Genomic DNA, 57,509 nt, shown 5'->3' with positions numbered 1-57,509 from the left:
GGTGAATTCGCCGTGCCCTCGCGAGCCCAGAACCACCATCCGTGCCGACTTCGACAACTCGACGAGGGTGTTCGCAACGCGACCCCGGTATCCCTCGGTCGTGACGTTCACTCCGGGGCCCGCAGTCTGTTGTGCAAGCTTCTTGGCATCCGCCAGATGTACCCGCCCCGATTCCTCGAGTTCGTCCCGAAAGCTTTCCGCCAGATACGGTTCGGAGTAGTAGAAGCCGGGGATGTGTACCACCGTCACGATGTTCAGCGGACGGGCCGATGCCTGCGCCGCACGTGCCGCCCACACCACGGCGCCCGACGCAGATTCCGAACCGTCCACGGCCACCACGATCGGCTCGTTACGACTCTCGTGAGTGCCACCCATTTCATCCACTCCTTCCCGATGTGCCTCCATCATGGCGGGTCGGAGCCGATTGTGGGCGGAACTTCTCAGGTCAGGCGTCGCACAGTTTCCGGAACTTCTCGATGAGGGCAACCCGGCCGGCACGATCGGCAGCGAACGGTGTGACGTTCACCGTGGTGACGCCCGATTCGGCGAACGCGGCGAGCCGTTCCTTCACGTGGCTTTCCGGGCCGATCAGCGACACGGCGCGGACCAGGTCGTCCGGGACCGCTGCAGCAGCTTCCTGCTTCTTGCCCGACAGGAAGAGGTCCTGGATCGTCTCTGCTTCCTTCTCGTAGCCGTATCGCACCGCGAGGTCGTTGTAGAAGTTCTTACCTTTGGCGCCCATGCCGCCGATGTACAGCGCCAGGCTCGGGCGAACCCAGTCGAGCATGTGGTCGACGTCGTCGCCGATCGCGAGCGCCGGGGACGCGTACACCTGCAGGTCGCCGAGGTTCGGGTCGCGCTTGGCCTTGCCCTTGGCGAGGGCTTCACCCCACACGCTCTCGGCCTTCTCCGGATGGTAGAAGATCGGCTCCCAGCCCTCGGCGATTTCCGCGGTGAGCGCTACATTCTTGGGTCCGATGGACGCAATGAGTACCGGGATGCGCTCACGCACCGGGTGGTTGATCAGCTTCAGCGGCTTGCCGAGCCCGGTTCCCTTGTCCGCGGGAAGTGGCACCTGGTAGTACTTGCCGTCGTACTGCACCTTCTCGCGCTTCCACACCTGGCGGCAGATGTCGACGACCTCACGGGTGCGGCCCAGCGGAGCATCGTATTTGACGCCGTGGAAACCCTCGACCACCTGCGGTCCGGACGCGCCGATGCCCATGACGAAGCGGCCGTCGGACACGAAGTCGAGCCCCGCTGCCGTCATGGCGGTGAGGCTGGGTGTCCGCGTGAAGATCTGGAAGATGCCCGATGCCAGCTCGATGGTGGACGTCTTGGCGGCAAGGTAACCGAGCTGACTCACCGCGTCGAACGAGTACGCCTCGGGAACGAAAGCAATGTCGAGCCCCGCCTTCTCGAGGTCCCCGACCTCGGCGGCCGTCTCGGCGAAACCGCCGCTGTAGTTCAAGCTCATTCCGATACGCACGCTGTACCTCAATCGTCGACCGACAGTTCTGCTCTGACCCTAGTTCGGCTCGGGCCGCACCACCACGACAGGGCACTCGGCATGGCTGATCAGGTTGTTGCTCGTCGAACCGAGAAGCATGCTCCGGAACCCACCTCGGCCACGGCTTCCGACGACCACGAGCTGCGCTTCCTTCGACCATTCGAGGAGGCGCGCCCGCGGATTGTCGATGTAGATTTTACGTCTCACCTCGACGGTCGGGTACTGCTCCTGCCAGCCGGCCAGCGCCTCCGCGAGCACAGCATGTTCTTCGTCCTCGATGCGGCCCGGAACCAGAGCAGCAGCACGTGGGTCGTCGAAGGTGCGCAGCCCCAGATCGCTCCAGATGTGCACGGCGACCAGAGGCACCTGCCGTAACGATGCTTCCTCGAAAGCGACTGCCACCGCCCGCGCACTGGTGGGGCTGCCGTCGACACCCACGACGACCGGTGCATCGGGCCTGATCTCGCCCCGCACCACCACGACGGGACAGTGCGCATGAGTAGTCACGCTCAGGGTGTTGTTGCCGAGAAGTGCTGTGGTGGCCGCCCCGACCCCCGAGGCTCCGACTACGACCACTCGCGCCGTCTCGGACAGTTCCACCAACCATTGGGAACTGTTGCCGATGGACATCTCGGCTTCGATGTCCAGATCGGAGTTCCGTTCCCTGGCCGCCGTCACGGCGTCCGTCAGAATCGATTTGCCGCTCGCCTCGATCCATTCGAACACGCCGCCCGCGTCGATGTAGGGACCCCCGAATCCGTAGGGGGCGAAGTCGAGTGCGTGAACGATCTTCAGCGACAGACCTCGCTTCGCCGCAACATTCGCTGCCACGCGGAGCGCCTCTTTGGAATGCTCCGACCCGTCCACACCGACAACCACACTGTTTCCGTCGACTGCGCTCATGCCCTCACCATAGACCTCCGGAGACACCTGTCACATAATTCGCATCTGCGATGCGAATTAACCTATCGTGATGTTCATGCAGCTCACACAGTTCACCGACCTCGGACTCCGGGTGGTGATGCGCCTGGCGGTCGACCGATCGGATACCCGCCCGAGCAGCAGGGAGATCGCTCAGCAGCTGTCGATTTCCTACTCACACGTGGCGAAGGTGATCACGCGTCTGTCGGAAATGGGAGTCGTCGATGCTCGTCGTGGACGCGGTGGCGGCCTCGCCATCACCGAACTCGGCCGCACGGCGTCTGTCGGATGGATCACCCGCCGCCTCGAAGGCGAAGGCGAGGTGGTCGAGTGCGAGGGATCGAACCCCTGCCCCCTACGCGCCGCGTGCAGTCTGCGCTCCGTCCTGAAATCTGCACGCGAAGCCTTCTTCGCATCGCTCGACACGGTGACCGTGGCCGACCTGACCGCACCGCCGAGCCGCGGCGTGCTTCTCGCCCTTCCCGGCGTGGGTGCTCCCGAAACCCTCGCCCCTCAAACCGGTACTGGAACAGACAGTTCCGCTCGATGATTGGAGAAATTGCCATGCTCTCGCCCGCATCGCAGGAGACGATTCGCGCCACCCTCCCCGCCGTCGGTGCCGCGATCGGGGACATCACGAAGCTCTTCTACAGCAAGATGTTCGCCGACCATCCGGAACTCGAACGCGACCTGTTCAACCGCGGAAACCAGAAGCAGGGCGACCAGCAGCGGGCGCTCGCCGGCGCCATCGCCGCATTCGCGACCCTGCAACTCGATCCCGACAAGGAGCGCCAGCAGGCGATTCTGTCCCGTATCGCCAACAAGCACGCGTCTCTCGGAATCGAACCCGACCAGTACTGGGTGGTGCACAAGTACCTGTTCGCCGCCATCGTCGAGGTGCTCGGCGACGCGGTGACCCCCGAGGTCGCGCAGGCTTGGGACGAGGTCTACTGGCTGATGGCCAACACCCTCATCGCGATGGAGGCCGGCTTGTACGAAGCCGCAGGCGTCGAGGTCGGCAAGGTGTGGCGCGAGGTCCGTGTCGCGGAGCGCGTTCATCAGTCGACGGACACCGTGTCGTTCGTACTCACCTCCACCGACGGTTCGGACCTGCCGACGTTCGTTCCCGGACAGTACCTTTCGATAGGTGTGAATCTTCCCGACGGTGCGCGGCAGATTCGGCAGTACAGCCTGTCCTCCGCCCCGGCTCATGGTGATTGGCGCATCACCATCAAGCGCATCGCCGAACGCAATCTCGAAGACGGCACGATCCCTGCAGGTGAAGTGTCGAACTTCCTGTACAACAACGTCTTCGAGAACGACACCTTGTCCGTCTCCACACCGTTCGGTGATCTGACACTCGCGGACGACGATGCACCACTTCTCCTGGTGTCCGCGGGTATCGGCTGCACCCCGATGATCGGAATGCTCAACCACCTCGCCGAATGCGAGGACAACCGGAAGGTCAGCGTCGTTCACGCGGACCGCTCACCCAGTTACCATGCCCACCGCCTGGAGCTGACCGAGCTCATCGGTCGTCTGCCGTCGGCTGCCATGCACCGCTGGTACGAGGACCTCGGTGTCCGCAACCCCGAAGCGGACCTGAAAGCGGGCCGAGCCGATCTCGACGAACTCGACATCGCACCCGGCACCCGCGCCTACCTGTGCGGACCGCTGCCCTTCATGCTCGGGATGCGGGAGGCCCTCCTCGCGAAAGACGTTCCCGCAGAGAACATCCATTACGAGGTGTTCGGCCCGGACAGCTGGGCAGGCGCACCCTCGCCGGCCTGACGTGGAGCGCCGTCACACCGGCCAGGTGTGCACGGCCTCTCCGCTTCGCATGTGGGTGACGTAATCACCGAGCATGCCGGCCAGTGCCTGTTCCCGGGACTGGCCGGCATGCTCGCGTTTCGTCACCTGGCCGCGTTGCCACGTGGCCCCGTTCCGCCGAGTGCGGCACCGCCCCTCGATCACACCGAGATAGCGATCGCGCGCCTGCGTATCCAGGCCGTACGACGTCAGGCCCTCGTCCGCAACCGCCAGCAACCTACGAAGAACCAACTCGTCGACGCGCACCTTTCCGACGTCCGGCCAGTAGAGTTGCGCGCCGATCCCGAACCGGGCACCCAAGTAGAGATTCTCCTCGGCGGCATCGAACGACATCGCCGCCCATGGGCGGTGCTCCGCATCGACGAGTCCCCGAACCATTCCGTAGTAGAAGGCAGCGTTGGCCATCGTGTCGAGCACCGTCGGCCCGGCGGGCAATACTCGGTTTTCGATTCGAAGGTGGGGGCTCCCGTCGGCGCAGTCGTAGACCGGGCGATTCCAGCGGTAGATCGTGCCGTTGTGCATCCGCAATTCGTGTAGATCCGGAACACGTCCCCCATCGAGATCATCGAGCGGATCAGCATCGGCGACCTCCGGCAGCAGCGCCGTGAAGTAGCGGGAATTCTCCTCGAACAGATCGAAGACCGACGTAATCCACCGCTCCCCGAACCACACCCGAGGCCGTACGCCCTGATTCTCGAGCTCCAACGGTCTGGTGTCGGTGGCTTGCTCGAAAATGGGAATGCGGGATTCGTGCCACAGCGCCATACCCGCGAAGAACGGTGAGTTCGCGGCGGTGGCCACCTGCACCCCGGCCAGGCACTGCGCCGTGTTCCAATGCGCCGCAAAAGATTCTGGTGCGACCCGCAGATGCAGTTGCAGCGACGTACAGGCAGCCTCCGGAACCACGGAGTTGACGTCGGCACCGAGATGCTCCTTGGCGTGCCCGGAGAGGGCCACACCGCCGAGATCCAGTTCGATGTCCTCGCCGCGAGCCGCGACGATCTGATCGTTCAACAACTCGAAGCGCGGATTCTCCGTGATTCTGTCACGGCCGAGATGCTCGAACTTCAGCGTAGGCAACATACCGATCATCACGAGCTGGGCGTCGTGTCGCGTCATCCGAGCGGTCGCAACGTCCAACGATGCCCGCAGGTTACGTTCCAGTTCCGCCACGCCGTCTCCGGTGAGCGGAGCGGGTGCCACGTTCATCTCGACGTTGAACTGAGCCAACTCCGTCTGGAAAACCGATTCGTCGTCGATGGCGTCGAGAACCTCGAGGTTCGACATCGCCGGCTGCATATTCGAGTGCACAAGATTGAATTCGATCTCCATACCCAGCAGCGGTGGTGGTGGCACCACATTGTCGGTGAAGGCGCCGTCCGACACCATGCGTTCGAGAGCGGCCGAGCACCGGCGCACCTTCTCCCGGAAGGCGCGGCGATCGGCTGGAGTGAATGCGCGCGCCGTCACTTCGGTACCCACGAACGCGCTCCTGTCCCCGAATTCGCGGGCGGTCTGCAACCACCCTAGTCACAGCATATCGACCCATCCCACACGGAGAGCCAATCACCAGTTAATCTCAGAGCAGACAACAGCGAGCGGAAGGATCGAACATGAAGGCGGGAACCGGCCCCAAGAAGAAGGTGGAATTCGCGGTGGGAGCGCGCGTGAAAACGCGGCACTCGACCGATCCCGACGTCCGCGAGAAGAAGCGCCCACTCGAGGCCGGCGAAATTGTCGACGAGTTCGGGGGCGTGGAGAAGATCGACAACGAAAAATACGGACGTGACTGGGCAGTCTCGAAGCGGTGGGCTATTGCGTTGGACGCCGGCCCACTCGTGTTCCGCGACGACGCCGAACTGGAAGCAGAGTAAGCCCGGCAGAAGCCGGGCCTACTCTGGGAAAATCTCGGTTCGGGCGAACCTACACGGCGGAGGCACCCGACCAGGTGACCGCTACGCCGCGCGCCCGCAGCCACTGCGCCGGATCAACCTTCATTCCGCCCTGATCATGAACCTCGAAGTGCAGGTGCGGGCCGGTGGACTGCCCACGGTTGCCCACCGTCGCAATCGTCTGACCTGCTTCGACACGCTGACCGGGATTGACGAAGTAATCGTTGACGTGACCGTAGACAGTGACCGTGCCGTCGTCGTGCAGGACACGCACCCACTGACCGAATCCTGCTGCCGGGCCTGCATCGATGACCTGACCGTCTGCCGCGGCGAGCACCGGCGCTCCGATGGGGGCCGCAACGTCGAGTCCGCCGTGGTGAGCTCCCCAGCGCGAACCGAAGCTCGACGTCAAGGTGCCGGAGACCGGCTGCACCGTGGTGGGCTGCAGCGGGTTCAATGAGTCGAGCCACTGCTGAGCCTGAGCTGCCTGCTGCTGCAGACCGGGGGCAATATCAGCGATATCGGCCGGAATCTCGGGGATCTCGAAGCCCTCGGGAATCATTCCGGCCGGAACCTCGAACGGGAGACCGGCAATCGACTGTCCGACGTGGTTAGCAGCATCACCCGGGGTCGCCTCGAACGACTGCGCCGGCGCCGGGGCCGCTGCCGCAGTGGCAGCTCCGAGCTGCGCACCGCCGGTGACGATGGCCCCCGTCGCGGCGGCAACCGTTGCGGCTTTGAGGCCGAGAGGCGAACCACTCTGGTCGCGGTGACGTCCACGTTCTGCGTTCGGATCGATTGCGAACGGGACGGATGAATTATCCGCGCGGTGGTGAGAACCCACAGTTGCTACCTCGTCAGTCGTCGGAATACAGCTCGCGCTGCGAGCGCGTGCCCCTCTGCCTTCGCGACGTAATGTAACAAATTGATATAGGTGGGCGCTACCGTTACCCGTTCTTGATGTCGACCTGCAGCCCGGCCGCACCTTGCATCACGAGATGCAAATGTCGTGTCGTCGGATTCGCCAACCCACACTCCGGGTACATCTCGACCATGCACACACGACGCGGACCACTGATCGCAGCCATGACCTTGACCGCCCTCGTCGCCGTCGGATGCAGCAGCGACGACGAACCAATGGACGAGCAGACCACTGTACAGACACCTCCGACATCCGCCGAAACGACAACCGCGGACACGTCGGCATCAATCGGCGCACGAGCATTCAAGTTGCCAGGAGACGACACCGACAGCGACACCGCCTTCACCTACGACGAAGCCGCAGTCCCAGTGGGTTCGACCGTAGACGTCGAAACCGAGGAGGAAGACGGCAGCACGACAGTCACGCTCGACGTCGCCGAACTCGCACCGAACCGCGAATTCGGAGCCCACGTGCACACGCGCCCGTGCGGGCCGCAGCCCTCCGACGCAGGACCGCATTACCAGAACAATGTCGACCCCGCGGCCACACCGGAGAATCCGTCGACGGATCCGACCTACGCCAACCCACAGAACGAGATCTGGCTCGACTTCACCACAGACGAGAACGGTAATGCTCAGGTGTCGACGACCGTCGATTGGGAGTTTCGCGACGACGAAGCGAACTCACTCGTGATACATGCCGAGCACACCATGACCGGCCCCGGAGTGGCCGGAGATGCCGGCGAACGTCTGGCATGCATCGACGAGGACTTCTAATCTCCGTTCACCAGGGCCGAATTCGTTCGGGCAAGGCGGACACCAGGACACCCGGACACCAAGGTCAACCGTTCTTGATCTTGTCGTGTGCTTCCAGTTCCGCCTTGAACGCCTGGTAACGGGCAATATGGTCGGGCCTACGCCGGATGATCGCCCATGCCACAGTCAGCACCACGAACCACAACGGGGTAACGAGGAGCGCTCGCAGCGTGTCCTGTTCCTGGGTCAGCGCCCAGATGATGAAGGCGAAGAAGCCCAGCACCACCCAGCACATCACCACTCCGGCGGGCATCTTGAACTTCGACGCCTCGTGCAGATGGGGACGACGACGGCGGTATACCAGGTAGCTCGACAGAATCATGGTCCACACGAAGATGAACAGCAGCGCCGAGATGGTCGTGACCGTAGTGAAGGCCTCGATCACAGATTCACCGGAGAACAGCAGCACGAGCGCCGACAGCAGGAAGATGCACGAGAACATCAAGGCATTCGCCGGCACTTTTCGGCGACTGAGCCGGCCGAGCGCTCGCGGCGCATCGCCTTCCTGAGCCAGTCCGTACACCATCCGCGACGTCGAGTAGATCCCCGAGTTCGCGGACGAAGCTGCCGAGGTGAGCACCACGAAGTTGACGACCGACGCAGCAATGCCGAGACCGGCGAGCGTGAACATCTGCACGAAGGGACTGTTCTCGGCACTGATCTCACGCCACGGCGTCACAGCCATGATCACGAACAGGGCAAGAACGTAGAACAGCAGGATGCGAATGGGGATCGAGTTGATCGCCTTCGGCAGGTTCTTTTCGGGGTCCTTCGCCTCGGCTGCGGTCGTTCCGACCAATTCGATACCCACGAACGCGAACACTGCGATCTGGAAGCCGGCGACGAAGCCCATGACACCGGTCGGGAACATGCCTCCGTCGGACCACAGGTTGCTCAACGCCGCCTCGGTCCCGTTGGGTGCGGTGAAGTTGCCGATGACCATCACGAAGCCGACGACGATCAGCGTGGCGATGGCGATGATCTTGATGAGCGCGAACCAGAACTCGGTCTCACCGAACGCCTTCACAGTGGGCAGATTCAGGGCCAGAAGCAGCAGGATGGCCGCCAATGCGGGCACCCACAACGTCAGGTCCGGCCACCAGTAGGCAACGTAGCCGGAGATCGCGACGATGTCCGCGATACCGGTGACGATCCAACAGAACCAATAGGTCCACCCGGTGAAGAAGCCCGCCCACGGACCGAGTAGATCGGCAGCGAAGTCGGAGAACGACTTGTACCGGATATTGGACAGGAGCAACTCCCCCATCGCCCGCATCACGAAGAAGAGCATGAAGCCGATGATCATGTAGACGAACAGCACCGACGGCCCGGCCAGTGAGATCGTCTTGCCGGAGCCCATGAACAGGCCGGTTCCGATGGCGCCACCGATGGCGATCAACTGGATATGTCGGTTCGACAACTGGCGTTGCAGGTGCGGTTCTCCGGCGGGCTCTTCCGGACTCGCCTGCACGGACACCGTGCTATCGGACATGCGCTCTCCTCGTCATCCTCGAGTTGGGATGTTCGTAAGGTACGCGGCAGTTGCACTGCGCGTGCGCCATCCCCGACTAATGTCCGATTCGACCGAATATTCGCCGGAAAGGCTAAGGGAGCGGCGGAACAAGCACCAGCTTGCGGACGGGTCGGCGGGCCTGCGCAGCGAATTGTTCGACGAACCGCACCAGTGACCGATGCAGGTCCGACAATTCTCGGGCGCCGTATGTTCGGCTGTTACCGAGAAGATCGATATGAAGTGACCCGAGGCCATCGTGGTAGACGTCGACCTGCAGATCGTGCACCGGGCCGGACGTCAGCATCCCCACACCAGCACGATGGCCGGCCAACTCGACTGCCCGTTCGTTCAATCTCAGGTTGACCACCGGCCCGAAGGGTCGCCCGGACGGCGGCACACCACGATCACGCTGCATATCCTCGAACCGATAGCGCTGATGTCGCAGGGCTCCCAAGACGGTGGTCCGAGCCGAGTCGATCAACGTATCGACAGGAGAATCGGATACACCCGGCAGCAACAAGGGCACGATGTTGTCGAAGGACCCGGCCGAATCCCGCATGATCCGGCTGGTCCGTCCCGAGGTGGTGAGCCCCAAGACCACGTCGGATCGGCCGGAACGGTCAGCGAAGAACGAAGCAAGCGCCGCGATCACCACGGCGGCCAAACCGCCGGTCTCCCCCGCCAGAACCTCCAGGTCACGCCGGTGTGCTGCACTCAGCTCGGCGGTGCACTTGCGCGGGACGGTAGCCATGATCCGGCGCTCGTCCTCGACGGTCAGAGACGACAACCGATCCCGCCAGTACCGTCGGTCGTCACCGAATCGGGGCGAGTTGCGGTAGCGCTCCTCCAGGTCGGCGAGACTGCTCGGGTCCTGCGCCCTCGACGGTGGTGCCGGTGTGCCGGCGATGTCCGCGCTGTACAGCTGCGCCGTTCGCCGGACCATGGACATGACCCCGTAACCGTCCAACGCCAGGTGATGTGCCCGCACATAGCAGAAGTAGTGATTACGCCCCACCCGAAGCAAGGCAGAAGTCACCAGCTGGTTCTCGGTGATAGCGACCGGAGTCGCACAATCGGACTGCATCCAGTCATGTGCCGCACCGACGGGGTCGGTGTGACCGGTCAGATCGACGAGCTCGACGCACCGCTCGGGACTCGTGTCCACGAATTGGAAGGGTTCGCCGTCCACCTCGACGATGCGCAACACACCCGAACCGAACTCGATCGCAGCAGCCCTCGCTGCATGCCGCAACGCATCGACGTCGATGTCGTCGAAAATTTCGAGGTACTGCCCGATCACGAACGGTGTTGCCAAATCGCGCAGCTGCTCGGCCCACAGGCCGCGTTGCGCCTTGGTCAGGGGGAACATCTCGCGCCCCCCGGCCTCCATATTCGTCATCGAGCACTCCCCCTGTCCGTTCGAAACGTGCGCCTCGAACCGGCCGACCACCCGCCGTACCGATTCGGGGCCGTCGAACAGTGTAAGCACGTCAGCGTGTCCCAGACCACAGCCTCCTGTGTGTTCGAGATTCATATCGCGGAAAGGCAGAGATTTCGTTACACCTCTTCGGCCGTGGACACCTGCGCGTATTCGCCCGTCGCCGCTCGGGTGTTCGTGCGCGCCGCGTGCGGCACGGTGAACGTCGCGAATACACAGAGCACCGCAACCACGAAGCACGACACCCCGTACCAAAGGTTGCCGATGGGATCGCCGTTGCTCGTCACGCCGTCGACGGCACCGAAATAGTCGGGCAGTGCCGAAGCCCACAGCAAGGCCATCACGAACAGGTAGATCACGCTGTAGATCCGAACGAATCGGTTGTCGTAAGCGGGGCCGTCGAACGTTCTTCGCCGCATCCGGTCCCACTGACGAATCAGGACGACGACGGCGACGATCGCAACCACCGCTAGTTCGGTTGCGTAGAGAATCCCCCGGATCGTGTCGCTTCCCATACCCAGGACGGTTGCCGGGATCGGCAGGACGAAGGTGCCCAGCGATGCAAGAAGCCCGATGACGATTGTGCGCCACACCAACTCCGCCCCGGAGAAGCGGCGGCCCTGATCCACGTGTCGACCGACGAAGAACTGAACACACAGCGCCAACGACATCGGCCACAGCGCGGCGAACACGACGACGCTCGGGAGAGGAACCGAGTCGAACATGGGCTGGTTGATCGGGTTGGACGTCGACCAGGCCCACCAGCGCAGTTGGGGTCCCAGGTGATCGAAGATCTCGTAAAACGCGTGGTGCACGAAGCCCACACACACCGCGCCGACTAGCACACCGTATCGGCGGAACACTCCGAGCATCTTGACGATCTCGAACGCCATGGTTGCCATCAGCGGGTAGATGGCGATTATGTAGAGCGGCAATCGCCCCCACATGAACTCGACTGTGAACACGTTGTGCGCAAACATCGTGTCCACGTGCCCGTCGATTCCGAACGCTGCCGGAAAGTACAGCGGCGGCTCGATGACGAACAGGTATGCGGTGGCCCCGAACCAGAGCACCAGGCTGGTCGGATCGCCCTGGCGGCGCATGCGCACGATCGCGAACACGAGCGCCAGGACGGAGCCCACAACGATGGTGAGTTCGAGCACCGGCAGTGTCCAGTTCTCCAGCGCGAACGGGTTACGGAATTCGACCAGTCCACCGGCCTCCGCGCACGAGAAGCCCAGTGCCGTCGAGAGTTGGTCGAAGGTGGTCGAGCAAAGATCGGCCATCGGTTGCGCTCCCTACGAGGTGATGGTGTCGGCCGTGTACCAGCGGGTGACGTCGTAGCCGGCCTCGTACCGGTCGAACCACACGTCGGCAAGGGCAGGTAGTTTCTCGTGGTCCGGGTTGTGCTTGGGCAGCTGACTGCGAATGATGCCCATCAACGCGACGAGTTGTTCGCGGAGCGGTAGATCGTCGAATGCGCGGGGCATCGTGCCGTTGTCCTCCGCGCTCACAAACGGCAGTCGCCTCTTCAGGTTCTGCTTCCGCCGGTAGGAAGCGAACATGGAGAGTGCGTCGACTCCACGCTCCTCCAGCGGGACATGCTTGTTGAAGCCCTCGCACGCCAACCGGATGACATACAGCACGTGGCGGAAGATCGACGGCGCCACCCGCATCCGGTAGACGTCGCTCCCCACCACCGAATCGAAGATGGTCAGCGCAGAACTTCGATGCTCGACTTCCTCCACGAAATGCCAGATGAACAGGGAAGCGACACGGTCGTCGCCGGGACGAAACAGCGTCGAATCGTTGTCGAGCATCAGCTTGAACACCGGCGTGAACGTTGCTTCCAGGTCTGCGGTGTAGGCGAGTCGGTACTCGACCGAGGTTTCGGCCGTGAGCTTGTCGAATGCACCGATCACCTCGTCGAGTGTCTCTTGAAGCTGCGGGTATGCCCTGATCAGCCCCTTCACGTGTTGGCGATGGGCTGTCGAGTGCTGCCCCTCTTGACGCACGAAGGCGTCGGCCTCTTCGGCGACCGCCGGATCGGGAATCAGCGGCATGGCCTCACGAATCAGGTTCACGATCATCTTCTCGAAGCCGATCGCCAGGAACGACACCGCGTTGGACATGCTCGAGAACGCAGGATTTTCTTCGTTCCACAAGAACGGGACGTCGTACTCGGCGAACGCGAAACGCATCTTTCGAACGATTAGGTCGGTCACTGCCTGACACCTCGTCTTCCGCGAGTCGGTATTTCGATGACACCGGATCGGTGTTACCGAAGTCATAGTGACAGTCACCATACAAAGAGTCAATGGTTTGTATGATTTGCGTACAGATACACGTATCCCCTGGTAGATCGGCCGCACAGGACCGTTGTGGTAGTTTTTCGCGGTGACACGAAGGCGCGGCTGGGGTGGGAGTCCACCTGCGAACGACGAAGAAGCGGCGCGTCGAATCGTTGCCGTCGCAGTCGAACTGATCGCACGATCAGGCTCGGCCATCAGCATCGCGGACGTCGCGGAGACTCTCGGTGTCATCAGACAAACCGTCTACCGATACTTCCCCAGCGCGGACGCGCTCATGCGCGCGGCGGCGATCGCATCCGTCGACGGCTTTCTCGATCGGCTCGCAGAGCGAGTCGCTGGACTGGAAGATCCCGCCGAGGCAATGACCGAGGGGGTCGTGTTCACGCTCGCCGAGGTGCGCCGCATCCCACACCTGGGCATTCTGCTGACCGGCAGCTACTCGAGCGCCCACCCGGACGGCCTGACCTCCAGCGAGGCGCAGGCCCTCGGCATGACGATGATCAGGCGTTTCGACGTCGACTGGGAACAACACGGATACGACGAGCCTTCTCTCGCCGAACTCGTCGAATACATCCTGCGAACCATGCAGTCGTTCTTCGTGTCGCCGGGCAATCCGCCACGTACCGACGAAGAACTACGGCGTTACCTGCGCCGCTGGATGGGATCTGCGATCAGGGCGCAGAGTCACTGAAAGCACACCTGATACTGCAGGTTCCGCAGCGCAACCGCCAGCGGATCCTGCGACAACCCATAGGGATCGATACTCTTCTGGATCAGGTAGATGGGACCGCCGATCACCACACACAGCGGACTCGGTGGTTGTGACGGTGGGTTCGCCTGCGCTATTGCTGCACCGCCCATCGTGAACGACACCACCATCACCAGTACGGCGACGAATCTGCGCATGATCAGACCTCTTTCCTCGGCATGAACGGCCTCGGCACACTCCGCTCTCCGTGTCACCGGACGCTGGCACCCAGTGCAGTACCCCGGCCCAGCCAGAACCTATCACCGCGGTCGGCGACGATGCCGTGAATCGGCACAGTCACCCTCGGAGCAGCGACGACGAGATGGGCGCCGAACCGGAGGAAGGATACTCACGGGCAATCCAACTTCTGGGTGGACGGCTGACTCGATCACTCGACTTTCGTGTCGGAGAACGCCAGGAAGGTGATGGTCGCCGGCGCACATTCCACCGAACCTGCCTCGAAAGGCTCACCGACCATGGACGGCAGAGTGTCGCCGTCGAGGCGCAGCGGCCGATCGTTGAGGTTGACGTCGACACCCTCGAGGTCGGGGGCCGAGAGCGTGTACCGGTCCCCACCTACCGCGGAGGTCACCAGGTGCGACCTGTCGAGGCCGGTGTTGACGAACACCACGGTCACCCTGTTCTCGTTGGGGGCGTCGAACGCGTGGGCGTACACGTACAGACCCGGGCGATGCAGACTACGGGCGTCGAGGACCGCAGTGCCCATCAATTGCCGCCACAGCAGAGCCGCCCAATAGTTGGGGCGGGGGGCGAACGTCTTCTCGTCGAGCAGCCCGTAATCGCTGGAGGCGAGGGTGTTGTGGAACTGCACCTCGACACCGCCGAGAGCGAAGCGTCCGAGCTGGTCGACATAGCGGAAAGTGTCGAGAAAGGTGCCCGCCCACCTATCGCCGCCGCAGGCCGCTTGAGCGGTTTCCGTGCACCACATCGGAGTCCGGCCGCAGAACCGATCCCGCAGGTCCGTGTAGAAGGCCAGCGTGTCGTCAGCGCGGGCGAGCCACTGCGCCGTCACGGCCTCGGCTGCGGACGTGCCCGGCATGCCGACGCCGGCACAGCGCGCAGACGCGGCGCCGTAATGGTGGAAGGTGAACCGGTCGACCTCGACCTGCGAACTCCCCTGGTCCCGGGATGCGGTCAGCAGGTCGTCCGTCGGTAGCACACCTGACGAACCGTAGGTGAGGGCGAGACCGCCGCTCCGCGTTTCGCCTACTGCCCCCGGCCCCAGCACGAGCCAATCCGGTGCCTGATCGCGCACGAACGCGCGAAACGATTCGTAGTCCCTTCCGTATGCGGAGGTGTCGTAGCCGTCCGGGGCACCACCCATGGTGGCCATCGTCGGCTCGTTGAAGAACTCGGCGCCGACGATGCTGCCGCCGAGTTCCGTAGTGAGGTCGAGCAAACGCTGCGCCTGCTGTGGAGTCCACGCATCGTTGTCGTCTCGGCTGCCGTATCCGATGGACATCGACGTGACTATTCCGGCGTCGACCGCATCGGCGAAGGCCACGACACCGGCCCACTCGTCACGGCGCAGCACCGAGGAGAACCCCGACGGCGGCTTCGCCGCGTCCTCACCCTCGGCCGGAAGAAAGACGGTATTGGCCCACGTGCCACTCACTCGGACGTACGCCGGGGCCAAAGCCGCAGCCAGAGCCCGCAACCGCGGGTGCGACAGGTCGATCGGCGGCCGGTACTCGTACAAGCCGGGGTCCATCCCGGCAGGGATCCCCTCGTTGCCCTGGGTGTCGCTTCCACTCGCCTCGACCGAGTCCTCCGAAGCCTGTGTGTAGGGCTTCCAGAATCGTCCGCCAGTGACCTCCACCATCTCCACGTTGTAGGACTGGAACTGTTCGGCGACCGTCCCCACCCGCGGGAGGGCGAATGGATCGATGCGGTCGGTTCCTTCACCGGACACGATGCCTCCAAATCTGATTCGGGCAACCGTGGGACACCGCGACCAGGATGAAAGCCCAAATCATCCGAGTTGTAGTCATCCGAGTTGTAATCGGCGGTTCGCGTAGTCCCCCGCCCTCGTAGATCAGGCGGATGGAGCCACCCTCCCCTAAAGGGTAGGCCGCAGGTTCGAATCCTGCCGAGCACACCGAGACACTGCCGGCCTCCGGCACCGAAACACTGCCGGCCTCCGGCACCGAAACACTGCCGGCCTCCGGCCGGAGTGCGCCGGCGCGCGACTCCTCACTGACCAGTGGCGAGTCTTTTCAACCGACCGGCAGCTGGGCCGCGCCCGCAATTTCCTCGCCGACGCAGGCATCCACGTGGGCTGACTGCCTGCGAGCGTTATGCCGTGCATCGTGCACGTGATACGAGGCAACGATGAGTCAGCCTTGTGCGACCCAGACCGGGCGATCCCGACTGTCGTCGAGCGCCCAGTCGACGGAATCGACGTCCGAATCCGCAGTATCGGTGAGCCAATAGGTTTCGTCCGGAGCCCATCCCGCTATGACGCTTGACGTTTCGGCATCGACCTCGATCGCGGTGCCTGCGGCGGCCAGGTATCCCGTCACCGTCAGATGGACGCCGGTGTACCTTTCGGCGAGCCGCTCCCAGTCGGGGATGACCCATCGCCCCGGTCGCCCGGTGGTTCGGTACCAGTCGTGTCGCTTCTGCGCGGTGACCTCGACCGAGAACCGTCTGCACAGCTCGGCCCACGCCGCTGCGCCGTCGACCTCGTACACCGCGGAGCCGGACGGAATGCGTACGGGCCACGTGACGGCACGTTCGAATCCCATGTCGTCCTCGACGAACCACAGTCCCGCCGGCGTTCCGTCGAACACCGTCCGTGTCGAACACCGAACGGGTGGCTTCGACCACCACTCACCGGACCAGTTCGCCGACGGATCCACCGGGCGTTCCCGTTCGGCCAGAGCCTCCGACTCGACAGTGCGATCACGCCAGCCTCGGAGGTGTTTCGCGGTGGTCGAATCCGAACAGCCCGCGTTGTCGTCATCCCATCCCACCGACCACTGATCAGTGGCGGTCAGACCCGTCGACCACCACTGGGTATGCGGGGATAGTGCAATGTGCTCGGCAACTCGCCGAAGCTCACGCCACACGGCCCCCGTTGCGAGAAGGATGTCTTCACCGTCCGGTGGCTGCCAGTATCGCGCCTCATCGGTCGCATCAGAGAGGGCCGAGCGCAGCGCGACGTCGGTTACCTCGGGAAGCGGGACCCCGGCCAGACGACGGGCAACCTCTTCCGGAGTGACGACGGTCTGCATCGCCTCTTCTGCACCAGGCCCGAACATAACCCGAGAGGTTCCTCGGCCGGCGTCAAGATGATACGAGGCCAGAAAGACCGCATAACCGAATGAGTCGTCATCAGGTTCGGGTCGCAGGGCTCGTTCGGCGTCCAGCGCGTACGCGAGCAGCATTCGACGACCGCGCGGTCCCGCTGACAACGCGTCTGCGGTATTCATGTGCACGCTCCTCGACTTTGTCGAACTACATCTCGGACTTTGTCGATTTCCATCTCGATCATGCCCCCACCCCACGGTGTGCGTGGTCGACAGCGTTGCCGATACACTCACCTAGCGCACGCGCATGCCCTCGTAGCTCAGGGGATAGAGCAACCCTCTCCTAAAGGGTAGGTCGCAGGTTCGAATCCTGCCGAGGGCACCCTTTGACCTGCGGTTATTCCGCAGAATCACCCGGCGTGCACTCGGCGTGCATTTCGCCTCTTCCCTACTGCCGAAATAGAACGGCCCCGCTCGGTGCGGACAACACCTTGCAGGGCCTCGGCACAACGGAAGTCAGGTCCGTCATGAACCGTTCCATCACTGTACCTGCGCACCGGTTCGAGCGTCTGCTCACCTGCGCAATCATCCTCGGCCTGTACGCGGCCACCATCGGTGTCCTGCGCCTATGCGTTGCCCTCGGTTGGTTCGTCAGCTAGTCCGCTCTACGTCGTTTTCTGCGGGCGCCCGACGTTAACCAGCCCCGTCCGGCAGAACCTCAGTCCCGGTGAACGGCACCGGGCACCCAACAGAGTCAGTGCACGGAGTCTGGTGGGTCCAACGAAACCGGCTGTCCTTGCTGACAGTCGGCCAGACGTGTTGGCTCAGATGGACTATGAGGGCATGGTGTTCGGGCAGCTCTGGGGAAGGGGATTCGACACCGGCACCCGTAGGGTTCGATTCGGAATCTGTAGAGGGTGACCCACCGTTCCACATCAGTGCACCAAAGCAACTTGGTTCCTACGAAACAACTGTGCCCCCACATCACACGATGCGGGGGCACAGTCGTTGCCGGGGTCAGCCCACGTCTACGGTCACCAGTTCCACGTCCCGTGCACCAACATGCTCGGCAACCACGATGACTTCGCGTTCCGAACCGTCCGGCAGGGTCACCAGTCCACCGACACCGGGGTTGTTGCCGGGGCGGAAATAGATGGTGGCCGCTGACATCACCTCGGTGGAGTCGGCAGTGCGAACCATGCGGCGTTGAAACTGCACCCGTGCACGGGCGGTCACCGGGTCACCGTAAACGGGACCGTACGGACCATTGCCCTGCAAGGGTTTGTAGGTGATGCTGTGGGGCAACAGACGTGGACGGATCATGCGGCCCGCTTCCTGTAGCTGTTGAGGATCGCCAACTCGGGCAACGTCCACCCTTCGGTGACCTGCCGTGAGATGGAGTAGTCACCGATGGATTCCGAACGAATGTTCTCCGGGTTCGCCACCCCTCGGGCGGTGCTGGCCACGATCACCAACCCCACATCCGAATCGGGTACACCCTCGGTGAAGCCACGGCCTCGGGTGTACGCCTTCACTTGTGCGGTGACGACGGGCAGCCATACCCCGGCGAGGGCGACAACTTCCGTGTCGTCGCCCAAGCCGAGGAGGTTCGCCACGTCAGCGGCGGTAGGTGCAGCCATACTCAGACCGCATCCGTGAGGACGACAACACCCTTGGGGTGCAGCAGACCGAGGTCGTAGCGGGTGACCACACGGATACCCACCTGGTCGAACTCTGCGTACCGTTCGGGGAGGATCGTCACCGAGGGGTCGATATCGCGGACCACGGCGACCTGTGACATGTCCGCGAGGATGGCCTTACCGGTGGCAAGCTTGTTCGTCACCGTGACGGGGATTCCGAACAGGCTGTAGGTGGCATCGGCGTGCACGTTCGATTCGAGCAGGTACTTGGAGCTGCCGGTGGCTTCCTTGAGCTTGCGGAGTGCGATGAAGTCGGCACCGGAGAGGAACCACCGGTTCGGGGTGACTTCCTCGGCGTGTGCGAGGGCGATTGCGTCGAGCAGGCTGTCGGCGTTGGTCACGTCGAGTTCCCCGGTCTGGACGCCGGTCTGGTTCACAAGTCCGGTGATGCTGTTCGCGGTGCCGGCACCTGTGAGCAGGGCGGTGTCGAGGGCGTTGGATACGTCCTTGACCAGTCGGGTCTTGAGGGTGGCGTCGAGGCCGACGACGGACTGACGCAGCATCTCATTGCTGAACTTGGTCAGTGCCTTGATGCTGGTTCGGTCCGAGGGCATGAGGTTGATTTCACCAAACGCCACGTCAGCGGCAGTGATTTCGGCGTTCTCGGCCACGAATCCTGCGGCGGTGCCTGCGGTGACCTTCGGGATGCGCAGCGGCTCCGAGGAGTCGAAGATCTGCGGACCCGAGGCGAGGACGACAGACGCGGCTTCGAGCGGCTGCACGAGGACCGAGGCGACCTGCGACTGAATGAGTGCGGTCGTGGTGGTGGAAAGAGTCATGTGGTGCTCCTGGCACGTGAAGGGATGGGGGAATTGCCTTCGGTGCCAGACCGACAATGGCGGGGCGGCCACCAGGACCACCCCCGCCAGCATACCCCCAAGGGGTTTACGTATCCCGGTTCCCGGTTCCGTATGCAGTACCCCGGAACCGGGAACCGAAAGAAGTAGTACCCACGGTTCCCGGTTCCCGCATGGTTCCTACGGAACCGGGAACCGTGCCTATCCTGCGGCGGAACGCAAAAGGCCGGCCAAGTCCACCCCACCACCGTTGTTGCTGGTGGCACCCTGCCCCACGTCCCCGAACACGCGCCGGGACTTCAGGTGCGGTTTCGCGTCGAGCAACTGGTCAATGGCCTTTGACAAGGCCTCGGGGTCATCGAGGTTGGCGGCATCGAACGGTAGGTCTGTGGGATCGGCCAGCTTCCCCGTTGCCTGCACCAGAGCCACATGCAGGCGTTGCGCCAGGGCGTCCGCATTCTTGGCCCGGTCCCGGTACTTGGCGTTCTCGCTGCGCAGCTCTTGGACGTACGCTCTCGGGAACGTGTCCGGCTCGGTCTCCTGTTCGGGGGCGTCAGTCTCCGGTGCGGTCTGTTCGGGTGCCTCGGGTGCGTCCGTCTCGGTTGCGTCGGTTACGGCCTGCTCGGGTGCTGTTTCCATGTGGTTCTTCTCCTACTGGTTTCTGACTGCAACCGCAGCCCTTGTGGTGATACATCTCCGCGTGACCGGGCAGAACATCCCCGGCCAAGTCTTGGCACAGCTCACAGGCACCCGAGTTGAGTACTCGGGTCCATGCTGTGACCCCTTGTTCCTGCATTCCTTCGTGGTAGGCGTCTTGTGCCCCTGCCAGGGTTTCGGCACGCACGGCCACCCGCACGGCCTCGGTGGTGTCCCCCGGCTCGGTCAGGGCTTCGACAATCACCTGCCGTGCCGTGGCCTTGGTTCGGGTCGTAGACAACCCGACTGTCGGCACCGGGGTTTCGCGTTGCACCGACAGCGCGGTTGCCAGGGCAAGGTCTGCCAGGGCTGCACCCCGTGCGTTCGCCACTTCGAGGGCAGCAGTGCCCAACTCCACGAACTCGGCTTCGGTGATTTCCCCGGCCAGGAACCGCTCGTACAGGGCAACAACCGCAGTCTCGGTGGACGTGGCAAGCATGTTCAGGGTGTCGGTGTAGTCGCTCACGACACCAGTCCGTCGAGGTTCACAGCCTGCGAGTCCAGGGCTTCGGCACGGCGGGCGGCACGAATGGTGTTCACTTCGTCATCGGAATATCCGAGGCGGGACAGGGCAGCCGATGCCGGCAACAGTCCCGCAGTGAACAGTTTCACCACGGCGTCGGCTTCCTGCGCCAACGACCGGGTAGCGGGGTCGGCCCACTGCACCCGCACATCGAACGATTCCGGGGCAGCACCGGTTTCGACGGCCAGCATGAGACGGCCCACCTGCTCCCAGCTGCGACCGAACACGGACTGTCTCGCCTCGGCGCGGGCGGTCAACGATGCCTCGGCAGCACGCAGAGCGTCCGCACTCGGCGGCGTCGAGGCCAGGGCACCCACGTAATGAGCGGGCAGCGCGGATACGGCCATGATCTGCGACAGGATCACCCGCACCGACGCTTCGTAGGCTCCGAGGTCAGCGGCAGGCAGGCTGCCGAACTTGCCCTCGGGGGACTCGTTGACCATCGTCCGGTTGCCCTCGGGAATCGGGTTCTCGGCTTCCCCGGTCTCGGGGTTATCCACCAGTTCCAGTCCGGTTGCCCAACGTCGGGGCCTCGCGTAGTACTCGGACCCCACCAGCATGTCGGCAAGGGACTTGTTCAGCGCGTCCACCAACGGGATGAGGTCTTGCATTTCCGATGCCCCGTCATCGAGTAGGCGGTCACCGTTGCGCAGCGGCACCACCGGGACCACACCGAGGGGGTTGTCGATGGTGCCCGTTGCGGTGAACGCAGCCGTGGTGGTCGAGTTGGACACGTACCGGGTGATCTTGTCGCGCTCGTAGACGACGGCAAACGTCTTGTCGGGCAGCCCGGTTGCCGTGGTGGTCTGCCAACGCTTCACAGCGGCCACGACCTCCCGGCTGCCGGGGTCGGTCAACACGGCGGTCTGCCGTGCCGATTCGATACTCACATTCGGTTTCCCGGTGGCACCTGCCCACACAATCGCGTACGAATTGCCCAACGACAGGGCTTCACGGTGAGCAATCGGCGCCATCTGATCCAAGTCATTGGACAGCCACGAGGACCAAAGTTCGGGCGAATTTTCGCCGGCCACCGTGAACCCGTTCACCCGCAACCGTTCCGCCAACGCGGTGACCGCCAACCGGGGCAGGTTCGACGCCATACGGGTGAACCGGTCACCAAGGGCAGTCTTGGCCTCCGGGGACAGGAACGCCATTGCCTGCTCACCGGCGTAATACCGTTCGAGTTCGGCAAGTTTCGCCTGCCGTCCATCGAGGTCCTGCACAAGTTTCGTCAACAGGTCGTTGGTCATTTGAAGCTCCGAACTCGGCCTCGGGCCGGTGCATTGGTGTGAAATGACGCCCGGTCGAGCGCCACGATTGCCGCAACTGCGGCGTCGATCTTGCGAGGGGAATTGCGTTTGTCCTTGTGCACCAAGTCACCGAGGGCGGTGGACTTGGCAACACAGTTGCCCAGATGGGTTGCCAGGCGAGAATCCCCGTCATGGCTGACGGCCTGGTCTGCAACGGCGGCATAGAAACGGTCGGTAGCCGGTGCCATACGGCGGGCCTCGGCGGTGTTCCACTGCAACACCCGACGTTCCCCGTGCAGCTTCGACCAGCCTTCGATCTCGGACCGCCAACCCCAGGGATCGGCGGCCAGCTCCACCACGTCGTACCGCTCGAACGCGGCGGCAATCGCGGCGTCCACGTCACCGCGAGGGACACGCCACTGCTTGTCCCCTTCGTCCTGCCACAGCCCTTCCACCCAAACGTGTGGATCGGGGCCGATGGTGCAGCCCACCAAGGCCGTGCTGTCACCCGAGGCGGACCCGTCGAACGCCAGGACCACACGGTCACGGTCAGCCACGACACGGGCGGTGTCCGTCAACGCTTCCCACGCACCCCACGGCAGCCAGCGGTCGATCTGCCCCACCCACTGCCCCAACCGGTAACGGCGGAACGCTGGCTCACGAGTCGTCCGCAACGTGGCACGTACAGCATCAACGTGCAGGAAGTCCCCGAGGGCAGGGTTAGCCGCCTTCCATGCCTTCTCGTCATCCAACGCGCACCCCTCGGGGGCCGCGTACTCGAACAACCGAAACGCGGTGTCCTCCGGGTGATCCCTGCCGTACTCCACCAGCCGCCACATAATCGAATCGGTGGACTCACCCGGCGTCGAGATGGCCAGCAACAGGGACCGTTCACGCTTACCCGCAGCCAACAGCATGGAGTCGTACACACCCTCGGTGACGACGTGCAGCTCGTCCACCACCACCAGCGACGGGTCCCACCCCTGCAACGCCCCCGGTTCGGCCGGCAACGGGCGCAGCTCCGAATCGGTGTGCGGCACACGGATACGGTCCTGGAAGATCTGCACCTGTTCTTCCAGCCGCTCGTCCAGTTCGATCATGCGGCGTGCAGCATTGAACACGATTCGGGCCTGACGTTCGTCCGAGGCGACGATGAGGACCTGTGCACCTTCCTCGTCGTCGGCAAACAGGCTGTAGAGGGCCAGGACAGCGGCCAGACCGGACTTGCCGTTACCGCGAGGCAGTGACACCACACCCTGACGTGGCCGGTCACCGCGCATCGGGTACAGCTTGCGCACAATGTCCAACTGCCACGGACGCAACCGAAACGGTGACTTCGCCCCGGTGCCCTTCGGCACCTTCAAGTACTCGGCAGCGAACGCCTCCACCCGCTTCCACCCCGGCTTCCCCAACGCGGTGAAGTCCAACGGATCGGCGGTAATCGCGGCCTTCGGTCCAGCCCTCAACGGGTCACCCCCAACCCATCCCCCTCGGGAGCCGTAAAAGTCGCTCCACGAGGCGCACAGACCCCCACGATGTACCCCCCTGGGGTGTGTGACTGATATTCGGCCTCACCCCCGCGGGTCGAGACCCCCTCGGATGGGGTTATCCCCCCTGGGTTGCGGTGTCCGGGTCCGAGGTTGGGGCCGCGTGCTGCACCTCGGTCGGTGTTGCAGCGGCGACAGACAACGTCTACGTCTTGTAGTCGGATGGGTAGGCCTGCGTCGTGTCGTCGCCATGCTTCGGGTGAGTGGTCACATGTGAGGTCGTCGGGTGATCCGCAGTCCGAGCAGAATGGTTGCATTCGTCGGGCGCGTTCGGAGAGCTTGCGCCAGGTGGTGCCGTAGCCGCGTTGACGGGTGCCTTGGTCCTTGGGGCCTCGGCTGACGTACTCGGGTTTGCAGCGGTCGCAGCGGGTTGCCTCGGTGGGTGTTCCGCATTCGATGCAGGGGTTGTGGAGGGTCATTCGTCCTCTTCTCGTGCGATGCGTGCGAGGCGCGCTTCTTCTTTCAGTTCGAGTCGTTCGGCGCGTGAGCGTCGGTCGAACTCTCCGAGTAGTCGGTCGAGGTGGACGAGTTGAAATTCGGTGAAGTCTTTTGAGCGTGCGGCTAGTCCGTTGAGTCGGGCTTGTGCACTGGATCGTGCGACGTTGAGTAGGCCGTTGTTGTGGTGGGTCATGGTGTGCTCCTGGTCTGTTGGGTGTGCAGTTCCCGGTTCCGCAGTCACGTTCCGGGAACCGGGAACCGCGACTGGTTGGGTTGTTCGCGCCACGCTTTGAGTGCTCGTGCCGTGCGTTGCTTCTGCCAGCGCAGGCGTTCGCGTGCATCGTCAACGCTGGTTGGTTCGGGGTCGAGTGCGGCAATGGCTGCAACATCAGCGGGGGGTGCGGCTTCGTCGGGGTTCCTGTCCCCTTCTGCTGGTGCTGAGATGGACCACGAGAGCAGGTCACCAACACCCTGGTTGTTCCATACGGTCAGCTTGAAGACGCCGGCCAGCGGTTCCCTGTCCCCTGTCGGGCAGTGAGCGCGCAGGCCGCCGTGCCGATCCTTGTTCACGGTCAGGTAGGCGCTGCCGCCTTTGCCGGGTGTGAATGAGTCTTTGACCTTGACGCGCAGGGATACGCCACCGATTGCCCGTTTCTTCGCGGCAGTCCCACCGGGGCCGGCTGCCCTGCTGTCTTGGCCTTTTGCGAGGTGATCGACGGCAAGCACTGCCGCTCCGGACTTGGCTAGTGGTTTCAGTACGCGGGTGTGCACCCCGGTGAACTCGTCGGCTGAGTTGCTGCTGGTGCCGAATAGTGGGAGCAGTTCGCCGATGGAATCGACCACCGCGACATGCGGTTTCCAGGTGGCGGTGTCGGATACAACCACCAGTAGGTCGGTCTGGTCGTCGGGTTCGGTGTAGCGGAATCGTTCACGGTCTCGGAGTACGGCAGGTTTCGCACCGAGTGCGAGGAGTCGGGAGACGGTGGCGTCTGGCCCGTTGTGGTCGAGGTCGATGATGAGGGCTTTTCCGCCTTTGTCCAGGGCTTCGACGGCGGATGCGAGGCACACCCACGTTTTGCCGCCTTCCGGGTCACCGAATACCCAATTGACTTGCCCTGTGTAGAACACAGCGTGCCCGTCGCTGCGTTCCAGCACCTCGGGCCTCGGCGGTTCGGGCAGGGTGCCGTCGAGCATGGACGCTATGTCTGCGTAGGGGTCGGGCAGTTCGTCGGTTCCCGGTTCCCGCATAGGGGTTCCGGAACCGGGAACCGCGTAAACGCCCATGTCGTATGGTTCCGGGTCGGTTCCGGGAACCGTGGAACCGGTGGGGATGGCAACGCTCACAGGGCGGCTCCTGTCTGGTGGATGAGTTCGGCAACCTGCCGGTCGTCGCCCTGGTTGCGACGCCAGAGGGCACGCACTTCGTCTATGGGGTGCAGACCGGTGAACCCGGTCCGTTGGTGCAGGCACCGTGCGGCGCGGCTTCGGTGGGTGAGGTCGAGGTCATGCACGGGCGTCCCCCGATTCGATTTCGTACATGCGTCGAATTGCGCCCAACCGGACCGTGAGGTTGTCGTCAGCCGAACGGCCCGGTTTACCGTGAATGAAGTCGTCCTGCGCGGATAACCAGGCAGGATTGTTGCTGTAGTGCCGTGCACAGGTTCGGCTGTGATTCAGCGGGTCATGGCAACCGCATTCGAGTACGGGCAGTCTCCGCGCTGCACTGCGGCGGCGTCTCATCGCCGCGAGTGGGTCGGCGTCGGGACGTACACTGTGGGGGATCATGTGGTGTGATTCCCGCGATTGAGCCCCGTTTGCGGCGGGGCTTTTTCGTGTCGATTCCATGTCAGCGGCCACCCGCTGACGCCATCGGGTGCAGGAGTGCGTCGATTTCGTCTAGGTCCACGCGGATCATGCGGGGGCCGAATCGGTAGCCGGTTATGCGTCCGGCAGATATCCAGCGGCGCAGCGTCTTTGTGCATACGCCGTATTCGTTGGCGGCTTCCTGAATGCCTGCGAGTCGCTTCTTTTCGGTCATGGTTCATCGCCTTCCGGGCATGAAAAAACCCCGCGGGCATGAGCCAACGGGGTTAAGGGAGGGGTGGGGTTATGTGGGCATGAAAAAAGCCCTGGCACGTGGGCGCGGGGCTTTGGGTTGGTTTGTCACAACCAAGATGGTTGCGAGCAAGCAATCGTGCGAGGGTGCACGATCCACCTAACGGCGTCAGCCTAGCACCACGTGTGTCTACAAGCGTCCACTTGATAGCCGAACTGTCGGCGCGATCACCAAATGCCCTCCACGAGTTCGCGGTTCCGGGTGTGCGTCGAGTGCGTGTAGCGGGCACTCATGGCGGACGAGGTGTGCCCCATCAAGATCATGTGATCGGCCAGCGTTGCCCCCGCTTGCGCGAACAGTGTTGCTGCACTGTGGCGTAGATCGTGGAATCTCAGCTCTGAGTGACCGATGGCCTTTCCTGCGCGCTTGTAGTGCGGCCTGACTGTGTTCTCGTGCGGCACGTCGCCAGTCACGGACGGGAAGACCAGACCGGCTCGGCCAGGTTGGGAGTACTCGGTCATGTGCGCTTCGATCAGCGGGCGCAGCGCAGACGGCAGCGGCACCGTGCGCAGTGCGGCGCGAGACTTCGGCCGGCCGATTTCGAACTCACCAGCACGGCGGGTGACGGCACGCGCAACGGTTACCGAACAATCGTCGGCGGTGAGGGTGAAGTCACTTCGGCGCAAGACTGCCAGTTCGCCCCAACGAAGCCCTGAGAATCCCGCGACGAGGATCAGCGCCTTCCATCGCTCGGGGCGGATTTCGGCAGCGAGAGCGCGAATCTCGGCCGCTGTGAGCGTCGTCGGTTCGACTACCCGGTGTTTCACGGCGGCGCGCTTCACCCGGCACGGGTTCGCCGGGATCAGTTCGTCATCGAGGGCCTGGTTCAAGATCGTGCGGAGCAAGCTGTAGGCGTTCGCGTTGCGGGTGGGGAACGGGTCGAGTCCGGCGAACCATGCACGGACCTGTTGCACGGTCAGCTCTTGAATCGGAATCGCACCCAGTTCGGGAAGGATCACGCGGTCGAGGTAGCTACGGTTCAGGTCTCGTGTTCTCGGCTTGTGCCTGCCCTTGGTCTCCACGAACCATGTTTCGCAGTAGTGCCCGAGGGTTAGTGCTGGGGTTGCATCGGGTTCGGAACCGGGCGGAGTCCACGTACCGAGGTCCAGTCTGCGACGTTCGCCGGCCAACCATGCAACGGCGTCGTCCTTCGCATGGAAAGTGGCGGGGGCTTTGTAGCGCAGGCCATCCGGCCCAACGTAGGACGCCTGCCACCGTCCCGACGGCAGTTTGCGGTTCAATCCCCAACTTCGGCGTGACCTCGCCATGACTCACCCTCTACTCGTGCATCAATCATGCACTCTGAGAGTAGTCGCGTGTCCACTTGTGTGCAGCTATGCCACAAGCTAAAGTCGGCCACTACCAGCCCGAGAACGCTATCGTAGCTGGTCGAGCTAGAAACACGTAATGGCAGTAGGGCAGGTTCGAATCCTGCCGAGGGCACTCAGTTGGTTCTGCCGCGCCGCTAGACGGCCGTTCGAAAGATGTATACGTTTCCCGCACCCACAGGCGGACCAGCGAACCGTCACGAGAATCGGCCCCCGGAGGCGAAGACCAACGACGCCGGGACCATCCATTGCAGGCGTGAGAACTTGCTGACACTCCGCAGCGACTACTCACTGTCCCGTGGTGCTGTCTCCGGTGTTACCGAATGCCCCATGGCGTGGCTCGTCCCGATCAGCCGACGCGATGACCGGCTTGGACAGCCGCAGGCGCGAAACGCCCGTCGGCGCGTCGGGGTCGGCGTGCAGGTCGGGCAAACTGCCCTGTTCGTCAGCGCAGTGTCTCCGCTATCCAGTCGATCGTCTGCATTCCGAACAGGTCGGTGCCCCACCCGTAGGGATCGGTGAACAGTTTCTGAAGCGAGCAGTCGGTGGGCTCGTAGATGACCTCTGTTCCGCCTGCTCGGTACTGCGCCACCAAGTCACGGGCGTTCTGGGCGGTCACCAACGACATCGGTGAGTCGTCGGCGACGCAGGACGTGATCATCACCGGCGCCCGCGGCGCCTGAGTTCCCAGTTGGTTGTCCTCGAACGCGCGCTGGAAGTCGGGAATGTCCGCCGGACTTCGACCGCCGTCGAACAAGGCGGACAACGGCACGAACGGCATCGTGAAGTAGGCGGGGGTCTGGCACTGGTTCCGATACTCGTCGGCGATCGCCTTCCCGGCCGGAGTCAGCTTCTCGTCGACCTTCATGTCCGGATACCAGGGCTCGAGGCCCAGCAGGAGAGCGAAGCCGAATCCCGAGCCGACCGATCCGTCGGTGTTCCGCAGGAAGTCCCGGGTGTTGATCACCATGCCCTCGAGCACCACTGACTTCACGTTCAGCTCCGGCGCGTACGTCGCTTGCTGTTCGGCGGCGAACGCCGCACCCACCCCGCCGCCGGCGATGCCGAACAGCGAAATCGGCGGGGCCGGCGCGAGTCCTGCTTCGCCGAGCGCTATCGCAGCACGCAGCCCATCGAGGTTGGCGTGCCCGGCGAACTTGCCGGCAAAGACGCCGTGCGGATCCGGGTCGCCGTCGTTGCCCACGTCGGTGATCATCACCGCCCAGCCGTTTCCGAACATCTGCGCAAGCGGGCCCAACGCCGACCAGGATGCGCCGTCGATGGGGTCGCCGCCGGTCCACATCGTGCTCGGGTGGCAGTATGCGCCGACGCTGTCGTTGGCCATCTGGTAGCCGATCAGCGGCCGGGACGCGTTGTCGCGGCCGTCCACCGGAATCATCAGAATCCCCGTGCTGATCGTGTGTTCGCCGTCGACCCCGGTGGTGACGTACATCAGTTTGTACGCATCGAGGTTTCCTGGCTTGAATCCGGCGAACATGACGTCGACGGGCTTGGATTTGAGCAAGGTTCCGGGCGGTTCACCACCGGTCAGTTGCGGCTCCTGGTAGAACGGGTCGTTCGGGTTCAGGGCCCGAAAGATCTCGTCCGGGCTGCCGAAGCCGCCGTCGACGAACGTGCCGACAACGTAGGGATTGAACACCTCGTCCAGGGCAGGACTGTCCGGTTGCGGAGGCGGCACCGGTTGGGCGTACGCACCGGGTGCGACGACGAATGTCAACGCGAACGCGGTAGCCACCGCGATCGCACCGCGAACCGATGCCTTCATGAGATGGTGACCTCCGTGTGCTCCAGGGCAGTGGACATGATCTGCGGGATGTTGCGTGTCGGCCGGCCGAGTTCGAGCTGCACTTCGAACGGGACACGCAGCCGCGCTTCGAGTTCGGGCCAATGGTTGTCCACCATGTTCCGATATTTCGGAAGTAGTTCCGCAGTGATGTATGTCCACCGCTTCTCGTACACCGACCAGTTCCAGTCGGGTAATGGCGTTTTCAGTATCGCGGTCCGCCCGTCCGGTAGCGGCTGAGCGATCACGATCGAATCGAAATAGCGGGGGGCTACGACGCCGGCGACGGACGGGGATCCTGCGACGGTGGACAGGTAGGTCACGGCCTCACCGACATCCCCCTTGTAGGCGCGCACCGTGTCCCATTGCTCCCCTATGACTGTGCTCTGCTCCCGGTTGAGGAGTGCCGCGTTACCGGCGGCGATGCGATCGGCACTGCCGGAAGCGATGTCGCGCCAGGCTCCGAGTATTCGGTCACCGAAGAGTCCGGCGGCATGCATCTCGTCGAGTGCGCCGACCCCCTGGGTGACATAGGCGCGGTGCATCGGCATGAGATCGGAGAAGATGTTCTTCTGCATCACCAGAATCCATCCGATGATGTACCGCAGGTCCTCGGCAGTGATCGTGGCACCGGCACGCGCGAGGGCCCGAAGCCCCTCCGGAAGCATGTTCACCGCGTCGGGGCCGAGTTCGTGGAGCGTCCGGCCGACAATCGTGTTGGCGGTCTGGGCGATGCCAGGCAGGTCGTAGATGGTCGTCGTGAGTTCGAAGTCGACGAGGCCGCCACCGAAGTCCGCGCCGACGAGACCTCCCATCCCCGCCCACTGCAGTTCTCGGTGGTGCAGTTGTAGCTGCTCGTAGTAACTGTACGAGCGAACGAGATTTTCCCGGTTGGCGGCGACCCCGGCACGCGGATCCCACGACGCGAGGTCGATGCCGGCTGCTTCGGTCACATCGACGAGCCAGAATTGGTAGAGCAGTGCGGCATACCGCTGGGGCTCTATATCTTCCTGCCGGGCGCAATCGAGCAACTGAGCCAGGGTGGCGCGATCGTACGGAAGCTCCGGATTGACGCCACCCGGACTTGTAGCAGCATCACGATTGACCAGAGGTAGGTCGAGGTAGCGCTCCAGTTGGCCCGTCGGCGTCGCTGCGGCGACCCCACCGGCAGCCGACATGACAAGCACACAGCACAGGAATGCTGCGATGCGGCTGTAGCGCCCCGAACGCCCTGCCGCCCGTCGCCTCGATACATATCGACATCCGGACATCGGTTGACCTGCCTCGAGAGGAATACATGCCCCCTCGTTCGACGCTAGTGCAGCGGTCCGACGTGTGTCAGCGCATCCCGCGAATCCCCTATTCCACCCAGAATGCATGGTAAGCCTTACCAATGCCAGCGACAGTAATCGACGGGAGAACCATGCCTCACACCGCACGCATCCGCGCATTCTGCGGGTTGACCACCGTGCTGCTGACCCTGGCACTCACGGCGTGCGGGACCGGATCGGGGCCGTCCGACGCGGATCCCGCAGCGACGCCGGACGGGTCGTTTCCCGTGACGATCTCGCACACCTACGGCGAGACCACTATCGAAAGCAGACCCGAGCGCATCGTGACGCTCGGAGTGACCGACGCCGACGCGGCGCTCGCGCTCGGCAGCACCCCGGTTGCCGTCACCGGTTACAGCTTCTACCCCGACACCGGACTCGGCCCTTGGACCGAGCCCTACGTCGAGGGTGCGCAGCCGATCCGGCTGGCCTCCGACTCCGACCCGAATCTCGAACAGATCGTCGCACTCGAGCCCGACCTCATCATCGGTGTGACAGCCGGCTTCGACCAGGACATCTACGACCTGCTGTCGCAGATCGCCCCCACCATCGCCCGACCGGACGGCGCGGCCATGTACACCGTCTCCCGTGACGAGGCCACCAGAATGATCGCCACCGCACTCGGCCGTCCCGAGCAGGGTGAGGAACTCATCACCGCAGCCAACGACGCGTTCGCCGAGGCCGCCGCTGCGAACCCGGAATTCGACGGTAGAACGGGAGCCGTTGTCCTGCCCTACGACGGCAGGTACGGCGCGTACTTCCCCGGCGATTCCCGTGGACAGTTCATGACGCAACTCGGGTTCGAACTGCCCGACGAGGTCGCCGCACTCGACACCGGCGACACGTACTTCACCGACATTTCGCGAGAACGGCTCGGGATGCTGGACGGCGACGTCTTGGTGATGCTCGCGGACGACCCAGCACAACGCGAGTTCGTCGAATCCGATCCGATGCTCCAGTCCGTCCCCGTGGTCCAGGACGGCGGAATGGTCGTGCCGGACACCGACACCCGCGGCGCGATGACCTACAACAGCGTGCTGTCGGTGCCCTACGCCATCGACCAGCTCGTCCCGGCCCTGCACACCGCCTTACGCTGACGGTGCTGTCAGGTGCGCACATCTGTGGGCGCAACATCGTCGCGCAGGCCCCGCCAGCTCGGGTGCCGCAGACGACCGGCAGACGACCACTCCATGAAGCGCACTTCGCCGACCAGTCGGGGGGCCACCCATACGGCACCTTTGCGTTCGGTGGGTGAAAGCTCACCCGCGAACGGGCACTCTTCCTGCACGAGGGGCGTCAGTTCAGCTGCCAGGGCAGTCAACGCACGCTCGGTGAAACCCGTACCCACTTTCCCCACATACTGCAGGCCGTCAACTCCCGGGACGCCGAGTAGTAGCGCACCGATAGTCGACGATCGTCGTCCCTGACCGGGCCGCCACCCGCCGATCACCACGTCCTGGGTACGCCAGTTCTTCACTTTGATCCAGCTCGAACCGCGCTTGCCCGGCAGGTACACGGAGTCACGGCGTTTCGCGACGACACCTTCCCAGCTGCGATCGATGCTCTCTGCCAATGCTTCTTCGGCAGTCCCGTCGAGTTGTGGTGGAATTTCGAGCCTCGGAACCTTCGCCCCCAATGCCTCCAGCACCCTGCGACGGTCGCTGTACTTCTTGCGCAGCAGCGACACTCCGTCGAGGTGGAGCACGTCGAATACGAGAAGATGCGGTTCGCCGCCCCGCTGCAGCGCACCGAAACTGCTCGTGCCGTTCGGGTCGAACGCCACGACCTCACCGTCGAGCACCACCTCGTGCCCCGCCAAATCCTCTGCAAGCCACGACAGCGCCGGGTACTGCGCTGTTCTGTCGTTTCCGGCGCGACTCGACAATCGGAAATGATCGCCGGCGACCTCGGCGATCACCCGGATGCCGTCCCACTTGCCTTCGAACGCCCACTCGTCCTCGTTCAACCCGTCGATACTCCCCGGCGACGCCAGCATCGGCGCCAGCCCCTTCGGTAACTCCGCTACTCGGCCCGCACTCCCCTGCTCCTTCATCAAGTGCATCAACCATTGGTCGCCCCTGGTCCGTATCAACGCGAACCGGCCCTGCACGCGCTCTCCGTGGAGTTGCACGATCACTTCGTCGTCGCGCCACTTCTCGGTGACGTAGGTTCCCGAGTCCCAGATCGTCATCGTCCCGCCGCCGTACTCGCCTTTCGGAATGACGCCGGAGAAAGCTGCGTACTCGAGCGGGTGGTCCTCCGTATGTACGGCGAGCCGATTCTCTCCGGTGGACGTCGGCACATTCTTGGGCACCGCCCACGACACCAGAACCCCACCGCGCTCGAGACGCAGATCGTAATGCAGCCGGCGCGCGTGATGTTCCTGGATGACGAAGGTGTCGTCGTTTCCGGTGGTCGGTGACTGCGCGGGGATCGGTTCCGGCGTTCGCGACGCCGATCTCTTCTGCCGGTACATAGCGAGCGAATCGCCGGTACCCGTAACCATCGGCGGATCGAGCCCGGCAAGGACATCGCCGCGGTCCGCCACGCGTTCGAGCACCTCGTCGAACGTCAAGTGCCGCAGGTCCCCGTCGTCCAGTTCTGCCCACGTTCGCGGCGCCGCAACGAACGGGTGAGAGCGGCCGCGCAGCGAATACGGTGCGATGGTCGTTTTCGACGGATTGTTCTGACTCCAGTCCACGAAGACCTTGCCCGCACGCACGGACTTCGCCATCGTGGCCGTCACCAGTTGCGGCATCACCTTTTCGAGACCCGTCGCCACCTGACGAGCAACAGTCGACGCACCGGTTCCGTCCAAACGTCGATCCAAGGGCACGTACACGTGCACACCTTTGCTGCCACTGGTCACCGGGAACGCCGGCCATCCCAGATTCGCCACGAGATCACGAACAGCACGGGCAACTTCGGCGCATTCGGCAAGCGAAACACCTTCTCCGGGATCGAGATCGAACACCAGTCGCGTCGCGGGCCCCCGTTCGGAGCCCTCGAAACGCCACTGCGGAACGTGCAGTTCGAGGGCGGCCTGCTGTCCCGCCCATCCGAGCGCCGCCACCGAATCGAGCAACGGGTACGTGACCGTCCGAGAGGAATGCGGCAACGACCGTCTGGGCAGCCATTCCGGTGCCGAGGCCGCCAGATTCTTCTCGAAGAACGACTGCCCACCCACACCGTTCGGCCACCGTTTCCGGGTCACCGCACGACCGGCCGTGTGCGGCAGCATCATCGGGGCGACCCGAAGGTAGTAGTCGACGACATCTCCCTTGGTGGTTCCCGTTTCGGGGTACAACACTTTGTCGAGGTTGGTCAGCGACAGCCGACGACCGTCCACAGTGATGTGGTCGCCATCACGAACTCGGTCGGGCATCGCGCCTCCGTTGTCGACGTCCCCACATTGTGCGCCGATCAACCGTTCTCCGTTGGCAACACTTGTGTTTCATTGACATAAACGGCACCGCGTTCGATTGGCGCAATTCCGACACCGGGGGCAATATGTCGGGGTGTCCCGCCGACCCAGTACTCGCATGGCAGTCCTCGTGACTGCCGGTGTCCTGGTGCTCGGCGCGTGCTCGTCCGGAAACGGTCCCGACGGGGACGCGGATGTCTCGACAACCGTCGCAGCGACAAGCGGTCCGGACTCGGGTGAGTTCGTGCCCCCTGCCCCGACGGGCGCAGCAGGCGAGTGCGCGCCTGGCAGCGGCAAGACGATGAGCCCGAACGTGCTCACCATCGCCACCGACACCCCTGCCTACGAACCGTGGTTCGTAGGCAACGATCCTGCCAACGGTCAGGGCTTCGAAGGCGCGGTCGCTCGCCGAGTTGCCCACCGACTCGGCTACACACCAGAACAGACCGTCTTCGTGTCCGTGCCCTTCAACGAGGCGCTGGCACCGGGAGACAAGCCATTCGACTTCGACATCAACCAGTTCACAATCCTCGACGAACGGCGTCAGTCCGTCGACTTCAGCTCGCCCTATTACTCGGTGGCACAGACGGTCGTCGCGTTGAAGGACAATCCTGCCGCGGGAGCGCAGAACCTCGCAGACCTGACGTCGTTCCGGCTGGGCGCGCAGGTCGATTCGACAAGTCTCGATGCGATCGTCGACACCATCGACCCCACCGCACCGGTGAAGTCCTACCCGACGAACGACGCGGTGAAGCACGCACTCGCGACAGGCGAGGTGGACGCGATCGTGGTCGACCTTCCTACCGGATTCCAGATCGTCGAGGACCAGGTGGACGGCGCCACTCTCGTAGGACAGTTTCCCCGACCGAACTCGGTCACCGAAAACTTCGGTCTGGTCCTCGAGAAGAACAGCCCACTCACGCCCTGTGTTTCAGCCGCGATCGATTCGCTCTATGCCGACGGTGTACTCGATGCGCTCGTCGGCACATGGCTCACCGACACCGGCGGCGCGCGCATCCTCGACTAGGGCATGTCTCCCATTGGTTTGAGCCATACGACGATGCCCACGAGGAGGAATCCGGCCCGGTAAGTCAGGGCAAGCTTGCCCTACGGGTTGCGCTCGCCACTGCTTCGGCGGCGCTCAACGCCTCCTCAACGCCGAGTCGAGTAGCGCTGGTGGTGTGTCGTTCTTTTCGTTGGCGGCAAGATCGACACCGGGGGCAACAACCGCGTCGATAGCGTCGAGCACATCACTGGGCAGCACCGTGTCCGCAGCCGCCAGTTGGGAGCGCAAGTGATCCATGGTGCGAGGACCGATGATCGCGCTGGTCACCCCTGGGTGTGCTGTGACGAATCCGAGCGCGAGTTGAATCATCGTCAAGCCTGCCTCCTGGGCGATCATGGCCAACTGTTCGACGGCGTCCATCTTGGCCCTGTTGGCCGGAACGTCGGTATCGAAGCGCTGCGGCATGAACTTCGAGCGACTGGTGGTGATTTCCAGACCCTTGCGGATCGCGCCCGACAACCATCCCGATGCCAACGGGCTCCACACCATCACGCCGATCCCGTACTGCTCGGTCACCGGCAGGACATGTCTTTCGATCCCGCGCTGCAGGATCGAATAATTGGGCTGCTCGGTGACGTAACGACTCAGGTGATGCCGGCGGGCGGCCCATTGAGCTTGCACCAGACGGTATGCGGGGAAGGTCGAGGTGCCGAAGTAGCGAATCTTTCCCGCGCGCTGCAGGTCTGTGAGCGTGGACAGCGTCTCCTCGTCGCTGGTATTCGGGTCCCACCGGTGGATTTGGTAGAGGTCGACGTGATCGACGCCGAGCCGCCGAAGACTGTTGTCCAGTTCGGTGATCAACCAGCGGCGTGAGCTGCCCCGATGGTTGGGTTCGTCTCCCATCGGCAGACCGGCCGTGGTGGCAAGGACGATGTCATCCCGTCGACCGGCGATGGCCTGGCCGACCAACTCCTCGGATTCACCCTGGCTGTACATGTCCGCGGTGTTGATGACATTGACGCCGCTTTCGAGGGCCGAGTCCACCAAGGCGGTGACCTCGGCCTGGGTGGTGTTTCCGAGCCTGCCGAAGTTCATGGCCCCCAGCGCGAGAGTGCTGACCTGAACGCCGGTGCGCCCCAAGGTGCGGTACTGCATGTCGTGTTCCTCCGAAGGTGATTGCGCTCGAGCGGCGAGTGGGTTGGTGTCGCTGCTCCTGTTCTGACATCCTGAATAAACGGAACAATGTTCCGCTACCAATATACGGAACACCGTTCCGTTTATCAATCTGTGGAGGTAACAGCAGTGATCGATGCAGACGGTGGGGCGCGACCGGGCCCACGGAAGCGGGCAGATGCCCGACGCAACGAGCAGACGCTGCTGGAGGCGGCTGCCGCCGCATTCGTCACGTCGGGTGTCGAGGCACCAGTACGCGATATCGCGGCAACGGCGGGTGTCGGCGTGGGAACGATCTATCGCCACTTTCCTACCCGGGCCGATCTCATCGTGGCCGTCTACCGACATCAGGTCGAGGCCTGCGCGCAGGCCGGCCCCACCCTCCTCACCGAAAGCACCACGCCGTATGCCGCACTGAGGGAATGGGTCAACCTCTTCGTCGACTTCCTCGTCACCAAACATGGTCTGGCAGAGGCGCTGCAGTCCGACGACGCCACATTCGCGTCTCTGCACACCTACTTCGTCGATCGCCTCGTTCCCGTGTGCGCCCAACTGCTCGATGCCGCTGCCGACGCCGGCGAGATCCGCCGCGGCCAGCGCGCATACGAGTTGATGCGTGGCATCGGCAACCTATGCATCGGCGCGAACAACACCTCCGACTACAACGCGCGACACATGGTCGAACTCCTCATCACCGGACTGCAGACGCACCACGTGAGCCAGCCATGAGCCGCAGCTGACCGCATACGAAAAGGATCTCCTCGGCTGCCATCCGAACGACAATCGGTCCGAGTTCGAGGAACACCATTCAGGTGAGCAGTGCCCACGTCCGGGCAGTCAGTGATTGCCGGATGCCTCGCTGCCGATGCGCAGGAAACCTGCCCCTCGCCGGAGAAGGCGCGGATGAGCAGTGTTCTTCACGGGGTGGCGGTCCGTTCCTCAGTAGGTACACATCTCGGCGCTCCTGTTTTCACGTGTCGTGATGCGGGTGGCCCAGCATTGGCGGTCTGCCCGGGGGGCCATGGTGCGGCGAGGGCACCCATTGACCGAAACGCAACGATTACCTACAGTAACTGTTGTTATAGTCTGTAACTCACGAGATGGGATATCACAATGGTCGTTGCCGCCGATGACGGACTGCGAACTGCACTGCCGGCACGCTCACGGGGCCTGGCCCTGGCGGCGCTGGCCACATCGATGGGCGTGGTGATTCTCGATAGCGCCATGGTCAATCTGGCGCTGCCGTCGCTGCGCACCGCTCTCGGACTGTCGAGCACCGCAGTGTCCTGGGTTGCGACCGGCTATCTGGTGTCTTTCGCCGGATTGTTGCTGCTCGGTGGGCGTCTGGCCGACATCCTCGGTGGTCGCCGCATCTTCTTGGCGGGGCTCGGTGTATACACGGCTGCTTCCGGGGTATGCGCGCTCGCCCCGTCCGCGACGGTATTGATCGTCGCGCGCATCGTGCAGGGGGCTGGTGCGGCGGTCCTCACCCCCGCCGCACTGTCCGTCGTTCTCAGCTTGTATCCGGGCGCGGACGAGCGCCGACGTGCGATCGGCCTATGGGGAGGGGTCGCCGGCCTGGGCAGTTTGCTCGGTGTCGTACTCGGCGGGTTGTTGACCGATGTACTGGGCTGGTCGGCGGTGTTCTGGCTTCCCGTGCCGATCGGTATCGTCGTCGCCGCCGCCGTCACCCGCGTGACCCCGGCCTCGCCGACCAGTCCCGGCCGGTTCGATGTGGCCGGCGCGGCCACCATCACACTGGGAGTCTGCGGGCTGGCGCTCGGCCTGACTACTGGCCCGCACGACGGTTGGGCATCTCCGACCACACTGGCGACACTCGGTATCGGGACCGGAGCACTGGCCGCATTCGTTGCGATCGAGCGACGCTCCCCGCAGCCGCTGGTGCCGCTCACCGTGTTCCGCCGCATCCCGGTCATCTCCGCCAATCTGGTGATGCTGCTGCTCGGCGGTGTCTCGGTGGGATTGTTCTTCTTCCTGCCGCAATACCAACAACACGAATTGGGCATGTCCGCACTGGCCACCGGACTGACGCAGCTACCCATCGCGGTCATGATCGCCGCCGGCGGCTTCGCGGCGCCAAGGCTCGCCCGCCTCCTCGGCCCCCGTGCCGCGGCAGCGGGCGCGGGCGCGCTGCTGCTCGGCGGTCTGACGTGGCTTGCCCTGCCCACCGGTACCAGTTTCGTGCTCGCCCTGCTCGGACCGTTCCTGTTGACCGGCACCGGCCTGGGACTCGGCTTCGTGTATGCCACCACGACCGCGGTGGGCGACGCGGGCGCCGACGAGACCGGGCTGCTCAGCGGGCTGACGAACGCCGCCCGCCAACTCGGCGGCGCCGTCGGCCTTGCCATTCTGGTCGCCGTGGCCACCGTCGGCGGCGGGTTCTCGTTCACCATCGCGTTCGCCGGCACCGCCGCCCTCGCATTGCTCGCGCTGATCCTGTCCGTGATACCGCCGACCCACCGCATCCCGGGCACCGTAGGCACGAGCAGTTCATGAAACCAACCCCGCGCACCTGTTGCCCACCCCGCATCCGTCGATCGACTTCATCCAACTCGAGGAAGGCCATACGATGAGCTCTGACACCATTCTGGTAACCGGCGCGACCGGTCTGATCGGGTCGTCGCTGATACCTGCGCTGACCGACCGCGGCGCCCACGTACGCGTCATGGTCCGCGACCCGGAGCACGCCGCGCGGTTCGGCGGGGACGTCGAGGTGGCCGTTGCCGACTTCGACGACCCGCCCTCGCTGTCCGCCGCACTACGTGGTACGGCGGCCGCGTTCGTGAACACCCCATCTTCGGCGCAGGCAGCTCTGCGCCAGAACCGATTCGTCGACCTCGCCGCCGACGCCGGTCTCGACCAGTTGGTGGTGCTGTCCCAGTACGCCGCACACAGCGACTCTCCGGTGCGGTTCTTGCGCTGGCACGCCCAGGTCGAACAGCACCTGCGCCACGTCGAGATCGCGCACACCGTGCTGCGGCCGAACCTGTTCCTGCAAGGACTTCTCACCCTTGCCGATACCATCGCAAACCACGGCATCCTCGCAGCACCGATCGGCGACGCGGCCGTCAGCGCAGTCGACACCCGCGACATCGCCGCAGTCGCTGCCCTCGTCCTGACCACACCAGGCCACCTCGGCCGCACCTACACCCTGACCGGGCCCGCAGCAGTCACCCATCACGACATCGCACGCGCCCTCTCGGTAGCGACAGGCCGCCCGACCACCTTCACCGATCTGCCCGAAACCGCGTTCGCCGAGTTCCTCTCCACCGTGCTCCCAGACTGGCAAGCAGCCGGGCTCGTCGAGGACTACGCCCACTACCGGCGCGGTGAGGCAGCCGCCATCGACCCTGCGATGCCCCAGCTTCTCGGCCGCCCAGCGCTCGGCGTCGACGACTTCGCACGCGACTACGCCGCCGCCTTCACATCGGCAGCCGCGCAGTGACACCGACACCCAGGGCAGCGCGCGAGCACCGGGGCAGCAGCGACAGAAGATAACGTATCGGACAACGGAGCACGCCGGAAAGGAGGCGGTCGACCATGCCCGCGCCGATGACCAGTTCGCGAGAGCGCTACCGCGCCCAGGTGCGCGAGGAAATCAAGCAGCACGCGTGGGAGCAAATCGCCACGGCCGGCGCTTCCGCGCTCTCACTCAAATCGATCGCAAAACACGTGGGAATGACTGGGCCGGCTCTGTACCGCTACTTCGCAAGTCGCGACGAATTGATCACCGAACTCATCCGCGACGCCTACCTCAGTCTCGCCGACAATATGCAAGCAGCGTTCGAGTCCGGCGCCGACGTCACCGGACTAGCCCACACCCTGCGAGAATGGGCCATGAACGACCCACAACGGTATTTCCTGATCTTCGGCACACCCGTTCCCGGCTACCACGCACCCGGCGAAACCACCGAGATCGCCTCCCGAATCATGACCGTTCTGACCGAGGCATTCGCTGCAATATCCTTCGATGACCCGCGGACGCCGTTCGACGACCACCTCGAACACCATCCCGACAGCAACCCGGTACCCGCCACCACCGTGCACCGCGCCCTGTCCTTCTGGACCCGCATGCATGGGGTCCTGTCCCTCGAACTCGCCGGCCACTTCGCCGGCATGCAGTTCGACCCCGCCCTGCTGTTCGCCGACGAACTCGACACCCTCCTGACCCGCTGACCACTCCCCTGCCGCCATCGTCGAACTGCCGGACCCACCAGATCTGTCGGCGAACAGACGTGCGAAATCCACGGATCCGGATCACTGCTCCCACTGATCAGGTACCCATCCCTGCAACAGTCCCGGATCCCCAGAGGAGTATGAGGGTCGTGGCTGGGGCAGCACTCACAGCTGGAGTGGATTGCCGACTGATTCCCGCCGGCAACTGCCGCTCACGCGTCGTAACGGCGTGTCGACGCCCGCTCGATCAGCTCGACGGGTAGCCGCGTCGGCTCCACCTCGTTGCCGGCGATCAGAGCCAGCAGCCTGCGCACACCCAGCGCTCCGATCCCATGCGCGGGCGAACGGACCGTCGTCAGCGGAACCGGCAGCTGCGAGACAACGGGGATGTCGTTGTAGCCGATGATCGCCAGATCCTCCGGTACCCGCAGGCCCAGGTCACGCGCGACGCCGAGCACACCGATCGCGATGGTGTCGCTGACGGTGAACACCGCGTCGGGACGCGAGTCGCCGCCGAGCAGCGCACCGGCCGCGGCGACGCCGCCCGAGACATCGAAGGTCGAGGGCAGGACGCGATTCGGTCCCAGGCCGATCCCGTCTTCGGCCAGCGCATCAAGGAAGCCGGCGAGTCGGTCGCGGGCCGTGCTCGCGTGCTTGGGGCCGGAAATGACGCCCACGTCACGGAACCCGCGGTCGAGCAGGTGGCGGCCGGCCAGGTAGCCACCGCGCCGATCGTCGCCGGCGACGAACGGCAGGGTGACGTCGGCGCGCCGGTTGAGCAGCATCATCGGCAGCGACCCCACGGCGAGCGACCCCACGAACCGCTGCGCGGGTATGTGCAGGCTACTCAGCAGCAGTCCGTCCACCTGCCGACTGACCAGGAATTCGATTGCGCGGCGCTGCGCCTCGGGCTCGTCGGGCGGGCTCGAGAGCAGAACCGAGTATCCGGCGGCGGTGGCAGCCTCCTCCACGCCCTCGAGCATGGTGGCCACCACCCCGTCGGTGAGGCGTGGCATGACGACGCCGAGGGCGGTGGTCTTGCGGGTCCGCAGGCTGGCGGCCATCAGATTGGGTTGATAGCCGAGTTCGGCCGCGACCTCCCGCACCCGGACGGCGGATGCCGACCAGCCGTCGACCGGCTCGGGCTGCCGCAGGACCCGCGAGGCCGTGGAGGTGTGGACCCCGGCGCGGTCGGCGATCTCGCGCAGGGTCGGCGGACGCCCGGGGGTGCGGGTGAGGCGATCCGGCATGCGCGTTTTCCGTTCTCTGTTTCGGGCGGGTCCGCAGGCCACGATTGACGGCGGCTGCTGCGGGCCCCTACTGTAGTGGATGCAATCGATTGCACAATCGTTCGCGTCAACTTTTGCAGACCAGGAGGAACCTCATGTCCGATCCCCAGAAGCTCGCCCAGCTGTTCGCCCTCGACACCCTGCTCGAGCCCGAGGAGATCGCGATCCGCGACACCGTGCGCAAGTTTGCGGACGAGCGCATTCGCCCCCGGGTTGCGGAATGGTTCGAGGCGGCGCAGTTGCCGGCGCGCGAGCTGGCGAAAGAACTCGGCGGGCTCGGCGTCCTCGGCATGCACCTCGAGGGTTACGGCTGCGCGGGGATGAGCGCGACCACGTACGGGCTGGCTTGCCTCGAACTCGAGGCAGTCGACTCCGGTATCCGCAGCCTGGTATCGGTGCAGGGTTCACTGGCGATGTTCGCGATCCACCACTACGGCAGCGAGGATCACAAGCAGCAGTGGCTGCCGCGGATGGCCGCCGGTGAGGCCATCGGCTGCTTCGGCCTGACCGAGCCCGACTTCGGATCCAACCCCGGCGGTATGCGCACCAACGCCAAGCGTGACGGTGACGACTGGATCCTGAACGGGACCAAGATGTGGATCACCAACGGCTCGATCGCGGATGTGGCCGTGGTGTGGGCACGCACGGACGACGGCGTGCGCGGCTTCGTCGTGCCCACCGATACCCCCGGATTTTCGGCACCGGAGATCAAGAACAAGCTGTCGCTGCGCGCCTCGGTGACCTCGGAGCTGGTGCTCGAGGGTGTGCGGCTGCCCGGCTCGGCGATGCTGCCGGAGGCCAAGGGCCTGTCCGGGCCGCTGGGCTGCCTCAACGAGGCGCGGTTCGGCATCGCATTCGGTGCGATGGGTGCCGCTCGCGATTGCCTCGAGACCGCCATCGACTATGCGCGGGACCGCCAGGTGTTCGACAAGTCGCTCGCCGCGTTCCAGATCACCCAGACCAAGATCGCCGACATGGCGCTCGAACTCGGCAAGGGCCAACTGCTCGCGCTGCACCTCGGCCGACTCAAGGACAAGCACCAGCTGCGCCCCGAACAGATCAGCCTCGGCAAACTCAACAACGTCCGGGAGGCCATCGCCATCGCCCGCGAATGCCGAACGATCCTCGGCGCCAACGGCATCACCCTCGAATACCCGGTGATCCGGCACGCCAACAATCTGGAATCGGTGCTCACCTACGAGGGCACGTCCGAAATGCATCAGCTCGTAATCGGGCAGGCATTGACCGGTGAGGCGGCATTCCGGTGAGTGGAGCCCTCGACGGACTGGTGATCGCCGACTTCGGGCGCGTCCTGGCCGGCCCGTACGCCACCATGCTGCTCGCGGACCTGGGCGCCGAGGTGATCAAGATCGAGCGCCCAGGCAGCGGCGACGACACCCGCACTTGGGGACCGCCGTGGGTCGGTGACGAGTCCAGCTACTTCCTGTCCGTCAACCGAAACAAGCAGTCGGTGGCCCTCGACCTGCGCGACGCCGGCGACCTGGCACAGGCACAGGAGTTGGTCGAGCGGGCGGACGTGCTGGTGGAGAACTTTCTGCCCGGCACCCTGGACCGGCTCGGGCTCGGTTACGACGCGGTGCGGGCGGCCAACCCGGACGTGGTGTACTGCTCGATCACCGGGTTCGGCGGCAACAACAACATGCCGGGGTACGACCTGTTGATCCAGGCCGTCGGCGGACTGATGAGCATCACCGGCCCCGAACCGGGGTCGCCGACCAAGGTGGGCGTCGCGGTAGTGGACGTCATCACCGGCCTGCACGCGGCGCTGGGCATCATGGCGGCGCTGCGGCACCGCGACCGGACCGGCGAGGGACAACGGGTCGAGGTGAACCTGCTCTCGTCGCTGCTGTCTGCGCTGGCCAACCAGTCGTCCGGCTACGTCAGCGCGGGTGTGGTGCCCCAGGCGATGGGCAACCGGCACCCGAGCATCGCGCCGTACGAGGTCTTCCAGACGGCCGACCGGCCGCTGGTGCTGGCAGTGGGCAACGACCGCCAGTTCGGTTCGCTGGTCAACGTGCTGGGCGTCTCCGAGATGGCATCGGACGAGCGGTACGCGACCAACAGCGCGCGGGTGGCGCACCGGGACGAACTGGTGCGGGACCTGACGGCCGCACTCGCGCAGGACGCCGCCGATGCCTGGTTCAAGAATCTGACCGCGGAGGGAGTGCCGTGCGGCCCCCTCAACGACGTAGCCGATGCAGTAGCCCTGGCCGAGCGGCTTGGCCTCGAACCGGTCGTCGAGCTGGATGATCCACGCAGGAAGCAACCGACACGGCAGGTGGCCAACCCGATTCGGCTCAGCGCCACACCGCCGCTCTACCGGTCGGCACCCCCGCGCCTGGACGAGGACGGCTGACGCCGGTCGCCGTCCCATCGCGTGAACGTACCTTTCGTCCGATCCAACAGGACGAAAGGTACGTTCGCGCGTTTGTGCGCGCCGGCCTCGATGCGACCGTCTTAAGGGAAGGTTAGGAACCGACACGAGACCTTCCGAAGCGCTGTGATCACAAGCACAGTGAACTCCAAGACGTGATGCAACGCATCGGAAGGAGTTTGTCAGTGGGCACGAAATCGACAGGTGAACGCCGAGTGATCGGCAACGTATTGAAAGGTTCGGTCGGCAATCTGATCGAATGGTACGACTGGTACGTCTACGCGGCGTTCAGTGTGTACTTCGCCAAGGCGTTCTTCCCCGACGGCGACACCACAGCTCAACTGCTCTCCACCGCGGCGGTATTCGCAGTCGGATTCCTGATGCGGCCGATCGGCGGCTGGATCATGGGCATGTACGCGGACCGCCACGGGCGTCGCTCCGCGCTCACGCTGTCGGTGACGGTCATGGCCGCCGGCTCGCTCGTCATCGCGATGACGCCCACGTACGAGAGCATCGGGATCATCGCACCGGTGCTGCTGGTGCTCGCCCGGCTGCTCCAGGGCCTGTCGGTCGGGGGTGAATACGCCACCAGCGCCACATATCTCGCGGAGGTGGCGTCGAAGGGTCGGCGCGGCTTCTACGCCAGCTTCCAGTACGTCACCCTGGTGGCCGGTCAGCTGATCGCGTTGGGTGTCCAGATCATCCTGCAGCTGACCCTGTCCGCGGAGGCCATGCAGTCCTGGGGTTGGCGAATCCCGTTCGTGATCGGCGCCGCCGGTGCGATCACTGTGATGTGGCTACGCCGCACGATGGACGAATCGGAGTCGTTCACGGCCGAAGCGGCCCGCTCGGGGAGCGATGCGCGCACGACGCAGGGCGGTTCGATCCGGATGCTGCTGCAGTACCCGCGCGAGTGCCTGCTGGTCTGCGCGCTGACCCTGGGCGGTTGCGTGGCGTTCTACACCTACACCACGTACATGCAGAAATACATGATCAACACCTCGGGCATCTCCAAGGACACGGTGGCGTGGATCAACTTCGCGGCGCTGCTGGTGTTCATCGTCCTGCAGCCGATCGGCGGCGCGCTGTCCGACCGCATCGGACGCCGCAAGCTGCTGATGTTCTTCGGCATCGGCGGAACCCTGCTGACGGTGCCGATCATGACCGTCCTCGGCGGCACGTCGAACCCGCTGATCGCCTTCGGTCTGATGATGCTGGGCCTTGTCGTGGTGAGCGGCTACACCTCGGTGAACGCCATCGTCAAGACCGAACTGTTCCCGACCAAGATCCGGGCGCTCGGCGTCGGACTTCCCTACGCGCTGACCGTCGCGATCTTCGGCGGCACGGTCGAGGCGGTGGCGCTGGCCCTCAAAGGGGTCGGTCACGAGTCGCTGTTCTTCTACTATGTAACGGGATGCATCGCGGTGTCGCTGACCGTCTACTTCTTCATGCGGGAGACGTCCCAGGATTCGCCGCTGGACCGCGACCTGGCCGAGGACGACGTGGCCACGGACGACCTGGCCGAGAATGATGTGGCTGAAAACGACGAGCCCGAGCTGGTCGGCGCGCGGAGCTAGACCGAGCGGAAGGAGTTGCTGCCGTGCAGATCGCGGTGGTCGAGGACGACGACGGAGTAGGCGATGCGCTCGTCGACGCGCTTGGTGCCCACGGACACGAGGCCGTCCGGATGCGCCGCGGATCCGATCTCCTCCTCGGCCACCGCGCTATGGACGTGGTGATCCTCGATCTGGGCCTTCCCGACGCCGACGGCCTGCAGGTGCTCCGGCAGCTACGGGCCGTCAGCGACGTTCCGGTGGTCATCCTCACCGCGCGGGACGACGAACGTTCCGTAGTCCGCGGACTGCGCGGCGGCGCGGACGACTACCTGGTGAAGCCGGCACGGCTGGCGGAGCTACTCGCACGCGTCGATGTCGTCACCCAGCGGCGCCGGGTCCAGTCCCCGGAGCCACTGCGGCAGATCGTCTCGGGCGACGTCGTCGTCGATCTGAAAGCACGCCGGGTGGAGGTGGCCGGCGAGCAGATTGGATTGACCGCCAAGGAGTTCGAGTTGCTCGCCGTGCTGGTCGCGAGGCCGGGATCGGCGGTGAGCCGGCAGCAACTGATGGATGCGGTGTGGGGCGACGCCTACGTGGCGATCTCGCGCACGCTGGACGTGCACATGACGGGGCTGCGGACGAAGCTCGGGCGGCCGGGGCTGATCTCGACCATCCGCGGCTACGGATACCGCTGGGGAACCTGACGTGCGACGCCGCGTACTGGCCGTGCTCCTCGTGTTCGCCACCGTCGCCGTGGTGGCCTTCGCGGTACCGTTGGCACTGGCGACCAGTGCGAGCAGGACCCAGTCGCTGCGGCTGGGGCGTCAGGCGGACGCGGCGCATTTCGCCGCATTGGCCGGGCGAGCAGAACTGCCGGGGAGCGATTCATTGATGAATGCCGAGGTGGACCGGTATCACGCATTGTTCGACGAAGGGGTCCTCGTCGTCGATGCGAAGGGCGCCGTCCGCACCGCGGCGGGATTGTCACCGGACGACCCGGGCGTTGGGGATGCCATCGCCGCCGGCTTGCGGAACCAGACGCAGGGCATCGACGGTGCGCTGACCCCGTGGTCGACGGATCGGGTGTTGGTGGCGGCACCGGTCGGTACGGGCGCGCAGGTGCACGGCGCCGTGGTCCTCGACGTGTCGACGGCCGCGGCGCGCGCGGACATTCGAACCGCCTGGTTGCTCATCGCGTTCGGCACGGCGGGGGCCCTCGTGGCCGTGTCCGCGTTGGCGGTCGCGCTGTCCCGATGGACGGTACGACCGCTGGCGGAGCTGACCGCGAAGGCAGTCGACCTCACCGCGCGGGTTCCGATGCCACCGGCGGCATCCGGCGATCACTCACCAGCCCGGCAATACAGTGGTCCGCCCGAGGTGCGGGCTCTCGCGCGAGCCTTCGACACCATGTCCGCTGCGGTGGACAGCTCGACCCTGGCACAGCGCACCCTGATCGCCGACACTGCTCATCAGCTGCGGAACCCGCTGGCGGCGCTGCGCATTCGATTGGACTCACTCGAGCCGCACGTCGCGGGTTCCGCGACCGAGACCTACCGCCGGACGACCGTGGAGGTCGATCGTTTGGGTGGCATCCTGGACGGGCTCCTGGCGCTGGCGGTGGCGGAATCGCCGGACGAACCAGGGCGGGAGAACAGAGCCTGTGATCTGGGCGTTGTAATCGCCGACCGAGTCGATGCGTGGTCGGCGGCACTGGGGGAAGCCGAGATGACCGTCGCCACGGCCCCCTCCGGCGAGGGGCCGGTGTATGTGGATTTCCCACCCGGTCGCCTCACCCAGGTGCTGGACGTGCTGCTCAGCAACGCACAGAAGTACGCCGGCAACGGGTCCCGAGTCCGGATCACCTGGGGTTACGCCGAATCCGGCGCGATTGTCCGCGTTGCGGACGACGGGGTGGGTGTGAATGCCGACGAGCTGAGCCGGCTCTCCGCGCGCTTCTATCGCGGATCGAGCACCGGCGAGGTGGGCACCGGGCTGGGTTTGTCCATTGCACAAGCTCTGGTGGAGAACGAAGGTGGTGCCCTGACGATCACCGGGGCCGAGCCGCGCGGACTCGTGGTGACACTGCGGCTCCCCCCGGCGTCTGATGAGCGCGGGCCGTCGTGATCAGTCGACGCGAATTGCTGTGCGCCGTGGCGGCACTGGGTGCCGCGGCGGTCGGATCCTCGGCATGCTCCGGTGCGGACCACTCTGTCCGACTGCGCCTGGCGGCCGGCGAGGAGGGCGGATTCTTTTGGGAGTTCGCGCAATTGATGGCCCGAGCCGCCGAGCGGTCCGATGCGGGAGTGCGGATCACGCCGATCCCGACGGCCGGGTCGATCGAGAATCTGCAGATGCTGCGTGCGCAGGAGGCCGACATGGCCCTCAGTCTCGCGGATGCGGCGGTGCGGGCGCGCAGCACAGGCGGCAACTTCGCGGCGATCGGCAGGGTGTACGAGAATTACATGCAGCTGGGGGTCCGGGCGGATTCCCCGGTCACCTCGACCGACCAGCTGGTTGGCGCTCGGATCAGCCTGGGGGCGAACGGTTCCGGTGCGGCGGCGACGGGAGCGCGGATCCTCGAGTCGGCAGGATTGGCGGGTGGTGTCGAGGTGGTCCATCTGTCGATGGCGGACGCCGCGCGGGCGCTGGCCGACGGTTCCCTCGACGCCGCATTGTGGGCAGGCGGGATCCCGACGCCGTCGTTCGCGGAGTTGGGCACGCCGCTGCGCCTGCTCGATCTTGCAGATACGCTCGAGGTACTGCGGGCCCGCTTCGGTCCGCAGTACGAGCCCGTGGTGATCGCGGCGGGCACCTATGGGCAGTCGAGGCCGGCCGCGACCATCGGCCTGGCCAACCTGCTCCTGGTGCGTCGGTCGGTGCCGAACGACACCGTCGGGGCGGTGGTCGATCTGCTCATCGACCATGCCCCGGAACTGGTTCCGGCACAGGCGACCGGGAGTCAGTTCCTGGACCGGCAGTCGCTCATCGTGACCGACGACGTGCCACTGCACCCGGGCGCGGCCGCGGCGTACCGAAGGCACCACGGTTGACGGAACAGGCTCCGTTCGGCCGGAGCGGCGCCGGCGCGTTACCGACTTGCGCTCCTAGCAGCCCTGACGGATGGTCAGTCGCCCCGACTCAGGAGCGCGTCGGCGAACACGGTGGATATGTCCGCGGGATCGCGCGCGATGTGACTCGAACCGCCCGTGGCCTCCGCTATTTGACGTAGCACGTCCGCATCGGCATCCTCGCTGATCCCGATGGTCACCACGATCACGGGTTTCTCCGGGTCTTGCTCGCGCTCCAGTGTGGTCAGTAGTTCGCTGAGCCCGATACTGCCGGGATCGTCGTTGGAGCCGTCGGTGAGGATGACGACGCTGTTGACCGCATTCGGGTCGTAGTTTTCCTTGACCTCCCGGAAAGCGGCGAGCGTCGTGTCGTAGAGTCCCGTCCCGCCCCCGATCTGGTTCGGCAGCGATCGGATCCCGGCCACCAGTCGCTCTCGTTGGGTGGCACCGTCGACCACCTTGTCCAACCGGGCGATCGGAACCAACTCCGTGTAGTCCGCATAATTGCTGTTCGGTCCGGTGGAGAACGACCACAAACCAACCTGGGCAGCGTCCGGAAACAGCTTGCTGCCATCCACGCTTGCCCGCACCGTCATGCCCATGCGCGTCGTGCCCGCGGCGTTGTAGCTCATGGAGCCGGAGACGTCTTCCACGATCAGCGTTCGTGACGGTTTCACGAGCGCGGTGTAATCGCTGCGGAGTTCTGCGACCACGGCAGGTTCCGGTGTGCGCAGTTGGACGACGGGCCGGACGCCTCGATGGTTGCTCAGCGGACTTCGGTCCACCGTTCGGAAACCTGCTGCGGACAGAACCTGTTCGCCGACCGGTGAGGTGAGCGCCGCTGCCAGCGCCGTACCGGCTTCCTCCGCCGCGCTGCGTCGATCGGCACCCGTGGCCACCAGCGGATAGTCGAGGAAGACACTGCCGGTTGCGGGAACGGATGCGGTGAGGCCGTCGCCTCCGTCGGCAGCGAACTGCTGCTCCGTGACGATCGTGGCACCACCGGTTTCCCGCACGGCGTTCAGCTGTTCGGCCGCATCCGCTGTTTCGGAGTCGGCGGATTGTTGCGCGATCTTGACGAGCGCTTCCGACACCTCCTCCGGGTCGCCGGCGCTCACCTCCGTCTCGACGGTCGCACCGGCGATGGGTGCCAGGGCCGCACCATCGGTCTGCGGGGCACCGAGCGTCAACCCGGGCATCCGGAGGACACTCAACCAGGATTCACCCGCTACCGGCCCGCCCTCGGGGGTCACGAGAACAGTTGGGGTCGACGCGACCGACTCGCTCACGAGCGTGGCAGCGGAACCCTCGCCCACCAGCATCGTCGAATCCGGGATCCACAGATCCGGCGCGTCCGGTCCGTTCGGGGTGACGTCCGTTGCCTCCACCGCTGTCACGGTGAACGAGGAGCATCCCAGGTCACTGGGGTCGGAATCGGCGGAGACCTTCTGTACTGCGTCTGCGATCGCCGGGTCCGCTGCCACGGTGTACCCGGCCGGGTCCTTGCATCCGCCGCCCATCCGCGACACCACGAACACAGCCACGCCGACCAGCAGTATGGCGACGACAGCGAGTGCACCGTACTTCGCTACGGGCGGAAACTTCGTGGACGAACGGAACTCTGGCTCCGTGTGACGACCGGACATGACCCTCCCCTATTGCTCGGATCCACGCCAGGTCAGGCGTAGATCTCTGCGAACGTCTTCAGCGACTTCTCGATGTCGCCCTCGAGCGCCTTGGCCACGCCCGATCCGATCGGACCGAACAGCGGAGCCCCACCGAGCTCGACGGTGAACACCACCTCGGAACCCGACCCTTTCTCCCTGACCTCGAGGTGCAGTCCGAGCTTGACGCCGCCCTTCCCGGCACCTTTGAGAACGAGACGCTTCGGCGGGGTGTATTCCTTGATGGTCCACTTGACGCGATTGCGCATGCCCTTGACGGTGACGACCGACTGCAATTCGGTGCCCGTCGCGAGTACGTCCGGCATTTCACCACGCCAACCGTCGTGAACCACGAACCACCGGTCGAATTCGGAAAGTGTGGACGCATGCCCCCACGTCTGATCGGGGGACAGTGGTACGTCTGCTTTCACCGTGAGTTTCGCCACCCGTGCAGAGTAGCGGTTCGGGGTGGCGAACATGAAAGCGAGTCGGGAGGTGTCAGCGCACCTCGTGGACCAGCGAGTACCGCTCGCCGGCGTTCTCCAAGTGCGGCACGCCCACACCTTTCAGGAAGTGGTCGAACATGTCGGCCAGCAAGCCGTTCGTGGTGTCGATCACCTGCTGCCGAGGCGCCGTGCCGAAGCTGAGTCCGCCGGGGATTTCGAAGAACGGCAGATCCGGAACGCTCTGGGGCAAGAAGTGCTCGCCGTCGGTGAAGCTGCCGTGCCCGGTGTTCTCGACCGAGTACACCCGGCTCCACCCTCGAGGTGTGGCGAAGTACTGGTTCCAGAACCGCTCGCGTCCCGACTGACTCTCCGCGTGCAGCGAGCTGATGATGTGCATCAGGGGACGATCCACTCCTTCCGTCACTGCAGGGCTCGCATCGTTCCCGTAGAACAACGCTCCGTCCATGTTGACGCCGGCATCGAGCCGTGGATCGAGTCTGAGTACCTCGGCAGTGGTGGCCCCACCCATCGAATGTCCGAACATTCCGATCCTGGACGGATCGACCGCAGCTGCCAGGCCGTCCGGCAGCGGTTGTGACACCGCGTCCGAGGCGCCGCTCGCCGCGAGGTCGTCGACGACGTCCATGACGAACCGGGCATCCGCGACACGGGCATCGATTGCCCCACGCAGCCCTGCGTCCGAGTAGGCGTTCGGGATTCGTGGTGTCACGATTCGCCCGTCGGGAAAGACCGTGGCCAGAGCGTCGCCGGTGTGATCCATGCTGATCACGACGTAGCCGTGGGCTGCGAGAGCCTCGGCGTGGACGGTGTTGAACGATCGCGGTATGTAGAAGCCCGGCGAAAACAGTACGACCGGGAGCGACCGGTCGCCGGTCGAGGCCACCGGCGCATCCGCGTAGCCGTTGGTACGAAGGTCCGCCAGGGTCGGTATACCGAGACCGGAGGCCACCGCGTCCGGCAGGTAGGTGGACAGTTCACGGCCGCTCACGTCGGAGGCCGGATACGTGATCGTCACCGGAATCTCGCGGTCTGCCCCTGCCATCCACGGATCGGGGCGGTCGTGGTCGACGAGGGTCAGATCGGTGACACCGATTGCGGCGCCGCCGGGATCCGGCAACACCGGCCGCGGCTGGGCGAGTGCCGTACCTGCACCCGAGAGAACGAGGCCGACCGCGCAGAGCGCGACTACAAGTTTCCGACGCATGGTTACCCTCACCTAAGCACTATGTCCGGGGAGGACATTAGCAGGTCACGAGGGTGTAGGGGCGTACCGGCACAGCTGGTACGCCCCTACACCCGACGCTCTAGTGGGAGACGACCTTCTCGACCCCGACACCGGTGAGCGACCGAACTTCCATCTCGGCCTGCTTCGCCTGATCCTCGAGACGCCGACGCCCGACGTAGGTACCGACGATGCCGAGGACGAAAGCCAACGGAATCGACACGATGCCCGGGTTGGACAGCGGAAAGAACGAGAAATCGGCGCCGGGAAACATCGACGACTCCTTCCCCGAAACGGCCGGCGAGAACACGATCAGCAGGAGGCAGCTGACGAGACCTCCGTAGATGCTGAAGAGTGCGCCGGTAGTGTTGAAACCCTTCCAGAACAGCGAATACAGCAGCGTCGGAAGGTTGGCCGATGCGGCCACTGCGAACGCCAGCGCCACCAGAAAGGCGATGTTCTGGCCCATCGCCAGGATGCCCAGCACGATCGATGCCAGACCGATCACCACAACAGTGACGCGTGAAACCCGAACCTGGTCTTCCTCGGAGGCGTTTCCGTGCTTGATGACACTCGCATAGATGTCATGGGCAAACGATGCCGACGCGGTGATCGCCAGGCCCGCCACCACCGCAAGAATGGTCGCGAATGCCACCGCCGAGATGATGGCGAGGAAGATCGTCCCGCCGAGCTCGAACGCCAACAACGGCGCTGCCGCATTCTCCCTACCGGGGGCAGCGAGAATGACGTCGGGTCCGACCATCTTGGCTGCGCCGTATCCGAGCACCAGCGTGAACAGATAGAACCCGCCGATCAGACCAATCGCCCACGTCACCGATCGACGAGCTTCCTTGGCAGTGGGAACCGTGTAGAACCGCATCAGAACGTGCGGCAGACCTGCCGTACCGAGTACCAGAGCGATACCGAGCGAAATGAAGTCCAGCTTGGACATACCGCTGATGCCGTACTTCGCCCCCGGAGCGAGCACGTCCGTCTGCGCCACCGTCTCGTTCGCAGAGCTGCTGACCATCGCCTGGGCGTCGGCCAGGAGCTGCGAGAAGTTTCCTCGCACCGACAGCAGGACGAGGACGAACATGATCGCCGCGCCGGCTACGAGCAGTACCGCCTTGACCATCTGCACATAAGTGGTCCCCTTCATGCCGCCGACCAGCACGTACACGATCATCAGGATGCCGACCACGGCGACTACGATGCTCTGGCCGACCGTGCCGTCGATATTGAGCAACAACGAGACCAGACCACCCGCGCCGGCCATCTGAGCGAGGAGGTAGAACAAGGACACGACGAGGGTCGACAGCGCTGCGGCCATACGAACGGGGCGCTGCTTCAGCCGGAAACTCAGGACGTCGGCCATGGTGAAGCGTCCTGTGTTGCGCAACAGCTCCGCCACCAGCAGCAGTGCGACCAACCAGGCGACGAGGAAGCCGATCGAGTAGAGGAATCCGTCGTAGCCGTACACTGCGATGGCACCTGCGATACCCAGGAACGATGCCGCCGAGAGGTAGTCTCCGGCGATCGCGAATCCGTTCTGCGGTCCGGAGAACTGGCCGCCGCCCGTGTAGAAGTCGGAGGCTTTCTTCGTGGTTCGGCTGGCTCGGATCACCAAGGTCATCGTGCCGATCACGAAGACCACGAAGATGGCGATGTTGAAGAGCGGGTTTCCGACATCGCTGCCGGCTGCGAGCATGCTGGTCACTTGGCCGTTCCTTCCAGTTCTTCACGGATCGCCGACGAGCGCGGGTCGAGTTCACGGTTCGCGAACCGGACATAGATCGCGGTGATCGCGAACGTCGTGACGAACTGGCCCAGTCCGAGGATCAGACCGACATTGATGTTGCCGAACACCTTGGTCGCCATGAAGTCATGTGCATAGGTGGCCAGCAGCACGTAGGTGAAATACCAGGTCAGGAAGAATCCGGTCATCGGGAACACGAACCGGCGCAGGCGGCTTCTCAGTTCCTGAAACTCGGGACCGGCCTGCATGTCCACGAACGCTCGAGCATCGGGTGTGGACGGGCGGCCGGGTATGTCCTCGCCCAAATCGGTTGCGGTCACTACAAACTCCTCGTGTACGGAAGTGGAACACCGCAAACGTAATGAGATGCACATCACATATGTAGTGGGTGTCGCCCGTCACACGTTGAGCCGTCGGAGTGTGCGGTGAGCGGTCGCCCACACCCGACGAGCGGTCGAGTGCGGGTGTACACGTCACGGCGCCCGATCTGCGCCCATTCCCAGCCGCTCGGGCGCGTGCATCCGGGTGAAGACGCGGGCGATGTCGGCAGGTATCCGATCCTTCGTCGCCTTGCTGACCACAATCATCACCACGAAGGACAACGGCACGCTGACTGCCGCCGGATAGGCGACCACCGCTGCCGGCCAACCACCCCACACGTCGTCGGTGAATCCGCCCAGTACCGCCACCATCGCCGCCGAGCCCGATACCGCCCCACCGGCAAGCAGACCTGCCGCGGCCCCCGGCGCCGTGAGACCGCGCCACCAGATTCCCAATACCAATAGTGGGCACAACGTGGAAGCGGCAACCGCGAACACCAACCCGACGGTGCGCGACAGGTCCAGCGAAACCAACCCCACGGACAGCACAACGGGTCCGACGCCACCAAGCACTGCTGCCACCCGAAAATCGCGCACCCGTCCACGCAGCACGTCCGTGCTCAATACCCCGGCAATGCTGACCAGAAGGCCGGACGAGGTCGAGAGGAAAGCGGCGATCGCCCCGGACGCGACGACGGCGGCCAGCAATTGCCCTCCCCACCCCGAGAACACAGAACCGGGCAAGAGCAGCACAGCCGCATCCGACGTCCCTGTGATGAGCAGTTGCGGGACGTAGAGGCGAGCGAACACCCCCAGCAATGTCGGGAACAGGTAGAAGACCGACAGCAGACCGACGACCGCCAACGACGTCAAACGGGCAGCCCGCCCGTTCGGGTTCGTGTAGAAGCGCACCAGCACATGCGGCAACCCCATCGTGCCCAGGAACGTCGCAAGAATCAGGGAATACACCTGATACATCGGGTGCCGACCGCCGAATCCCGACCCGGGGGCAAGCCAGTGGGAGTTGTCTGCCGGGGCACCCGCAACCACGGGCACGGCGGCCCCCGGCTCGAGCACCAACGTCGTACCCGCAGACAACTCGTGCCGCCCAGGCTCCAACCGCTGCCCTGCCACGGCCACCGGCTCCGACACCTGAACGATGACGTCGGTGTTGATATCGACGGTGGTGCGCTCGGATACCGTGGGTGGAGCGGGCGTCGCGATTGCATCGTCCGCCGCGGCGAAATGCATGATCAATGCCACCGCGGGAATCGCGACGGCAGTCAGTTTGAGCCAGTACTGGAACGCCTGCACGAAGGTGATCGACCGCATCCCCCCGCCGCCGACGTTGGCGATCACGATGGCGCCGACCGCCGCCGCTCCCACCCAACTCGGTACACCCAGAAGGATGTTCAACGTCAGGCCCGCACCTTGGAACTGAGGTATCAGATAGAGCGCACAGATGATGGCGACCACGATCATCGCCAACTTCCGTAGCCGCCGCGAACCCAACCGGAACTGCGCGAAGTCCGGCACCGTGTAGGCGCCGGATCGCCGCAACGGTGCCGCCACGAACAACAACAAACCCAGGTAACCGGCGGTGAACCCGATGGGATACCACAGCGCGTCCGGGCCGTACTTCGCGATGAGACCTGCAACTCCGAGAAAGGAAGCAGCGGAGAGATACTCACCCGAGATGGCCGCCGCATTCCAGCGTGGCCCCACACTGCGGGAGGCGACCAGGAAGTCGGAGGTGGTGCGCGACAACCGGACCCCGTAGGCCCCGATGGCCACCGTGGCGACCGAGGCGACCAAGACGGCGACCACGGTGAGAACCGGCAACGACTGCGTATCCATACGCCGGCCTCAGTCGTCCACCAGGTCGACGAACTCCTGCTCGTTGCGTTCGGCCCCACGGACATAGATCCAGCCGACCCCCAGCAACAGCGGGTAGACGAGTGCTCCGAGGATCAGCCATGGCAACCGAATCCCCCACACCGACACCGAAGACACCCCCGGCACCAGATGAAAGACCAGCGGAATCGCGCACAGCAGCCCTGCGGCGACCACTGCCAGCCGCAACGCCAAGCCCAACTGTGCACGCACCAGGCCACGAATCATCACGTCACCGACCGACGTCTGCTCCTGCACCTCGACCCGGGTTCGCACCCGGCGCGCACCCTGTCGCTGCGCGAGCACCACGCGCTCACGTTTCGGTGAACCCGCCGGCGAACTCATTGTGACCGCGACTGCTTGGGCGACCACGACTGCTTGGGCGCCCGCACCAGCCGATCCTTCAACTCCCGAGTGTGGCGGCGGCTGACCGGGAGTTCCGTAGGCGGATCGTCACCGTGCGAACGCAGACACACCATCAGGCCGGTACCCACCGTTTTGATCCCCGTGACCAACGGCAACGCCACCAGGTACGAGCGATGCACCCGCAGGAAGCCGGCGTCCGCCCAACGGGCCTCCAAGACCGACATCGGCACGCGGACCAGGTGCGATCCGGTGGCGGTGTGCATACGCGTGTAGTCCCCGTCGGCTTCCACCCACTCGATCGACGACCTCGGGACAAGGGTCGTGACGCCCCCGAGTTCGACGGGAATCACATCGTCGGGACCGGATCGGGGGCCCGCACGCCGGCCCTGGCCGCGCAGCGAGTCGCGAAGGCGATCGCGGACCCTACGCACGGCCTCCGCCAAACGCTCCTCCCGCAGGGGCTTGAGGAGGTAGTCGGCGGCACCGAGATCGAAGGCGGCGACGGCACGATCGTCGTGCGCGGTCACGAACACAACTTCCGGCGGTGCCGCGAAGTTCGCGAGGATTCCAGCGAGCTCGAGGCCGTCGAGACCGGGCATGTTGATGTCCAGAAACACCGCATCCACACCACCGTCACGCAGTACCCGCAATGCGGTGGTGGCGTCGGCGGCGGCGTGAACCTGATCGACGGCGAACTGGCGGTCGAGTAGAAACACCAACTCGTCGAGGGCCGGCTTCTCGTCGTCGACTGCGAGCACTGTCAGACGGTCCACACACGACCCCGGCTCTGCTTCGTTCACTGATGTTCTTCTTCGTTCACTGCTCGACCTCACTCACGACGAACTCATGGTGCCATGCCGCCCGCTCGCGCGTGACGCGGCTCACGAACCCGGGCGGATACCCGGACGAAACTTGGGGATTCGCATGCTGACTTTCGTCCCCGCTCCGGGCGCGGTTTCGACGACCAGCCCGTAGTCGTTACCGAATGCGGCCCGGAGCCGGTCGTC

At 64.7% G+C, this 57,509-nt stretch carries 56 protein-coding genes and 1 tRNA gene (2 of these 57 only partly in view); 19 read left to right on the top strand and 38 right to left on the bottom strand.

All coding sequences use genetic code 11. The features are described 5' to 3' along the window. The 3 genes from ACZI8Q_RS13185 to ACZI8Q_RS13175 all read right to left on the bottom strand — a co-directional run. Positions 1 to 375: the 5' portion of a universal stress protein gene (locus tag ACZI8Q_RS13185; RefSeq protein ID WP_463373988.1), read on the bottom strand. Its footprint begins 537 nt before the window's first position; 375 of the gene's 912 nt are visible here — the first part of the coding sequence; its start codon is at positions 373 to 375; its stop codon lies off the left edge, out of view. A gap of 70 nt (positions 376 to 445) precedes the next feature. Continuing rightward, a complete protein-coding gene (locus ACZI8Q_RS13180; protein WP_463373987.1) occupies positions 446 to 1,489 on the bottom strand; it encodes an LLM class F420-dependent oxidoreductase in 1,044 nt (347 codons plus the stop codon). A 39-nt stretch (positions 1,490 to 1,528) separates the two neighbouring features. Further along, on the bottom strand, positions 1,529 to 2,413 hold the full coding sequence (locus tag ACZI8Q_RS13175) for a universal stress protein (protein ID WP_463373986.1): 885 nt from the start codon (positions 2,411 to 2,413) through the stop codon (positions 1,529 to 1,531). 76 nt (positions 2,414 to 2,489) lie between these two features. Between ACZI8Q_RS13175 and ACZI8Q_RS13170 the strand changes: the two genes are divergently transcribed. Next, on the top strand, positions 2,490 to 2,981 hold the full coding sequence (locus ACZI8Q_RS13170; RefSeq protein WP_463373985.1) for an RrF2 family transcriptional regulator: 492 nt from the start codon (positions 2,490 to 2,492) through the stop codon (positions 2,979 to 2,981). Positions 2,982 to 2,995: 14 nt separating this feature from the next. Continuing rightward, positions 2,996 to 4,222, top strand: coding sequence for a globin domain-containing protein (locus ACZI8Q_RS13165; RefSeq protein WP_463374049.1), 1,227 nt, complete (start codon positions 2,996 to 2,998; stop codon positions 4,220 to 4,222). Positions 4,223 to 4,234: 12 nt separating this feature from the next. On the opposite strand, the gene ACZI8Q_RS13160 is transcribed toward ACZI8Q_RS13165, so the two are convergent. Further along, positions 4,235 to 5,743, bottom strand: coding sequence for a glutamate--cysteine ligase (locus tag ACZI8Q_RS13160; RefSeq protein ID WP_463373984.1), 1,509 nt, complete (start codon positions 5,741 to 5,743; stop codon positions 4,235 to 4,237). Positions 5,744 to 5,874: 131 nt separating this feature from the next. On the opposite strand from ACZI8Q_RS13160, the gene ACZI8Q_RS13155 reads away from it, so the two are divergent. Then, positions 5,875 to 6,135: a hypothetical protein gene (locus ACZI8Q_RS13155; protein WP_463373983.1), complete on the top strand. Its 261-nt coding sequence runs from the start codon at positions 5,875 to 5,877 to the stop codon at positions 6,133 to 6,135. Positions 6,136 to 6,184: 49 nt separating this feature from the next. Here ACZI8Q_RS13155 and ACZI8Q_RS13150 read toward each other — a convergent pair whose 3' ends face one another. After that, positions 6,185 to 6,997: a M23 family metallopeptidase gene (locus ACZI8Q_RS13150; RefSeq protein WP_463373982.1), complete on the bottom strand. Its 813-nt coding sequence runs from the start codon at positions 6,995 to 6,997 to the stop codon at positions 6,185 to 6,187. 209 nt (positions 6,998 to 7,206) lie between these two features. Between ACZI8Q_RS13150 and ACZI8Q_RS13145 the strand changes: the two genes are divergently transcribed. Then, positions 7,207 to 7,851 (top strand): superoxide dismutase family protein, encoded by a 645-nt coding sequence (locus tag ACZI8Q_RS13145; RefSeq protein WP_463373981.1) that lies wholly within the window; start codon positions 7,207 to 7,209, stop codon positions 7,849 to 7,851. A 64-nt stretch (positions 7,852 to 7,915) separates the two neighbouring features. Here ACZI8Q_RS13145 and cycA read toward each other — a convergent pair whose 3' ends face one another. The 4 genes from cycA to ACZI8Q_RS13125 form a co-directional block, all read right to left on the bottom strand. After that, on the bottom strand, positions 7,916 to 9,382 hold the full coding sequence (cycA, locus tag ACZI8Q_RS13140; RefSeq protein ID WP_463373980.1) for a D-serine/D-alanine/glycine transporter: 1,467 nt from the start codon (positions 9,380 to 9,382) through the stop codon (positions 7,916 to 7,918). 112 nt (positions 9,383 to 9,494) lie between these two features. Beyond that, entirely contained in the window at positions 9,495 to 10,802 is a 1,308-nt protein-coding gene (locus ACZI8Q_RS13135; RefSeq protein WP_463373979.1) for a condensation domain-containing protein, read from the bottom strand. Between the two features lie 158 nt (positions 10,803 to 10,960). Next, positions 10,961 to 12,127: a DUF7802 domain-containing protein gene (locus tag ACZI8Q_RS13130; protein WP_463373978.1), complete on the bottom strand. Its 1,167-nt coding sequence runs from the start codon at positions 12,125 to 12,127 to the stop codon at positions 10,961 to 10,963. A gap of 12 nt (positions 12,128 to 12,139) precedes the next feature. Next, the gene (locus tag ACZI8Q_RS13125) at positions 12,140 to 13,066 is read right to left on the bottom strand and encodes a metal-dependent hydrolase (RefSeq protein WP_463373977.1); all 927 of its coding nucleotides are present in this window, start codon (positions 13,064 to 13,066) and stop codon (positions 12,140 to 12,142) included. A 172-nt stretch (positions 13,067 to 13,238) separates the two neighbouring features. Between ACZI8Q_RS13125 and ACZI8Q_RS13120 the strand changes: the two genes are divergently transcribed. Beyond that, complete coding sequence (locus tag ACZI8Q_RS13120; protein ID WP_463373976.1) at positions 13,239 to 13,844, top strand: TetR/AcrR family transcriptional regulator; 606 nt, start codon at positions 13,239 to 13,241, stop codon at positions 13,842 to 13,844. Here ACZI8Q_RS13120 and ACZI8Q_RS13115 read toward each other — a convergent pair. The 3 genes from ACZI8Q_RS13115 to ACZI8Q_RS13105 form a co-directional block, all read right to left on the bottom strand. Next, a complete protein-coding gene (locus tag ACZI8Q_RS13115) occupies positions 13,838 to 14,059 on the bottom strand; it encodes a hypothetical protein (protein ID WP_463373975.1) in 222 nt (73 codons plus the stop codon). The two genes, ACZI8Q_RS13120 and ACZI8Q_RS13115, sit on opposite strands and share 7 nt — an antisense overlap. A 230-nt stretch (positions 14,060 to 14,289) precedes the next feature. Continuing rightward, positions 14,290 to 15,834, bottom strand: a complete 1,545-nt coding sequence (locus ACZI8Q_RS13110) for a hypothetical protein (protein ID WP_463373974.1) — start codon at positions 15,832 to 15,834, stop codon at positions 14,290 to 14,292. A 424-nt stretch (positions 15,835 to 16,258) separates the two neighbouring features. Beyond that, positions 16,259 to 17,356: a hypothetical protein gene (locus tag ACZI8Q_RS13105; RefSeq protein WP_463373973.1), complete on the bottom strand. Its 1,098-nt coding sequence runs from the start codon at positions 17,354 to 17,356 to the stop codon at positions 16,259 to 16,261. Positions 17,357 to 17,482: 126 nt separating this feature from the next. On the opposite strand from ACZI8Q_RS13105, the gene ACZI8Q_RS13100 reads away from it, so the two are divergent. Both ACZI8Q_RS13100 and ACZI8Q_RS13095 read left to right on the top strand, forming a co-directional pair. Then, positions 17,483 to 17,555 (top strand) — tRNA-Arg (locus ACZI8Q_RS13100). Positions 17,556 to 17,700: 145 nt separating this feature from the next. After that, positions 17,701 to 17,832 carry a hypothetical protein gene (locus ACZI8Q_RS13095; RefSeq protein WP_463373972.1) on the top strand — a complete coding sequence of 44 codons (132 nt, stop codon included), beginning with the start codon at positions 17,701 to 17,703 and terminating at the stop codon, positions 17,830 to 17,832. Between the two features lie 358 nt (positions 17,833 to 18,190). Here the strand turns inward: ACZI8Q_RS13095 and ACZI8Q_RS13090 are convergent, their stop codons facing one another. From ACZI8Q_RS13090 to ACZI8Q_RS13025, 14 genes are all read right to left on the bottom strand, one after another. Beyond that, positions 18,191 to 18,496: a hypothetical protein gene (locus ACZI8Q_RS13090; protein ID WP_463373971.1), complete on the bottom strand. Its 306-nt coding sequence runs from the start codon at positions 18,494 to 18,496 to the stop codon at positions 18,191 to 18,193. Then, positions 18,493 to 18,813, bottom strand: coding sequence for a hypothetical protein (locus ACZI8Q_RS13085; protein WP_463373970.1), 321 nt, complete (start codon positions 18,811 to 18,813; stop codon positions 18,493 to 18,495). Before ACZI8Q_RS13085 ends, ACZI8Q_RS13090 begins: the two co-directional genes overlap by 4 nt. A 2-nt stretch (positions 18,814 to 18,815) precedes the next feature. Next, entirely contained in the window at positions 18,816 to 19,652 is an 837-nt protein-coding gene (locus ACZI8Q_RS13080; protein WP_463373969.1) for a phage major capsid protein, read from the bottom strand. Between the two features lie 219 nt (positions 19,653 to 19,871). Further along, positions 19,872 to 20,309: a hypothetical protein gene (locus ACZI8Q_RS13075; RefSeq protein WP_463373968.1), complete on the bottom strand. Its 438-nt coding sequence runs from the start codon at positions 20,307 to 20,309 to the stop codon at positions 19,872 to 19,874. Continuing rightward, positions 20,224 to 20,832, bottom strand: a complete 609-nt coding sequence (locus tag ACZI8Q_RS13070) for a hypothetical protein (protein WP_463373967.1) — start codon at positions 20,830 to 20,832, stop codon at positions 20,224 to 20,226. The genes ACZI8Q_RS13075 and ACZI8Q_RS13070 overlap by 86 nt, the downstream gene beginning before the upstream one ends. Further along, the gene (locus ACZI8Q_RS13065) at positions 20,829 to 22,142 is read right to left on the bottom strand and encodes a phage portal protein (protein ID WP_463373966.1); all 1,314 of its coding nucleotides are present in this window, start codon (positions 22,140 to 22,142) and stop codon (positions 20,829 to 20,831) included. Before ACZI8Q_RS13065 ends, ACZI8Q_RS13070 begins: the two co-directional genes overlap by 4 nt. Then, positions 22,139 to 23,608 (bottom strand): terminase large subunit domain-containing protein, encoded by a 1,470-nt coding sequence (locus tag ACZI8Q_RS13060; RefSeq protein ID WP_463373965.1) that lies wholly within the window; start codon positions 23,606 to 23,608, stop codon positions 22,139 to 22,141. Before ACZI8Q_RS13060 ends, ACZI8Q_RS13065 begins: the two co-directional genes overlap by 4 nt. A gap of 496 nt (positions 23,609 to 24,104) precedes the next feature. Continuing rightward, a complete protein-coding gene (locus ACZI8Q_RS13055; protein ID WP_463373964.1) occupies positions 24,105 to 24,320 on the bottom strand; it encodes a hypothetical protein in 216 nt (71 codons plus the stop codon). Positions 24,321 to 24,364: 44 nt separating this feature from the next. Beyond that, complete coding sequence (locus tag ACZI8Q_RS13050) at positions 24,365 to 25,471, bottom strand: AAA family ATPase (protein ID WP_463373963.1); 1,107 nt, start codon at positions 25,469 to 25,471, stop codon at positions 24,365 to 24,367. Beyond that, positions 25,468 to 25,638: a hypothetical protein gene (locus tag ACZI8Q_RS13045; RefSeq protein ID WP_463373962.1), complete on the bottom strand. Its 171-nt coding sequence runs from the start codon at positions 25,636 to 25,638 to the stop codon at positions 25,468 to 25,470. Before ACZI8Q_RS13045 ends, ACZI8Q_RS13050 begins: the two co-directional genes overlap by 4 nt. 335 nt (positions 25,639 to 25,973) lie before the next feature. Continuing rightward, a complete protein-coding gene (locus ACZI8Q_RS13040) occupies positions 25,974 to 26,165 on the bottom strand; it encodes a helix-turn-helix domain-containing protein (protein WP_463373961.1) in 192 nt (63 codons plus the stop codon). Positions 26,166 to 26,410: 245 nt separating this feature from the next. Beyond that, entirely contained in the window at positions 26,411 to 27,511 is a 1,101-nt protein-coding gene (locus tag ACZI8Q_RS13035; protein ID WP_463373960.1) for a tyrosine-type recombinase/integrase, read from the bottom strand. Positions 27,512 to 28,016: 505 nt separating this feature from the next. Beyond that, positions 28,017 to 29,357, bottom strand: coding sequence for a lipase family protein (locus ACZI8Q_RS13030; protein ID WP_463373959.1), 1,341 nt, complete (start codon positions 29,355 to 29,357; stop codon positions 28,017 to 28,019). Continuing rightward, a complete protein-coding gene (locus tag ACZI8Q_RS13025; RefSeq protein WP_463374048.1) occupies positions 29,354 to 30,553 on the bottom strand; it encodes a hypothetical protein in 1,200 nt (399 codons plus the stop codon). Before ACZI8Q_RS13025 ends, ACZI8Q_RS13030 begins: the two co-directional genes overlap by 4 nt. A 245-nt stretch (positions 30,554 to 30,798) precedes the next feature. Between ACZI8Q_RS13025 and ACZI8Q_RS13020 the strand changes: the two genes are divergently transcribed. Then, positions 30,799 to 31,803, top strand: a complete 1,005-nt coding sequence (locus tag ACZI8Q_RS13020; protein WP_463373958.1) for an iron-siderophore ABC transporter substrate-binding protein — start codon at positions 30,799 to 30,801, stop codon at positions 31,801 to 31,803. 8 nt (positions 31,804 to 31,811) lie between these two features. On the opposite strand, the gene ACZI8Q_RS13015 is transcribed toward ACZI8Q_RS13020, so the two are convergent. Continuing rightward, complete coding sequence (locus tag ACZI8Q_RS13015) at positions 31,812 to 34,091, bottom strand: ATP-dependent DNA ligase (RefSeq protein ID WP_463373957.1); 2,280 nt, start codon at positions 34,089 to 34,091, stop codon at positions 31,812 to 31,814. A gap of 157 nt (positions 34,092 to 34,248) precedes the next feature. Here ACZI8Q_RS13015 and ACZI8Q_RS13010 point away from each other — a divergent pair, with 157 nt between their 5' ends. Next, positions 34,249 to 35,157: an ABC transporter substrate-binding protein gene (locus tag ACZI8Q_RS13010; RefSeq protein ID WP_463373956.1), complete on the top strand. Its 909-nt coding sequence runs from the start codon at positions 34,249 to 34,251 to the stop codon at positions 35,155 to 35,157. Positions 35,158 to 35,271: 114 nt separating this feature from the next. Here ACZI8Q_RS13010 and ACZI8Q_RS13005 read toward each other — a convergent pair whose 3' ends face one another. After that, complete coding sequence (locus tag ACZI8Q_RS13005) at positions 35,272 to 36,291, bottom strand: aldo/keto reductase (protein WP_463373955.1); 1,020 nt, start codon at positions 36,289 to 36,291, stop codon at positions 35,272 to 35,274. 147 nt (positions 36,292 to 36,438) lie between these two features. Between ACZI8Q_RS13005 and ACZI8Q_RS13000 the strand changes: the two genes are divergently transcribed. From ACZI8Q_RS13000 to ACZI8Q_RS12985, 4 genes are all read left to right on the top strand, one after another. Beyond that, the gene (locus tag ACZI8Q_RS13000) at positions 36,439 to 37,038 is read left to right on the top strand and encodes a TetR/AcrR family transcriptional regulator (RefSeq protein ID WP_463373954.1); all 600 of its coding nucleotides are present in this window, start codon (positions 36,439 to 36,441) and stop codon (positions 37,036 to 37,038) included. 384 nt (positions 37,039 to 37,422) lie between these two features. Further along, positions 37,423 to 38,826, top strand: coding sequence for an MFS transporter (locus tag ACZI8Q_RS12995; RefSeq protein WP_463373953.1), 1,404 nt, complete (start codon positions 37,423 to 37,425; stop codon positions 38,824 to 38,826). 73 nt (positions 38,827 to 38,899) lie between these two features. Beyond that, positions 38,900 to 39,775: an SDR family oxidoreductase gene (locus ACZI8Q_RS12990; RefSeq protein ID WP_463373952.1), complete on the top strand. Its 876-nt coding sequence runs from the start codon at positions 38,900 to 38,902 to the stop codon at positions 39,773 to 39,775. Positions 39,776 to 39,870: 95 nt separating this feature from the next. After that, positions 39,871 to 40,506, top strand: coding sequence for a TetR/AcrR family transcriptional regulator (locus ACZI8Q_RS12985; RefSeq protein ID WP_463373951.1), 636 nt, complete (start codon positions 39,871 to 39,873; stop codon positions 40,504 to 40,506). Between the two features lie 212 nt (positions 40,507 to 40,718). Here the strand turns inward: ACZI8Q_RS12985 and ACZI8Q_RS12980 are convergent, their stop codons facing one another. After that, positions 40,719 to 41,756 (bottom strand): LacI family DNA-binding transcriptional regulator, encoded by a 1,038-nt coding sequence (locus tag ACZI8Q_RS12980; protein WP_463373950.1) that lies wholly within the window; start codon positions 41,754 to 41,756, stop codon positions 40,719 to 40,721. A gap of 134 nt (positions 41,757 to 41,890) precedes the next feature. Here ACZI8Q_RS12980 and ACZI8Q_RS12975 point away from each other — a divergent pair, with 134 nt between their 5' ends. From ACZI8Q_RS12975 to ACZI8Q_RS12950, 6 genes are all read left to right on the top strand, one after another. Then, entirely contained in the window at positions 41,891 to 43,063 is a 1,173-nt protein-coding gene (locus tag ACZI8Q_RS12975; protein ID WP_463373949.1) for an acyl-CoA dehydrogenase family protein, read from the top strand. Next, positions 43,060 to 44,172: a CaiB/BaiF CoA transferase family protein gene (locus ACZI8Q_RS12970; RefSeq protein ID WP_463373948.1), complete on the top strand. Its 1,113-nt coding sequence runs from the start codon at positions 43,060 to 43,062 to the stop codon at positions 44,170 to 44,172. The genes ACZI8Q_RS12975 and ACZI8Q_RS12970 overlap by 4 nt, the downstream gene beginning before the upstream one ends. Before the next feature lie 203 nt (positions 44,173 to 44,375). Next, a complete protein-coding gene (locus ACZI8Q_RS12965) occupies positions 44,376 to 45,767 on the top strand; it encodes an MFS transporter (RefSeq protein ID WP_463373947.1) in 1,392 nt (463 codons plus the stop codon). Positions 45,768 to 45,790: 23 nt separating this feature from the next. After that, positions 45,791 to 46,450: a response regulator transcription factor gene (locus tag ACZI8Q_RS12960; protein ID WP_463373946.1), complete on the top strand. Its 660-nt coding sequence runs from the start codon at positions 45,791 to 45,793 to the stop codon at positions 46,448 to 46,450. Position 46,451: 1 nt separating this feature from the next. Further along, positions 46,452 to 47,870, top strand: a complete 1,419-nt coding sequence (locus tag ACZI8Q_RS12955; RefSeq protein WP_463373945.1) for a sensor histidine kinase — start codon at positions 46,452 to 46,454, stop codon at positions 47,868 to 47,870. Continuing rightward, positions 47,867 to 48,796: a TAXI family TRAP transporter solute-binding subunit gene (locus ACZI8Q_RS12950; protein ID WP_463373944.1), complete on the top strand. Its 930-nt coding sequence runs from the start codon at positions 47,867 to 47,869 to the stop codon at positions 48,794 to 48,796. Before ACZI8Q_RS12955 ends, ACZI8Q_RS12950 begins: the two co-directional genes overlap by 4 nt. Before the next feature lie 74 nt (positions 48,797 to 48,870). Here ACZI8Q_RS12950 and ACZI8Q_RS12945 read toward each other — a convergent pair whose 3' ends face one another. The 9 genes from ACZI8Q_RS12945 to ACZI8Q_RS12905 all read right to left on the bottom strand — a co-directional run. After that, complete coding sequence (locus ACZI8Q_RS12945; protein ID WP_463373943.1) at positions 48,871 to 50,460, bottom strand: substrate-binding domain-containing protein; 1,590 nt, start codon at positions 50,458 to 50,460, stop codon at positions 48,871 to 48,873. 32 nt (positions 50,461 to 50,492) lie between these two features. After that, complete coding sequence (locus ACZI8Q_RS12940; protein ID WP_463373942.1) at positions 50,493 to 50,924, bottom strand: type II toxin-antitoxin system Rv0910 family toxin; 432 nt, start codon at positions 50,922 to 50,924, stop codon at positions 50,493 to 50,495. A 52-nt stretch (positions 50,925 to 50,976) separates the two neighbouring features. After that, positions 50,977 to 52,149 carry an alpha/beta hydrolase family protein gene (locus ACZI8Q_RS12935; protein ID WP_463373941.1) on the bottom strand — a complete coding sequence of 391 codons (1,173 nt, stop codon included), beginning with the start codon at positions 52,147 to 52,149 and terminating at the stop codon, positions 50,977 to 50,979. Between the two features lie 100 nt (positions 52,150 to 52,249). Then, positions 52,250 to 53,875 carry a solute symporter family protein gene (locus ACZI8Q_RS12930; RefSeq protein ID WP_463374047.1) on the bottom strand — a complete coding sequence of 542 codons (1,626 nt, stop codon included), beginning with the start codon at positions 53,873 to 53,875 and terminating at the stop codon, positions 52,250 to 52,252. 5 nt (positions 53,876 to 53,880) lie between these two features. Further along, positions 53,881 to 54,243, bottom strand: coding sequence for a DUF485 domain-containing protein (locus ACZI8Q_RS12925; protein WP_463373940.1), 363 nt, complete (start codon positions 54,241 to 54,243; stop codon positions 53,881 to 53,883). Positions 54,244 to 54,396: 153 nt separating this feature from the next. After that, positions 54,397 to 56,100: a sodium/solute symporter gene (locus ACZI8Q_RS12920; RefSeq protein WP_463373939.1), complete on the bottom strand. Its 1,704-nt coding sequence runs from the start codon at positions 56,098 to 56,100 to the stop codon at positions 54,397 to 54,399. A 9-nt stretch (positions 56,101 to 56,109) separates the two neighbouring features. Then, positions 56,110 to 56,481, bottom strand: coding sequence for a hypothetical protein (locus ACZI8Q_RS12915; protein ID WP_463373938.1), 372 nt, complete (start codon positions 56,479 to 56,481; stop codon positions 56,110 to 56,112). Then, entirely contained in the window at positions 56,478 to 57,302 is an 825-nt protein-coding gene (locus tag ACZI8Q_RS12910) for a LytR/AlgR family response regulator transcription factor (RefSeq protein WP_463373937.1), read from the bottom strand. The genes ACZI8Q_RS12915 and ACZI8Q_RS12910 overlap by 4 nt, the downstream gene beginning before the upstream one ends. 81 nt (positions 57,303 to 57,383) lie before the next feature. Then, positions 57,384 to 57,509, bottom strand: the 3' portion of a protein-coding gene (locus ACZI8Q_RS12905) for a sensor histidine kinase (protein WP_463373936.1). The gene runs 1,092 nt beyond the window's last position; only the last 126 of its 1,218 coding nucleotides appear in the window; the start codon falls outside the window, past its right edge; the stop codon is at positions 57,384 to 57,386.

The sequence above is a fragment of the Rhodococcus quanlei genome (genome assembly GCF_055231015.1).
Note: the sequence above shows the minus strand (reverse complement) of the source record. Positions and strands in the feature narration are given on the sequence as shown.

Bases quoted from the DNA above. Each gene is read 5' to 3' on its own strand.
- ACZI8Q_RS13090 (WP_463373971.1), bottom strand. From the start codon at position 18,496: ATGATCCGTCCACGTCTGTTGCCCCACAGCATCACCTACAAACCCTTG.
- ACZI8Q_RS13035 (WP_463373960.1), bottom strand. From the start codon at position 27,511: ATGGCGAGGTCACGCCGAAGTTGGGGATTGAACCGCAAACTGCCGTCG.
- ACZI8Q_RS13145 (WP_463373981.1), top strand. From the start codon at position 7,207: ATGCACACACGACGCGGACCACTGATCGCAGCCATGACCTTGACCGCC.
- ACZI8Q_RS12930 (WP_463374047.1), bottom strand. From the start codon at position 53,875: ATGCTCGCAGCCGGCAGCGATGTCGGAAACCCGCTCTTCAACATCGCC.
- ACZI8Q_RS13135 (WP_463373979.1), bottom strand. From the start codon at position 10,802: ATGACGAATATGGAGGCCGGGGGGCGCGAGATGTTCCCCCTGACCAAG.
- ACZI8Q_RS13040 (WP_463373961.1), bottom strand. From the start codon at position 26,165: ATGACCGAAAAGAAGCGACTCGCAGGCATTCAGGAAGCCGCCAACGAA.
- ACZI8Q_RS12945 (WP_463373943.1), bottom strand. From the start codon at position 50,460: ATGTCCGGTCGTCACACGGAGCCAGAGTTCCGTTCGTCCACGAAGTTT.
- ACZI8Q_RS13080 (WP_463373969.1), bottom strand. From the start codon at position 19,652: ATGACTCTTTCCACCACCACGACCGCACTCATTCAGTCGCAGGTCGCC.
- ACZI8Q_RS12995 (WP_463373953.1), top strand. From the start codon at position 37,423: ATGGTCGTTGCCGCCGATGACGGACTGCGAACTGCACTGCCGGCACGC.
- ACZI8Q_RS13005 (WP_463373955.1), bottom strand. From the start codon at position 36,291: ATGCAGTACCGCACCTTGGGGCGCACCGGCGTTCAGGTCAGCACTCTC.
- ACZI8Q_RS13015 (WP_463373957.1), bottom strand. From the start codon at position 34,091: ATGCCCGACCGAGTTCGTGATGGCGACCACATCACTGTGGACGGTCGT.
- ACZI8Q_RS13085 (WP_463373970.1), bottom strand. From the start codon at position 18,813: ATGGCTGCACCTACCGCCGCTGACGTGGCGAACCTCCTCGGCTTGGGC.
- ACZI8Q_RS13155 (WP_463373983.1), top strand. From the start codon at position 5,875: ATGAAGGCGGGAACCGGCCCCAAGAAGAAGGTGGAATTCGCGGTGGGA.
- ACZI8Q_RS13065 (WP_463373966.1), bottom strand. From the start codon at position 22,142: ATGACCAACGACCTGTTGACGAAACTTGTGCAGGACCTCGATGGACGG.
- ACZI8Q_RS13095 (WP_463373972.1), top strand. From the start codon at position 17,701: ATGAACCGTTCCATCACTGTACCTGCGCACCGGTTCGAGCGTCTGCTC.
- ACZI8Q_RS12990 (WP_463373952.1), top strand. From the start codon at position 38,900: ATGAGCTCTGACACCATTCTGGTAACCGGCGCGACCGGTCTGATCGGG.
- cycA (WP_463373980.1), bottom strand. From the start codon at position 9,382: ATGTCCGATAGCACGGTGTCCGTGCAGGCGAGTCCGGAAGAGCCCGCC.
- ACZI8Q_RS13010 (WP_463373956.1), top strand. From the start codon at position 34,249: ATGGCAGTCCTCGTGACTGCCGGTGTCCTGGTGCTCGGCGCGTGCTCG.
- ACZI8Q_RS13165 (WP_463374049.1), top strand. From the start codon at position 2,996: ATGCTCTCGCCCGCATCGCAGGAGACGATTCGCGCCACCCTCCCCGCC.
- ACZI8Q_RS13105 (WP_463373973.1), bottom strand. From the start codon at position 17,356: ATGAATACCGCAGACGCGTTGTCAGCGGGACCGCGCGGTCGTCGAATG.
- ACZI8Q_RS13170 (WP_463373985.1), top strand. From the start codon at position 2,490: ATGCAGCTCACACAGTTCACCGACCTCGGACTCCGGGTGGTGATGCGC.
- ACZI8Q_RS13025 (WP_463374048.1), bottom strand. From the start codon at position 30,553: ATGTCGGCTGCCGGTGGGGTCGCCGCAGCGACGCCGACGGGCCAACTG.
- ACZI8Q_RS13175 (WP_463373986.1), bottom strand. From the start codon at position 2,413: ATGAGCGCAGTCGACGGAAACAGTGTGGTTGTCGGTGTGGACGGGTCG.
- ACZI8Q_RS12975 (WP_463373949.1), top strand. From the start codon at position 41,891: ATGTCCGATCCCCAGAAGCTCGCCCAGCTGTTCGCCCTCGACACCCTG.
- ACZI8Q_RS13030 (WP_463373959.1), bottom strand. From the start codon at position 29,357: ATGAAGGCATCGGTTCGCGGTGCGATCGCGGTGGCTACCGCGTTCGCG.
- ACZI8Q_RS13130 (WP_463373978.1), bottom strand. From the start codon at position 12,127: ATGGCCGATCTTTGCTCGACCACCTTCGACCAACTCTCGACGGCACTG.
- ACZI8Q_RS12980 (WP_463373950.1), bottom strand. From the start codon at position 41,756: ATGCCGGATCGCCTCACCCGCACCCCCGGGCGTCCGCCGACCCTGCGC.
- ACZI8Q_RS12935 (WP_463373941.1), bottom strand. From the start codon at position 52,149: ATGCGTCGGAAACTTGTAGTCGCGCTCTGCGCGGTCGGCCTCGTTCTC.
- ACZI8Q_RS12985 (WP_463373951.1), top strand. From the start codon at position 39,871: ATGCCCGCGCCGATGACCAGTTCGCGAGAGCGCTACCGCGCCCAGGTG.
- ACZI8Q_RS13075 (WP_463373968.1), bottom strand. From the start codon at position 20,309: ATGGAAACAGCACCCGAGCAGGCCGTAACCGACGCAACCGAGACGGAC.
- ACZI8Q_RS13020 (WP_463373958.1), top strand. From the start codon at position 30,799: ATGCCTCACACCGCACGCATCCGCGCATTCTGCGGGTTGACCACCGTG.
- ACZI8Q_RS12920 (WP_463373939.1), bottom strand. From the start codon at position 56,100: ATGGATACGCAGTCGTTGCCGGTTCTCACCGTGGTCGCCGTCTTGGTC.
- ACZI8Q_RS13055 (WP_463373964.1), bottom strand. From the start codon at position 24,320: ATGACCCACCACAACAACGGCCTACTCAACGTCGCACGATCCAGTGCA.
- ACZI8Q_RS12915 (WP_463373938.1), bottom strand. From the start codon at position 56,481: ATGAGTTCGCCGGCGGGTTCACCGAAACGTGAGCGCGTGGTGCTCGCG.
- ACZI8Q_RS13115 (WP_463373975.1), bottom strand. From the start codon at position 14,059: ATGCGCAGATTCGTCGCCGTACTGGTGATGGTGGTGTCGTTCACGATG.